The organism is Planotetraspora kaengkrachanensis (genome assembly GCF_016862895.1).
Lineage (GTDB): Bacteria > Actinomycetota > Actinomycetes > Streptosporangiales > Streptosporangiaceae > Planotetraspora > Planotetraspora kaengkrachanensis.
The window spans coordinates 170,124-225,593 of the sequence record NZ_BONV01000005.1 but is presented as its reverse complement, the minus strand read 5'-3'; the positions used below and the strand labels follow the sequence as shown (position 1 = coordinate 225,593).

At 71.5% G+C, this 55,470-nt stretch carries 56 protein-coding genes (1 of these 56 cut by a window edge); 33 read left to right on the top strand and 23 right to left on the bottom strand.

The genetic code is table 11. The annotated features are described in order from the left end of the window. Positions 1–101 precede the first annotated feature (101 nt). Positions 102–914, top strand: coding sequence for a putative protein N(5)-glutamine methyltransferase (locus tag Pka01_RS09325; RefSeq protein WP_203882226.1), 813 nt, complete (start codon positions 102–104; stop codon positions 912–914). Between the two features lie 32 nt (positions 915–946). Here the strand turns inward: Pka01_RS09325 and Pka01_RS09320 are convergent, their stop codons facing one another. Together Pka01_RS09320 and Pka01_RS09315 are read right to left on the bottom strand one after the other, a co-directional pair. Continuing rightward, positions 947–2,362, bottom strand: a complete 1,416-nt coding sequence (locus Pka01_RS09320; protein ID WP_203882225.1) for a carboxylesterase/lipase family protein — start codon at positions 2,360–2,362, stop codon at positions 947–949. 150 nt (positions 2,363–2,512) lie between these two features. Continuing rightward, complete coding sequence (locus Pka01_RS09315) at positions 2,513–4,099, bottom strand: FAD-dependent monooxygenase (protein WP_203882224.1); 1,587 nt, start codon at positions 4,097–4,099, stop codon at positions 2,513–2,515. 73 nt (positions 4,100–4,172) lie between these two features. Here Pka01_RS09315 and Pka01_RS09310 point away from each other — a divergent pair, with 73 nt between their 5' ends. From Pka01_RS09310 to Pka01_RS09285, 6 genes are all read left to right on the top strand, one after another. Further along, the gene (locus Pka01_RS09310) at positions 4,173–4,859 is read left to right on the top strand and encodes a TetR/AcrR family transcriptional regulator (protein ID WP_203882223.1); all 687 of its coding nucleotides are present in this window, start codon (positions 4,173–4,175) and stop codon (positions 4,857–4,859) included. A gap of 478 nt (positions 4,860–5,337) precedes the next feature. Continuing rightward, positions 5,338–6,810: an APC family permease gene (locus tag Pka01_RS09305; protein ID WP_203882222.1), complete on the top strand. Its 1,473-nt coding sequence runs from the start codon at positions 5,338–5,340 to the stop codon at positions 6,808–6,810. Next, positions 6,807–7,394, top strand: a complete 588-nt coding sequence (locus tag Pka01_RS09300) for a GNAT family N-acetyltransferase (RefSeq protein WP_203882221.1) — start codon at positions 6,807–6,809, stop codon at positions 7,392–7,394. Before Pka01_RS09305 ends, Pka01_RS09300 begins: the two co-directional genes overlap by 4 nt. A 98-nt stretch (positions 7,395–7,492) precedes the next feature. Next, entirely contained in the window at positions 7,493–8,413 is a 921-nt protein-coding gene (locus Pka01_RS09295; RefSeq protein WP_203882220.1) for an SDR family NAD(P)-dependent oxidoreductase, read from the top strand. Between the two features lie 49 nt (positions 8,414–8,462). Then, on the top strand, positions 8,463–9,557 hold the full coding sequence (locus Pka01_RS09290; protein WP_239114852.1) for a diaminopropionate ammonia-lyase: 1,095 nt from the start codon (positions 8,463–8,465) through the stop codon (positions 9,555–9,557). An 18-nt stretch (positions 9,558–9,575) separates the two neighbouring features. Beyond that, positions 9,576–10,724, top strand: coding sequence for an ArgE/DapE family deacylase (locus Pka01_RS09285; protein ID WP_203882219.1), 1,149 nt, complete (start codon positions 9,576–9,578; stop codon positions 10,722–10,724). 3 nt (positions 10,725–10,727) lie between these two features. Here the strand turns inward: Pka01_RS09285 and Pka01_RS09280 are convergent, their stop codons facing one another. From Pka01_RS09280 to Pka01_RS09270, 3 genes are read right to left on the bottom strand one after another with little or no spacing between them, the layout of a single operon-like run. Next, the gene (locus Pka01_RS09280; RefSeq protein WP_203882218.1) at positions 10,728–11,504 is read right to left on the bottom strand and encodes an ABC transporter permease subunit; all 777 of its coding nucleotides are present in this window, start codon (positions 11,502–11,504) and stop codon (positions 10,728–10,730) included. Beyond that, on the bottom strand, positions 11,501–13,075 hold the full coding sequence (locus Pka01_RS09275) for an ABC transporter permease subunit (protein WP_203882217.1): 1,575 nt from the start codon (positions 13,073–13,075) through the stop codon (positions 11,501–11,503). The genes Pka01_RS09280 and Pka01_RS09275 overlap by 4 nt, the downstream gene beginning before the upstream one ends. Further along, positions 13,072–14,031, bottom strand: coding sequence for an ATP-binding cassette domain-containing protein (locus Pka01_RS09270; RefSeq protein WP_203882216.1), 960 nt, complete (start codon positions 14,029–14,031; stop codon positions 13,072–13,074). The genes Pka01_RS09275 and Pka01_RS09270 overlap by 4 nt, the downstream gene beginning before the upstream one ends. A 107-nt stretch (positions 14,032–14,138) precedes the next feature. Between Pka01_RS09270 and Pka01_RS09265 the strand changes: the two genes are divergently transcribed. The 4 genes from Pka01_RS09265 (at position 14,139) to Pka01_RS09250 (ending at position 19,312) form a co-directional block, all read left to right on the top strand. Next, on the top strand, positions 14,139–15,326 hold the full coding sequence (locus tag Pka01_RS09265; protein ID WP_203882215.1) for a sensor histidine kinase: 1,188 nt from the start codon (positions 14,139–14,141) through the stop codon (positions 15,324–15,326). Next, a complete protein-coding gene (locus tag Pka01_RS09260) occupies positions 15,323–15,991 on the top strand; it encodes a response regulator transcription factor (RefSeq protein ID WP_203882214.1) in 669 nt (222 codons plus the stop codon). The genes Pka01_RS09265 and Pka01_RS09260 overlap by 4 nt, the downstream gene beginning before the upstream one ends. 99 nt (positions 15,992–16,090) lie before the next feature. Further along, positions 16,091–16,879, top strand: a complete 789-nt coding sequence (locus tag Pka01_RS09255; RefSeq protein ID WP_203882213.1) for a helix-turn-helix transcriptional regulator — start codon at positions 16,091–16,093, stop codon at positions 16,877–16,879. Positions 16,880–17,104: 225 nt separating this feature from the next. After that, positions 17,105–19,312, top strand: coding sequence for a prolyl oligopeptidase family serine peptidase (locus Pka01_RS09250; RefSeq protein ID WP_308442223.1), 2,208 nt, complete (start codon positions 17,105–17,107; stop codon positions 19,310–19,312). Between the two features lie 18 nt (positions 19,313–19,330). Here Pka01_RS09250 and Pka01_RS09245 read toward each other — a convergent pair whose 3' ends face one another. From Pka01_RS09245 to Pka01_RS09230, 4 genes are all read right to left on the bottom strand, one after another. Beyond that, positions 19,331–19,714: a hypothetical protein gene (locus Pka01_RS09245; RefSeq protein WP_203882211.1), complete on the bottom strand. Its 384-nt coding sequence runs from the start codon at positions 19,712–19,714 to the stop codon at positions 19,331–19,333. Between the two features lie 66 nt (positions 19,715–19,780). Further along, entirely contained in the window at positions 19,781–20,632 is an 852-nt protein-coding gene (locus Pka01_RS09240) for an ABC transporter permease (protein ID WP_203882210.1), read from the bottom strand. After that, positions 20,629–21,630 (bottom strand): ABC transporter ATP-binding protein, encoded by a 1,002-nt coding sequence (locus Pka01_RS09235; protein ID WP_203882209.1) that lies wholly within the window; start codon positions 21,628–21,630, stop codon positions 20,629–20,631. Before Pka01_RS09235 ends, Pka01_RS09240 begins: the two co-directional genes overlap by 4 nt. A 211-nt stretch (positions 21,631–21,841) precedes the next feature. Continuing rightward, entirely contained in the window at positions 21,842–22,414 is a 573-nt protein-coding gene (locus Pka01_RS09230; protein WP_203882208.1) for a TetR/AcrR family transcriptional regulator, read from the bottom strand. An 86-nt stretch (positions 22,415–22,500) separates the two neighbouring features. Here Pka01_RS09230 and Pka01_RS09225 point away from each other — a divergent pair, with 86 nt between their 5' ends. Next, positions 22,501–22,872, top strand: coding sequence for a DUF4267 domain-containing protein (locus Pka01_RS09225; RefSeq protein WP_203882207.1), 372 nt, complete (start codon positions 22,501–22,503; stop codon positions 22,870–22,872). 40 nt (positions 22,873–22,912) lie between these two features. Then, positions 22,913–23,407, top strand: a complete 495-nt coding sequence (locus Pka01_RS09220) for a cupin domain-containing protein (protein ID WP_203882206.1) — start codon at positions 22,913–22,915, stop codon at positions 23,405–23,407. A gap of 19 nt (positions 23,408–23,426) precedes the next feature. On the opposite strand, the gene Pka01_RS09215 is transcribed toward Pka01_RS09220, so the two are convergent. After that, positions 23,427–24,326 (bottom strand): LysR family transcriptional regulator, encoded by a 900-nt coding sequence (locus Pka01_RS09215; RefSeq protein WP_203882205.1) that lies wholly within the window; start codon positions 24,324–24,326, stop codon positions 23,427–23,429. Positions 24,327–24,397: 71 nt separating this feature from the next. On the opposite strand from Pka01_RS09215, the gene Pka01_RS09210 reads away from it, so the two are divergent. Together Pka01_RS09210 and Pka01_RS09205 are read left to right on the top strand one after the other, a co-directional pair. Then, entirely contained in the window at positions 24,398–25,285 is an 888-nt protein-coding gene (locus Pka01_RS09210) for a dihydrodipicolinate synthase family protein (protein ID WP_203882204.1), read from the top strand. A 102-nt stretch (positions 25,286–25,387) separates the two neighbouring features. Then, on the top strand, positions 25,388–26,788 hold the full coding sequence (locus tag Pka01_RS09205; RefSeq protein ID WP_203882203.1) for an amidase: 1,401 nt from the start codon (positions 25,388–25,390) through the stop codon (positions 26,786–26,788). Between the two features lie 19 nt (positions 26,789–26,807). Here the strand turns inward: Pka01_RS09205 and Pka01_RS09200 are convergent, their stop codons facing one another. Further along, a complete protein-coding gene (locus Pka01_RS09200) occupies positions 26,808–27,230 on the bottom strand; it encodes a nuclear transport factor 2 family protein (protein WP_203882202.1) in 423 nt (140 codons plus the stop codon). An 86-nt stretch (positions 27,231–27,316) separates the two neighbouring features. Between Pka01_RS09200 and Pka01_RS09195 the strand changes: the two genes are divergently transcribed. After that, positions 27,317–27,886 (top strand): PadR family transcriptional regulator, encoded by a 570-nt coding sequence (locus Pka01_RS09195; RefSeq protein ID WP_203882201.1) that lies wholly within the window; start codon positions 27,317–27,319, stop codon positions 27,884–27,886. Beyond that, positions 27,873–28,772, top strand: a complete 900-nt coding sequence (locus tag Pka01_RS09190; RefSeq protein ID WP_203882200.1) for an SGNH/GDSL hydrolase family protein — start codon at positions 27,873–27,875, stop codon at positions 28,770–28,772. The genes Pka01_RS09195 and Pka01_RS09190 overlap by 14 nt, the downstream gene beginning before the upstream one ends. Here Pka01_RS09190 and Pka01_RS09185 read toward each other — a convergent pair. Beyond that, the gene (locus tag Pka01_RS09185; protein ID WP_203882199.1) at positions 28,735–29,478 is read right to left on the bottom strand and encodes an SDR family oxidoreductase; all 744 of its coding nucleotides are present in this window, start codon (positions 29,476–29,478) and stop codon (positions 28,735–28,737) included. The two genes, Pka01_RS09190 and Pka01_RS09185, sit on opposite strands and share 38 nt — an antisense overlap. 218 nt (positions 29,479–29,696) lie before the next feature. On the opposite strand from Pka01_RS09185, the gene Pka01_RS09180 reads away from it, so the two are divergent. Further along, on the top strand, positions 29,697–30,065 hold the full coding sequence (locus Pka01_RS09180; protein ID WP_239114850.1) for a cupin domain-containing protein: 369 nt from the start codon (positions 29,697–29,699) through the stop codon (positions 30,063–30,065). A gap of 11 nt (positions 30,066–30,076) precedes the next feature. Continuing rightward, complete coding sequence (locus tag Pka01_RS09175; protein ID WP_203882197.1) at positions 30,077–30,952, top strand: NAD-dependent epimerase/dehydratase family protein; 876 nt, start codon at positions 30,077–30,079, stop codon at positions 30,950–30,952. On the opposite strand, the gene pdxR is transcribed toward Pka01_RS09175, so the two are convergent. Continuing rightward, positions 30,942–32,399 carry a MocR-like pyridoxine biosynthesis transcription factor PdxR gene (gene pdxR / locus Pka01_RS09170; RefSeq protein ID WP_203882196.1) on the bottom strand — a complete coding sequence of 486 codons (1,458 nt, stop codon included), beginning with the start codon at positions 32,397–32,399 and terminating at the stop codon, positions 30,942–30,944. The genes Pka01_RS09175 and pdxR overlap by 11 nt on opposite strands. Positions 32,400–32,829: 430 nt before the next feature. Between pdxR and Pka01_RS09165 the strand changes: the two genes are divergently transcribed. Beyond that, on the top strand, positions 32,830–33,240 hold the full coding sequence (locus Pka01_RS09165) for a VOC family protein (protein ID WP_203882195.1): 411 nt from the start codon (positions 32,830–32,832) through the stop codon (positions 33,238–33,240). Positions 33,241–33,385: 145 nt separating this feature from the next. Beyond that, positions 33,386–35,017 (top strand): phosphodiester glycosidase family protein, encoded by a 1,632-nt coding sequence (locus Pka01_RS09160; protein ID WP_203882194.1) that lies wholly within the window; start codon positions 33,386–33,388, stop codon positions 35,015–35,017. Positions 35,018–35,089: 72 nt separating this feature from the next. Here Pka01_RS09160 and Pka01_RS09155 read toward each other — a convergent pair whose 3' ends face one another. Together Pka01_RS09155 and Pka01_RS09150 are read right to left on the bottom strand one after the other, a co-directional pair. Beyond that, the gene (locus Pka01_RS09155; protein ID WP_239114849.1) at positions 35,090–35,509 is read right to left on the bottom strand and encodes a LysR substrate-binding domain-containing protein; all 420 of its coding nucleotides are present in this window, start codon (positions 35,507–35,509) and stop codon (positions 35,090–35,092) included. Between the two features lie 122 nt (positions 35,510–35,631). Next, complete coding sequence (locus tag Pka01_RS09150; RefSeq protein WP_203882193.1) at positions 35,632–36,186, bottom strand: hypothetical protein; 555 nt, start codon at positions 36,184–36,186, stop codon at positions 35,632–35,634. A 131-nt stretch (positions 36,187–36,317) separates the two neighbouring features. Here Pka01_RS09150 and Pka01_RS09145 point away from each other — a divergent pair, with 131 nt between their 5' ends. Continuing rightward, positions 36,318–37,535, top strand: a complete 1,218-nt coding sequence (locus Pka01_RS09145; RefSeq protein WP_203882192.1) for a sensor histidine kinase — start codon at positions 36,318–36,320, stop codon at positions 37,533–37,535. Continuing rightward, on the top strand, positions 37,532–38,203 hold the full coding sequence (locus Pka01_RS09140; RefSeq protein ID WP_203882191.1) for a response regulator: 672 nt from the start codon (positions 37,532–37,534) through the stop codon (positions 38,201–38,203). The genes Pka01_RS09145 and Pka01_RS09140 overlap by 4 nt, the downstream gene beginning before the upstream one ends. On the opposite strand, the gene Pka01_RS09135 is transcribed toward Pka01_RS09140, so the two are convergent. Further along, entirely contained in the window at positions 38,164–38,871 is a 708-nt protein-coding gene (locus Pka01_RS09135; protein ID WP_203882190.1) for a hypothetical protein, read from the bottom strand. The genes Pka01_RS09140 and Pka01_RS09135 overlap by 40 nt on opposite strands. A gap of 206 nt (positions 38,872–39,077) precedes the next feature. Further along, positions 39,078–40,235 (bottom strand): erythromycin esterase family protein, encoded by a 1,158-nt coding sequence (locus Pka01_RS09130; protein ID WP_203882189.1) that lies wholly within the window; start codon positions 40,233–40,235, stop codon positions 39,078–39,080. Between the two features lie 90 nt (positions 40,236–40,325). Between Pka01_RS09130 and Pka01_RS09125 the strand changes: the two genes are divergently transcribed. Continuing rightward, positions 40,326–41,009 (top strand): TioE family transcriptional regulator, encoded by a 684-nt coding sequence (locus tag Pka01_RS09125; RefSeq protein ID WP_203882188.1) that lies wholly within the window; start codon positions 40,326–40,328, stop codon positions 41,007–41,009. A 228-nt stretch (positions 41,010–41,237) separates the two neighbouring features. Here the strand turns inward: Pka01_RS09125 and Pka01_RS09120 are convergent, their stop codons facing one another. Together Pka01_RS09120 and Pka01_RS09115 are read right to left on the bottom strand one after the other, a co-directional pair. Next, complete coding sequence (locus Pka01_RS09120; RefSeq protein WP_239114848.1) at positions 41,238–43,472, bottom strand: M64 family metallopeptidase; 2,235 nt, start codon at positions 43,470–43,472, stop codon at positions 41,238–41,240. Positions 43,473–43,671: 199 nt separating this feature from the next. After that, on the bottom strand, positions 43,672–44,925 hold the full coding sequence (locus Pka01_RS09115) for an alpha/beta fold hydrolase (RefSeq protein ID WP_203882187.1): 1,254 nt from the start codon (positions 44,923–44,925) through the stop codon (positions 43,672–43,674). 111 nt (positions 44,926–45,036) lie between these two features. Here Pka01_RS09115 and Pka01_RS09110 point away from each other — a divergent pair, with 111 nt between their 5' ends. Continuing rightward, complete coding sequence (locus Pka01_RS09110) at positions 45,037–45,987, top strand: LysR family transcriptional regulator (RefSeq protein WP_203882186.1); 951 nt, start codon at positions 45,037–45,039, stop codon at positions 45,985–45,987. Between the two features lies 1 nt (position 45,988). Here the strand turns inward: Pka01_RS09110 and Pka01_RS41200 are convergent, their stop codons facing one another. Next, positions 45,989–46,975: an ArsR/SmtB family transcription factor gene (locus Pka01_RS41200; RefSeq protein WP_275414442.1), complete on the bottom strand. Its 987-nt coding sequence runs from the start codon at positions 46,973–46,975 to the stop codon at positions 45,989–45,991. Between the two features lie 71 nt (positions 46,976–47,046). Here Pka01_RS41200 and Pka01_RS09100 point away from each other — a divergent pair, with 71 nt between their 5' ends. Beyond that, the gene (locus Pka01_RS09100; RefSeq protein ID WP_203882185.1) at positions 47,047–47,955 is read left to right on the top strand and encodes an aldo/keto reductase; all 909 of its coding nucleotides are present in this window, start codon (positions 47,047–47,049) and stop codon (positions 47,953–47,955) included. A 146-nt stretch (positions 47,956–48,101) separates the two neighbouring features. Further along, positions 48,102–48,998, top strand: a complete 897-nt coding sequence (locus tag Pka01_RS09095) for a dioxygenase family protein (RefSeq protein WP_203882184.1) — start codon at positions 48,102–48,104, stop codon at positions 48,996–48,998. A gap of 10 nt (positions 48,999–49,008) precedes the next feature. Here Pka01_RS09095 and Pka01_RS09090 read toward each other — a convergent pair whose 3' ends face one another. Next, positions 49,009–49,629: a TetR/AcrR family transcriptional regulator gene (locus tag Pka01_RS09090; RefSeq protein WP_203882183.1), complete on the bottom strand. Its 621-nt coding sequence runs from the start codon at positions 49,627–49,629 to the stop codon at positions 49,009–49,011. Between the two features lie 117 nt (positions 49,630–49,746). On the opposite strand from Pka01_RS09090, the gene Pka01_RS09085 reads away from it, so the two are divergent. From Pka01_RS09085 to Pka01_RS09075, 3 genes are all read left to right on the top strand, one after another. After that, complete coding sequence (locus Pka01_RS09085; RefSeq protein WP_239114847.1) at positions 49,747–50,772, top strand: glycoside hydrolase family 113 protein; 1,026 nt, start codon at positions 49,747–49,749, stop codon at positions 50,770–50,772. A gap of 97 nt (positions 50,773–50,869) precedes the next feature. After that, positions 50,870–51,316, top strand: a complete 447-nt coding sequence (locus Pka01_RS09080) for an SRPBCC domain-containing protein (protein ID WP_203882182.1) — start codon at positions 50,870–50,872, stop codon at positions 51,314–51,316. Then, positions 51,313–51,666 carry an ArsR/SmtB family transcription factor gene (locus Pka01_RS09075; protein WP_203882181.1) on the top strand — a complete coding sequence of 118 codons (354 nt, stop codon included), beginning with the start codon at positions 51,313–51,315 and terminating at the stop codon, positions 51,664–51,666. Before Pka01_RS09080 ends, Pka01_RS09075 begins: the two co-directional genes overlap by 4 nt. 319 nt (positions 51,667–51,985) lie before the next feature. On the opposite strand, the gene Pka01_RS09070 is transcribed toward Pka01_RS09075, so the two are convergent. Then, positions 51,986–53,005 carry an aldo/keto reductase gene (locus Pka01_RS09070; protein WP_203882180.1) on the bottom strand — a complete coding sequence of 340 codons (1,020 nt, stop codon included), beginning with the start codon at positions 53,003–53,005 and terminating at the stop codon, positions 51,986–51,988. Positions 53,006–53,159: 154 nt separating this feature from the next. Between Pka01_RS09070 and Pka01_RS09065 the strand changes: the two genes are divergently transcribed. Next, positions 53,160–53,750 carry a TetR/AcrR family transcriptional regulator gene (locus tag Pka01_RS09065; RefSeq protein ID WP_239114846.1) on the top strand — a complete coding sequence of 197 codons (591 nt, stop codon included), beginning with the start codon at positions 53,160–53,162 and terminating at the stop codon, positions 53,748–53,750. 42 nt (positions 53,751–53,792) lie between these two features. Here Pka01_RS09065 and Pka01_RS09060 read toward each other — a convergent pair whose 3' ends face one another. Continuing rightward, positions 53,793–54,896 carry an NAD(P)/FAD-dependent oxidoreductase gene (locus Pka01_RS09060; RefSeq protein WP_239114845.1) on the bottom strand — a complete coding sequence of 368 codons (1,104 nt, stop codon included), beginning with the start codon at positions 54,894–54,896 and terminating at the stop codon, positions 53,793–53,795. Between the two features lie 96 nt (positions 54,897–54,992). Here Pka01_RS09060 and Pka01_RS41195 point away from each other — a divergent pair, with 96 nt between their 5' ends. Together Pka01_RS41195 and sigJ are read left to right on the top strand one after the other, a co-directional pair. Then, positions 54,993–55,127, top strand: a complete 135-nt coding sequence (locus Pka01_RS41195; RefSeq protein WP_275414441.1) for a hypothetical protein — start codon at positions 54,993–54,995, stop codon at positions 55,125–55,127. After that, positions 55,117–55,470: the 5' portion of an RNA polymerase sigma factor SigJ gene (sigJ, locus tag Pka01_RS09055; RefSeq protein WP_203882178.1), read on the top strand. The gene runs 546 nt beyond the window's last position; only the first 354 of its 900 coding nucleotides appear in the window; the start codon lies at positions 55,117–55,119; its stop codon lies beyond the right edge, outside the window. Before Pka01_RS41195 ends, sigJ begins: the two co-directional genes overlap by 11 nt.

Sequence of the window (55,470 nt, the reverse complement as noted above, 5' to 3'; positions counted from 1 at the left end):
CATTACCGCTGTGTCAGGTCGGGTGCTCCCTCATACGGACGCACGGTCACCCGAGGACAGGTGACCGAGGGAGCCCCATCGGCATCCCGAAAGGCTCCCCAATGTCGGCTTCCTCCTCTCCGCTTACTCTTCCCGCCATCGTCACCAGGCTGCGCGCCGCCGGTTGCGTCTTCGCCGAGGACGAGGCGGAGCTGATCGTCTCCACCGCCCGCGTACCCGGCGAGGTCGCCGCCATGGTCGACCGCAGGGTGGCGGGACTCCCTCTCGAGCACGTCCTCGGCTGGGCGGAGTTCTACGGGCTGCGCGTCGCCGTGGAACCCGGGGTCTTCGTGCCCCGTCCGCGCACCGAGTTCCTCATCAGCCAGGCCGCCGCCCTGGCCCCTCCGGAGGCCGTGGTCGTCGACCTGTGCTGCGGATCGGGCGCGATGGCCGCCGCGCTGGCGGCGACCCTGGACCGGCCCGAGGTGCACGCCGCGGACATCGACCCCGTCGCGGTGCGGTGCGCCCGGCGCAATCTCGCGCCCTACGGCGGCCGGGTGCACGAAGGCGACCTCTACGAGGCGCTGCCGGCCGCCCTGCGTGGCCGCGTCGACGTCCTCGTCGCCAGTCCGCCGTACGTGCCCACCCGGGCGATCGGGCTGCTGCCCCCGGAGGCGCGCGTCCACGAGCCGCACATGGCGCTCGACGGCGGCGCGGACGGGCTCGACGTCGTGCGGCGACTGGTCGCCGGTGCCGCGCCGTGGCTGGCGCCGGGCGGGCGTCTGCTCGTCGAGACGAGCGAGCGGCAGGCCCGGACGACCGCCGAGGCGGTCGCGCGCGGTGGCCTGGTGCCACGGGTGGCGGCGTCCGGCGACCTGGACGCCACCGCCGTCATCGGCACCAGGCCCGCGCACCGCGACTGGTCAGGCGGATAGCCGCCGCACAGCGGCCTGCACCAGGTCCCCCGTCAGGAGCCCGACCAGATCTCGGCCGAGGCGGCCAGGGGATAGGGGACGTCGGAGGGCGGGACGTCCCAGATCCGGGTGCGGCGGCCCTCGAGGTCGAAGCGCGGCCAGCCCGGGTCGCCGGTGGCGGCGAAGGCCGTCCAGGCCCTCCTGATTTGCTCCGAAAGGACGGCGAAGTCGGCGGGCGGCGGCGCACCGAGGAGCCAGGCCGCCATGGGGGTGTCGCCGTCGCCGAACGTGAACGGCACATCGAGGGCGTGGCAGGCGCCGAAGAGCGGGCTCCGCCAGGCGAAGTCGTACAGCCAGGTGCGGCCGCCCGCCCGCGCGTGCGCCTCGGCCACCCAGGTCGACGGCATGCGGAACAGCGCGTCCGACATCATCACCGAGAACAGGGCGGCCTCGTCGTGGCCGGGATGAGCGGCGCGATAGGCGTCGACCGCGCCAGGTCCGAGACCGAACGACGCGGCCACGGAACCGAGATCGATGGCGGTCATGTCGGCCGCCGAGCTGAACAGCTGGAACTCCTCGTGGGTGAACCCGCAGATGAGATCGACCTCGTGGCCGTCGCCGATCGCCTCCCACGGCTGGCCCGCGACCAGGTCGCCGTCGATGACCGGGCCGAAGGGGGTGATGCCCGCGTCGTGTCCCGGCAGGCGCACGTTCTGGACGCGCAGGATCGCCTCGGGGGTGAGCCCCGCGAAGCCCTCCCACGTGGGCTCCACCCCGGCCTCCTCCGCGATGAGCCCGGTGACCTGCTCGGCCTCCTCCTCCGTGAGCGAGCCCGCCGGCACGCTCTGCGCGATCGCCCTCCGGAACAGCCCGCGAGCGGCGGGCGCCGCGACGAGCACCGCCACCGAGCCCGCGCCCGCGGACTCGCCGAAGACGGTGACGTTGCCCGGGTCGCCGCCGAAGGCCCCGATCTCGGCCTGGACCCATTCCAGAGCGGCGATCTGGTCGAGCAGGCCGCGGTTGGCCGGAGCCCCCGGCAGGCGGCCGAAACCCTCGAAGCCGACGCGGTAGTTGAAGGTGACCACCACGACCCCGGCGCGGGCGATCGTGGTGCCGTCGTATCCGGGCTGGCCGGCGGAGCCCGACTGCCACGCGCCGCCGTAGATCCAGACCATGACGGGCAGACCCGCGGCGCCCGGGCCCGGCGTCCAGACGTTCACCGTCAGGCAGTCGAGCCCGTCGCCCGGCTGCCAGATCGCCGGCATCCCCGGCAGGGGCGGAGACTGGGGCGGCGCGGACCCGAACTCGAGGGCGTCCCTGACGCCGTCCCAGGATCTGACGCGGACGGGCCCGCGGAAACGCAGCGGCCCCTCCGGCGCGACCGCGAAGGGGATGCCCCGGAAGACGGCGACATCGTCCCGGGCGACGCCCCGCACCGTTCCTGCGGAGGTCCTCACCACCGCGTCCATCAGCTCCTCGCTTCCACGTGCCGACCTGCGCGGACACCCGTCCGGCGGGGGAGAGCCCTCATTCCGCGAGGCTACGGCATGGGGGCGGTCTGATCCCCGCCCACGTGGCGTGTTCGGTCCGGCTCGTGCGGAGGACCGCCCCACGCGTGGTCAGACATGGGACTCCGGCACGCCGAGCCAGGTGTGGAGCGCCCGCTCCGCCGAGGCGGGGTCGCAGCCGCCGTCGGCGGCCCACGCGACGTGACCATCGGGACGCACCAGCATCGACAGACCCGGCTCCGCCGTGACCACGGTCAGGCGATCCGCCCAGGCGCCCGCGAGCGCCCGTACGCCGTGGTCGTCCTCTCCCGTCACCAGCAGCGCCCGGCCGGGACGGCAGTGCCCGGCCAGGCGCGTGCCGTCCGGGAGGGACAGGTCCGGCGCCGGGAGCCCGATCAAGGGATGGTCCCCGGGGAGGTCGTAGCGCTGCCCGAGGCCCGAGATCTGCTTGAGCACGTAGGTCGCACCACAGGTGGTGTCCAGCAGTTCCCCCATCACCTTCCGCAACGCCGCGGTGCGGGCGTCGGCTCGGCCGAGGGCGGTCTGGGCGTCGCTCCAGCCCTGTACCCGGGCGCCGACCGGGTGCCGCTCGGCCGTGTAGGTGTCGAGCAGGCCGTCGGGAGCCCATCCCCGCACCGTCGCCGCCAGCTTCCATCCGAGGTTCATGGCGTCGCCGATGCCCAGGTTGAGCCCCTGCCCGCCGGCCGGGGAGTGGATGTGCGCGGCGTCGCCGGCCAGCACCACCCTGCCTCTGCGGTAGGTGGCGGCCTGCCTGGTCGCGTCGCCGTAACGGGTGCCCACGAGCACCTTGGTGATCTCGACGTCGATGCCGGACACGCGCAGCAGGCTCGCCCGCATCTCCTCGGCCGTCACCGGCGTGTCCCTGTCGTGCGCGTGCCCGTACTCCACGGTGTGGACCCGCCCGGGAACGGGTCCGTGGACGTACGCGCCCGCCGCCGTGCGGACCCAGTCGCCGAGGGGAAGCCGGGACGGGCCGGCGAACTCCACCATCGCCTGGCGGCCGAGGAACTCCGCGTCGGTGCCGGGGAAGGTGAAATCCGCCAGCGTGCGCACCGTGCTGCGGCCCCCGTCGCACCCGGCCAGCCAGCCCGTGCGCACGACCTCGCCGCCGGCGAACACGCTCACGCCGTCCGCGTCGGCCGCCAGGCCGGTCAGCGGCGTGCCCCGCCGGATCTCGGCGCCCAGCGACGCCGCCCGGCGGGCCAGGATCTCCTCCAGGGCGAACTGGCTGATCGCCCCGCCGCCGAGGGTGTGGCCCGCGAGGTCGCGGTCGGCGGGGTCGAGCCGGTCGGCGCGGACCGGGATGCCGGCGAAGTGTCCCGCGAACGCGGGGCCGTCCGGCGGCGTGAGGCGCGCGGCGTCCGCGTCCTGGGCTCGGCGGTCTCGCGGAGCGCCGGTCCGTGACTCGGCGGCGTCCCGGGCCGCTCGGAGGGTTCGGGGGTCCGGCTCGTACCACCAGAGCGCGGCCTCGCGCACCGCCTCCAGCAGGCCGCGTCTGTGGAACGCGTCCGCCGAGGGCGCGTTGATCGACCTGGCTCCCATCGCGCCGGCCTTGAGCGCGTGGTCCGGTTCCGCCCCGCGTTCGAGGACCAGGACCGGCACTCCGGCCAGCCGCAGTTCGCACGCGAGCATCAGGCCCACCGGCCCCGCGCCCGCCACCACGACGTCGACGTCCATCCCGACCTCCAAAACCCGGAACAGTGTTCGCAGTTAATGGGACGACCATAGGCCACTGCGTACACTGCTCGCAATGGAACCGATCTGGGCCCGGCCGGAACAGGCCGCACGCGGCCCCCGCCCCGCGCACAGCCGCGCCGCCGTCGCGGCCGCCGCCGTGCGCATCGCCGACACCGAGGGCATCGACGCCGTGTCCATGCGCAGGGTCGCCGCCGACCTGGGCGCGGGCACCGCGTCCCTGTACCGCTACCTGGCAAGCAAGGACGATCTGCTCGACCTCATGGTCGACGCCGTCGCGCGGGAGCAGCCGCCCCCCGATCCCACCGGCGACCGGCGCGCCGACCTGCGGACCCTCGCCGACACCACGCGCGCGGTCATGCTCCGCCACCCATGGCTCGCGGCCGTGCAGGCATCCAGGCCCAACATCGGGCCCGGCAGTCTGCGCTGGCTGGAGAGCTGGCTGACCGCCGTCGACGGCCTCGGTCTGGACGCCGACGAGATGCTCACCGCCGTCGACACCGTGCGGCTGTTCATCACCGGGGCCGTGCTGGGCGAGCTGGCCGTGCGGGCATCGGGCCTCGACATGAACCGCTGGATGGCCGAGCAGGGGTCGTACGGGGACGCCATCGCGGCGGGCGACCGATATCCGCGGGTCGCCCACGTGATGCGCGAGGCCAAGGGACCGCACGCCGGCGACCGGGCGGAACGGACGTTCGCCCAGGGAATCGAGCGCATCCTGGACGGCGTCGTCGCCGGCTGACCCGCCTCCCGGCCCGGCCGCGGCCCGGCGGGACTGACGGCGGGTCGGGCAGGGGATCGACGATTTCCGCCGATCGCCGCGGAGAGCTCCACGGTCGCAAACGAGAATGTCCGCGGATTTTGTGCATGATCACCATTGGCGGAGCCGCAGGTCAGCGGGCATTTCTCCGAATCCGTGCATGATCACGTCGGGTGTATCCGCAGGTGGGCGGGTGCGGACCCGAACCTGTGCATGATCACCCCAAGGGTGGGGGGCGCTTGTGCATGATCACCCGATCATCACCCCCAAGGGCGGGGGTGGGGTTACGGCGGGGTCCATTCACTGATGACATGCGCACGAATTCGATTTACGATCACCAACCGTGACTGAGGCCGATCTTGTCGTCGCCGGCCTCCACAGCCGTCATCCCGGCGCCGCTTCAGGAGCTGACCGCTCAGGCAGCACGAACCCACCCCCCACCCCTCCGGGAGTTCCCCTGATGTCCCAAACAGAGCAAAGGCCGGTCGCCGCTTCGGCGGGACTGGCCGGAGACCGCCTCGGCATCCCCTCCGTCGTCTTCTTCGTCATCTCGGCGGCCGCGCCGCTGACCGTCGTCGCCGGCGTGGTGACCACCGCGTACGCCGCGACGGGCGTGACGGGCGTCCCGCTGGCCTTCATCCTGCTCGGCGCCATCCTCGCGGTCTTCGCCATCGGGTACGTCACGATGGCCCGCCACGTCGTCAACGCCGGCGCGTTCTACGCGTACACCGCCAAGGGGCTCGGCCGCCCGGTTGGCGTGGCCACCGCCTGGGTGGCGCTCCTGGCCTACAACGCCCTCCAGGTCGGCCTCTACGGCGTGATCGGCTCGGCCACCCAGCCGCTGCTTGCCGACTGGTTCGGCATCACCCCCGACTGGTGGGTGATCGCACTGGTCGTCTGGGCGCTGACCGGATTCCTCGGCCTCCTGCGGGTCGACGTGAACGGCAGGGTGCTGTCGGTCCTGCTGGTCACCGAGATCGCCGTCATCGTCGTCTTCGACATCGCCGGTCTGCTGCACCCGGCGGCCTCCGGGTACAGCCTCGACGTCTTCAACCCCTCGAGCCTGTTCGTCCCCGGCATCGGCGGCGTGGTCGCGATCTGCGTCGCGGCCTTCTCGGGCTTCGAGTCCTCCGTCGTGTTCTCCGAGGAGACCAAGGACCCCAGGCGCACGGTGCCGATCGCGACCTACGTCGCGCTGGCCATCATCGCCGGGCTGTACGCGCTGTCCTCCTGGGCGCTGACCGTTCCCGTCGGCTCGGACAAGGTCGCCGACGCCTCACGCGAGCAGGGGCCGGGGCTGCTGTTCGGCCTGGCGGGCGAACACCTGGGGTCGACCGTCGCGACGATCGGCTCCGTCCTGTTCGTCACGAGCGTCATCGCGGCGCTGATCGCCTTCCACAACACGATCGCCCGCTACATCTTCGCCCTCGGCAGGGAGCGGGTCCTGCCCGCCTCCTTCGGCCGCACCTCCCAGCCGACCAGCGCGCCGGCCATCGGCTCGATCACGCAGAGCGTGGTCGGAGTGGCCGTCATCGCCGTCTACGCCGCCACCGGCGCGGACCCGCTCGTCCAGCTCTTCTTCACCGTCGGGTCCTTCGGCGGCCTGGGGATCCTGCTGCTGCTCACGGCCACCTCCGTCGCCGTGTTCGCCTACTTCGCCAAGAACCCCGGCGGCGAGTCCGCCTGGCGGACCCGGATCGCGCCGGCCGTCTCTGCGGTCCTGCTGCTCGTCGTCCTCGCGCTCGCGCTGGTCAACTTCGACACCGTGCTCGGCGTGGCGCCGGACTCCCCGCTCCGGTGGGTGCTGCCCGGCGTGTACTTCGCCGCCATCGTGGTGGGCGTCCTGTGGGGGCTGGGTCTGCGCAGAAACCGTCCCGACGTCTACGCCAACATCGGCATGGGCGCCGCGGTGAACACCGGGGAGTCGCGATGACGGCAGACATCGTCCGCATCGAGAACGCCGCGGGAGCGGCGGACAAGGTCGGCGCGGTCATCGGCGAGTCCTTCCACGACCTGGAGGTGTCGGCCTGGATCGTCCCGCCGGAGGACGACCGCCGCCGGGTCCTGCCGGCCTTCTTCTCCCTGCTCACCGAGGGCGCCCTCGCCGGCGGCGACGTGTACGCGACCGACGACATGTCGGCCGTCGCGGTCTGGTTCCGCAGCGACGTGCCCACGCCGGAGGGCATACCCGAGCGCATCGAGGCCTTCGCCGGCGGGCACGCCGAACGGCTCGGGCAACTGGACGAGGAGATGGCCAAGCACCACCCGCACGACCCGCATCACTATCTGTCGTTCCTCGCGGTGCTCCCCGACCGGCAGAACGAGGGGCTGGGCAGCAGGCTGCTCGACGAGCACCACGCGAGGCTCGACGAGGCCGGAATCGCCGCCTACCTGGAGGCCAGCAACGCCCGCAGCCGTGAGCTCTACCTGCGTCACGGCTATCACGACCTCGGTTCGCCGCTGATTCTGCCCGACGGCCCGCCGATGTTCCCGATGTGGCGGCCGCCGAATCCCTGACGACGAGTCGCGGGCGCGCGGTGCCGCATCCTGTCCCTGCCGGTACCAGTGCCGGCAGGGCCTTAATGCCGGTGCGGAACCACGGCATCGTCGCCCCCATGACTGAAACCCCGCAGACCCCGTTCGGGTTCACCTCGACCGCGGACGACGTCCTGGCCGGCGTCGACCTGTCCGGCACCCGCGCCCTGGTAACCGGCGCCTCGTCGGGTGTCGGAACCGAGACCGCCCGTGCCCTGGCCGGCGCCGGAGCCTCCGTCGTCCTCGGCGTGCGGAACGCCGACGCGGGCAGGCGGACCGCCGCCCTGATCTCGGAGTCGACGGGCAACCCGGCCGTCAGCGCCGGCCACCTCGACCTCGCCGACCTCGGCTCGGTCCGCGCGTTCGCCGACGCCTGGGACGGGCCGCTGCACATGCTCGTCAACAACGCCGGGATCATGGCGCTGCCGGACCTCACCCGCACTCCCCAGGGCCGGGAGATGCAGTTCGCCGTCAACTTCCTCGGGCACTTCGCCCTGACCCTCGGGTTGCGCGACGCGCTCGCCCGAGCCGGGGGCGCCCGCATCGTCTCCGTCAGCTCCAACGCCCACCTGTACGCGCCGGTGGTCTTCGACGATCTCGACTACCGCTTCCGGCTCTACCACCCGATCGGGGCGTACGGAGAGTCGAAGACGGCGGCGGTGCTGCTGGCGGTCGAGGCGACCCGCCTGTGGTCCGGCGAGGGTGTGCTGGCCAACGCCGTGCACCCCGGAGCAATCGCCACCAACCTCCAGAAGCACACCGGCGGCCTCCGGACCCCGCCGGAGCGGCGCAAGAGCGTGAAGCAGGGGGCGGCGACATCGGTGCTCGCGGCGGCCTCGCCGCTCCTCGCCGGTGTGGGAGGGCGCTACTTCGAGGACTGCGCCGAGTCGCCGGTGGTCCACGAGCGTCCGCCGATGTTCGGCGGCGGCGTGGCCCCGTTCGCGCTGGATCCGGCCAACGCCGAACGGCTGTGGGAGACCGCCCTGACCCTTCTGCCATGATCGCGGCCGTCCCCTGGACGTACGACAGGCGCGGGGGCACCGTGGACTCGTGATCTCTTCGACCGGTGTGCGGCGCGGCCTTCCGTGGTTCGCCCGGCCCGACGCCCGTCTGTGGACCTGCGCCCCGGCTCCGGCCGGGGTGCGCGACTTCCACCTGTCTCTGCCGGAATACGCGCCCACCCCACTGATCGAGCTTCCCTCCCTGGCCGGCGAGCTCGGTGTCGGGAGGGTGTTCGTCAAGGACGAGTCGCTGCGGCTGGGCCTGCCCGCGTTCAAGGCGCTCGGCGCCTCATGGGCGATCCATCGGGTGGTGTCGGACCGGGCGCCCTGCGCCGGGGTCCGCCTGGTCACCGCCACCGACGGCAACCACGGCAGGGCGGTGGCCAGGATGGCCCGGACGTGGGGGCACCGCGCGCACGTCTTCGTCCCCGACGGGGTGCACGAGTCGGCCGTGGCCGCCATCCACGCCGAAGGAGCGCTGATTGAGCGGGTCCGGGGAAGCTACGACGAGGCCGTGCGGCAGGCCGCCAGGGCCGCCGAGGAACCGGACGCGGTGCTCGTGCAGGACATGGCATGGGCGGGCTACGAGGAGATCCCCGGATGGATCGTCGAGGGCTACTCCACCCTCTTCGCCGAGATCGACGCGCAGCTGAGCGACGCGGGGTCGTCGGGACTCGTGGTCGTCCCCGCCGGAGTCGGGTCGCTGGCCCAGGCCGCCGTCACGCACTACCGCAGCCTCCCGGAGTCCGGCCCCGCTCCCGCCGTGCTGACGGTGGAACCCGGTACCGCCGCCTGCGTGCTGGCGAGCCTGACCGCCGGAGAGCCGGTCGAGGTGGAGACGGGGACGACGACCATGGCCGGCCTGAACTGCGGCACGGTCTCCAGCCTCGCCTGGCCGTACCTCCGCGACGGCCTGGACGCCGCGGTCGCGGTCACCGACGCCGCCTGCGCGGCCGCGGTCCGCACGCTGAGGCCGCTCGGCGTGCCCTGCGGCCCGTGCGGCGCCGCGTCCCTGGCCGGTGCGCGCGCCGCGCTCACCGGTCCCGGGTGCGCCGAGCGGCGCGCCGCCCTGGCCGCGGGACCGCACACGGTCGTGGTCCTGCTCAGCACCGAAGGCGCCGCCGCCAACCCCCACGTCGTCTGATCCGAAGGGAGCCCGGCCATGCCGCAGGAAAGCCCGGACCCGGTGCCGCTCCTCGCACGGCTCATCGGCATCGATTCCGTCAACCCCGATCTGGTGCCCGGGGGCGCGGGCGAGACCCGCATCGCCGACTTCTGCGCCGGATGGCTCGCGCCACGCGGGTTCGAGGTGCACCGGATGGAGAGGCGGCCGGGCCGTCCCTCGCTGGTCGCGGTCGCCCGGGGTTGCGGGGGAGGCCGTTCGCTCATGCTCAACGGCCATCTCGACACGGTCGGCCTCGCCGGCTACGACGGCGATCCGCTGGAGCCGGAGATCCGCGACAGCAGGATGTTCGGCCGGGGCGCCTTCGACATGAAGGGCGGGATCGCGGCCATGATGACCGCGGCCGCCCGTGCCGTCGAGCGGGGCGGGCTCCGCGGAGACGTCGTCCTCGCGTGCGTCGCCGACGAGGAACACGCCAGTACCGGCACCGAGGAGGTGCTGGAGGCCTTCACCGCCGACGCGGCCGTCGTCACCGAGCCGAGTCATCTCGAGGTGACGCTCGCGCACAAGGGCTTCGCCTGGTTCGAGGTCGAGATCCTGGGCCGCGCCGCCCACGGCTCCCGGCCCGACCTCGGCGTCGACGCCATCGCCAAGGCGGGCCACTTCCTCGTCGCCCTCGAGGAGTGGGGCAGCCGCCTCGAACAGTCGCCGCATCCTCTCCTCGGGCCGGGCACCGTGCACGCCTCCGTCATCCGGGGAGGCGAGGAGGCCTCGACGTATCCGGCGTCGTGCCGCGTCACCATCGAGCGCCGCACGGTGCCGGGGGAGAACGCCGGCACCGTGCAGGCCGAACTCACCGCGATCCTCGACGGCCTCGCCGCCGGCGTCCCCGGCTTCCGCTACCGGCTGCACCGTGACCTGCACCGGGAGCCGTTCGAAGCCGATCCCCAGGCGTCCATCGTGCGCACGGTGACGGAACACGCCGCAGCGGTCCTCGGGCGGCCGCCCGTGATCCGGGCCGAACCCTTCTGGACCGACTGCGCGCTCCTCGACCGCGCCGGAATCCCCTGCCTGCTCTTCGGCGTCGACGGCGAGGGAGCGCACGCCGCGACAGAATGGGCCGATCTCGCCTCGGTGCACCAGGTGACCGACGTTCTCACCCGGACCATCTCGGACTTCTGCTCCTGACCGTCACGCGTCGCGCCGCCGCAGGAGCAGCCCGCCTCCCAGGAGCGCGGCGGCGGCCCACGCGGCCAGTACGCCGAGGCCCGCCCACGGGCTGAGGGGCAGGCTGGACAGCCGGGAGGTGGCCTGGACGGTGAGACCGGCGTTCATCGGCGAGATCCGCCACAGCAGCCGCTGCCAGTCCTGATCGGAGACCACGAGGATGACGATCGGGAACAGGTAGAGCAGGCCGAACACGGTCCCGGCGGCCGCCGCCGAGTCCCGCACGGCGGTGGCCACGCCGAGGCTGAGCAGGGCGACCAGGACGAGGTAGAGGACCGAGCCCGCGGCCGCGCGGAGCATCGGCCCGTCGGCCAGCGACGGCGGCGGGTGGCCGTGGCCGGCGGTGAAACCGTTGCCGGGCAGGATGAGCCGCCCGGCCAGCACGGACGCGAGCACGGCGAGCGTCCCCGTGCCGAGCGTGAGCCCGGTGAGGACGGCCGCCTTGGCCGCGAGGACGGCGCCCCTGCGCGGCATCGCGGACAGGGTCGTGCGGATCATGCCCGTGCCGTACTCGCCGCTGACCGCGAGCACGGCCAGGACGGCGACGACCGCCTGGCCGGCCTGGACTCCGAAGAGACTGATCCTCGCGGTGTCGTAGCCGCAACCCGCCGCCGGGCAGGACACCGTGGCGGCCGCCGCCGCGCTCACGGCGACGGTCAGCAGGATGATCCCGAGCAGCAGGGGGCCGGTGCCGGCCATGGTGCGCAGCTTGGTCCACTCCGCGTGCGTCTCGCGCCTCATGCGTCCGCCCTCCGCAACCGCAGGAGTGCCAGGCCGAGGGCCGCCGCGGTGTATCCGCAGAGCACGGCGAAGCCGGCCCACGGGGCCAGCGGGTAGTACCCCGCCTGCGGCGCGTAGTGCCCGAGGACGTGGGCGTACTCGGGAACGCTCTGCTGGACGGCGAAGCCGGCCGCCGGGGTCAGCCGCAACAGCCACTGCGCCGCGCTGTCAGGCAGGACGGAGGTGGTCGCGAGGACATGGGGCACGACGATCACCACGACGGCGGTGACCACCGCCGCGACGCCGCGCCGGAACACGACGCCGAGGGCGAGGGCGAGGACGGCGGCGACGGCGAGCAGCGCCGCGACGCCGATGAGGACGCGGACCTCGGTGAGCGCGCTCACCGGGAGGATGTAGTTGCCGTTGGCCCGCAGGATCCGCTCGCCGACAACGACCGTCACCACGACCGCGGGCAGCGTGGCGCAGAAGGTGACCGCGCCGATCATCAGGGCCTTGGCCGCCAGCACGCGGCCGCGCCGCGGCTCGGCGAGCAGCGTGGTGTGAATCAACCCGCGGCGGTATTCGGCGGCGATGTACATCACCGCCACGACGACCACCAGGATCAGCCCGGTGAGAGCGCCGGTGAGGGTCCTCTCGATGGTCTGGCCGTCCATCCGCGGCGCGATGTCGCCGCTGCCGGACAACGTGAACGTGCCGCCGGACTCCTGCACGCCGTTCGCGCGGTGGAAGCGTTCCCAGTCCGTCGTGCCGGAGGATCCCACGACGTCGCGGCTCCATGCGCCGGAGGGTGTGTCCCCTTGAAGGCCGACGTGGTCGAAGACGGCGCTCGCCTGGGTGAAGCGCACCTGCTCGATGCTCCCGCCGAGATCGGCCTGCTTGACGGTCAGGTCGCCGGGGGAGGTGACGAAGAGCCCCACCTGGATCGTGGACGGCAGGCCGGCCGGCCGGGCCGTGCCGACCTCCGTCCAACTTGTGCCGTCGGCCGACTCGTAACCGGTGAGCGTGTCACCTGAGCGGACCAGCCGTAGCCAGCGCGGAGACTCCGCCGTGACGCCGCCCGGGCGGCCGGCCGTGTCCTGGGTGAAGTCGTGCTGCATCCGCACCCCGTGGGCGCCGGTGACCATCACCGCCGCGTAGGCGGTTCCCTGCCGGGTGGACTCCTTGACCATGATTCCGGCCTTCGCCCACGGCACGACGCCGGGGACGATCTCGTCGTGGTCAGGCGGCGGATAGGTGATGATGCCGGTCAGAGAGGTCACGCGGACGGTGATGGCCCCGTCCCCGGCCAGCGGCCGGTGCATGAAGGTGAACGCGTCCGCCACCGCCTCGCCGTCCGGTCCCACGGGAACGGCCGGGCAGGAGGTTTCGACCGGGCCGCTGTCGCACGAGGAGTGGTTGCCCGACGCGGAGAGCAGTCCGAGCAGCACGACGACCAGCGCCGCGGCCAGCATGCCGATCACCCAGCCGCGTACGGTGCGGAACTTGGTCCACTCCGCGCGCAGCAGGTGCGCGAAGTCATGGCGTCCGGCCCTCGGCTCCGAGCGTGCCGGGGCGGCGATGCCGGTGCTCATCGTGCCGCCTCCTGTCCCCTGCCGGTTCCCTGCGCGACCCCCGGGACGGCCGCCCGGAACTCGACCGCGTCCCGGGTGAGGTGCATGTAGGCCTCCTCGAGAGTCGCGCGGTGCGCGGACACCTCGGTGAACGGCACCGCGTCGTCGTTGAGGAGGGCCACGACGCGCTCCGCCGCCAGCCCGGTGACCCCGAGAGCGCCGTGGCCCGTGTCGGCCACGGCGGCCCCGGCGCGCGTCAGCGCGGTCACGGCGGCTGAACGCGCCGATGTGCGCAGCGTGACCCGGTCGAGTGAGGCGGCCGCGATCAGGCCGGCCACGCTGGTGTCGGCGACGACCCGGCCGCGTCCGACGACCACGAGATGGTCGGCGGTGTCCTGGAGTTCACTCATCAGGTGACTGGAGACCAGGACGGCCCGGCCCTCGGCGGCAAGCGACCTCAGGAAGCCGCGCATCCACACGATGCCCTCGGGATCCAGGCCGTTGGACGGCTCGTCGAACATCAGCACCGGGGGGTCGCCGAGCATCGCCGCGGCGATGCCGAGCCGCTGCCGCATGCCGAGGGAGAAACCGCCCACCCGGCGCCGGGCCGCTGAACGCAGCCCGACCAGCTCGATCACCTCGTCGACCCGTCCGGCGCCCAGCCCCTGGGAGTGCGCCAGCCACAGCAGATGATTGCGCGCGGTCCGGCTCGGCTGCGCCGCGGCGGCGTCCAGCAGCGCTCCGACATGGAACATCGGCCGCCGCAGCGCGGCGTACGGCCGCCCGCTCACCAGAGCGGTGCCCTCGTCGGCCGCGTCCAGGCCGAGCACGACCCGCATCGTGGTGGACTTGCCCGCGCCGTTGGGGCCGACGAATCCGGTGACTTTCCCCGGTCCCACGGTGAAGGACATGCCGTCCAGCGCCGTGGTCCGGCCGTACCGCTTGCGCAGTCCGTTGACTTCTATGGTCGATCGCATGCGACCGGTTCTACGGATGTGGCCATAACGTGGGCCGAACGCGGCCCGTCATGTCGTTGTTAGGTCCGGGGCGGCATCCTGGACGGGCGAGGAACGGGAGTGCACCGATGAAGAAACCGCGACGTCCGGCTCGGCCCGGCCGTACTGTGCGGCAGCGTTTCACCGCGCTGTACGGCGTGCTGTTCCTCCTGTCCGCCGTCGGGCTGCTGGCCATCACCAACGTCGTGAGCCTCGGGTCGCGCATCAGCGCGCACGAGGGCGATCCGGCGACGGGCGCGCGGCTCACGCTCGAGAACGCCCAGCAGCAGATCGCGCTGCTCCAGAGCCGGCTGTCGGAGATGGAGGCGCTCCAGTCACGCCGGTTGCTGGCCGGCTCGGTGATCGCGCTCGCCGTCATGGTCGTGGTGTCGTTCGTGCTCGGCCGGGTCGTGGCGGGACGCGTGCTGCGCCCGTTGCGGACGATCACCGCGGCCACGCGGCGGATCTCCGCGGACAACCTGCACGAGCGACTGGCCGTGCCCGGCCCCGCCGACGAGGTGAAGGACCTCGCCGACACGATCGACGGGCTGCTCGAACGGCTCGAGGGTTCCTTCGCCGCGCAGCGCCGGTTCGTCGCCGACGCCTCCCACGAACTACGCACTCCGCTGACGACCATGCGGGCTTCTCTGGACGTTGCCGTGGCCAAACCGGACCCCGTGCCCGCGCAGACGATCGCGCTCGCCGACCGGGTCCGAGCCGAACTCGACCAGGTCGACCGGCTTCTGGACGGCCTGCTCACGCTCGCCCGCACCCAGCACGGCGCCCTGTCCGACCGCGCCACGGTCTCGCTCGGCCGTGTGGTGGCCGCGGCCCTGGACGGCCGGGCGGCCGACATCGCGGACAAGGCGTTGACCGTCCACGCCGACGAGGTCGACGACGGCGCCTGGACCCGGGGGAGCAGGACGCTGCTGTCCCGCATGGTCGGCAACGTGATCGACAACGCGATCGTCCACAACCAGCGGGGCGGCTGGATCCGGGTCGCGGCGACGGCCGACCGAGACACGGCGCGGCTCATCGTGGAGACGGGAGGGGACGTGCTCGACCAGGAACAGGTCGCGCTGCTGACCCGGCCGTTCCAGCGGCTCGGCACGGATCGGACCGGCTCCGACGACGGATCCGGGCTCGGCCTGTCGATCGTGTCCGCCGTCGCCGCCGCACACGGCGGCGGCCTCGACCTGCGGGCCCGGCCAGAAGGCGGCCTCCGGGTCGCCGTGTCCCTGCCCCTGGCGGCCGCGCTGACGGGCGCGCCGGCGTGAGGGTGCTGGTGGTCGAGGACGCGCGCTCCCTCGCGGCCGTCCTGGTCGAGGGCCTGCGCGATCAGGGCATGGCCGTCGACGTCGCGCACGACGGGCTGGAGGCCGCGGCCAAACTCGACCTCAACGCCTACGACGTGGTCGTCCTCGACCGGGACCTGCCGGGCATCCACGGCGACGCGCTCTGCCAGATGATCACTGAGGCCGACGACCGGGCCATGATCTTGATGCTGACCGCGGCCGGGTCACCCGGAGACCGGGTCAGCGGCCTGACCCTGGGAGCGGACGACTATCTCGCCAAGCCCTTCCATTTCCCAGAACTGGTCCTGCGCATCCGCGCCCTGGCCCGCCGCCGACCCTTCGCCCGCGCCCGCACCCTGCGCGCGGGCGGCATCGAGCTCGACCCGCTGAGCCGCACCGTCACCCGTGAGGGCCGTCGCGTGGACCTGTCGGTCAAGGAGTTCGCCCTGCTCGAAGCCCTCCTGCGCGCCGCCCCCGCCTTCCTCAGCACCGAGGACCTGCTCGAACAGGTCTGGGACGAACACGCCGACCCGTTCACCAACACCGTCACGGTCACCATCGGCCGCCTGCGCCGCAAACTCGGCGAGCCCCCGATCATCACCACCACTCCCGGGGTGGGCTACCGCATCGCGAGGTCGCCCGAGTAGTCGTCGTCGCGTCGAGAGATTCGGCGTTGCGAAATGTCCAGGTAGATATTTTCTTCAGCCTTGGGGATGGCCTTACCTATATGAACTTAACCTGACCTGGTGGGCGCTCTGGGGGAATTTCTGCGCGCTCGACGTCAAGCCACGACCCCCGATCAGGTGGGGTTGCCTCACGTCGGCGATCGCCGGACGCCGGGGCTTCGCCGGAGCGAAGTGGCGGAGCTGGCCGGGGTCAGCGTCGACTACTACATGCGCCTGGAGCAGGGGAGGGAGCGCCGTCCGTCGGAGCAGGTGCTCGGCGCGCTCGCCCGGGTCTTCCAGCTCGACCCGGAGGCCGTCAGGCACCTTCACGATCTCGCGCGCCCGCGGCCGCCCAGGCTCACGCCCGCGGACCGGCAGGTCAATCCGGCCCTGATCGCGCTCATGCAGGGCTGGGACCATCCGGCCCTGGTGATGAACCGACGGCTGGACGTGCTCTTCGAGAACCGGCTGGCCGCCCTGCTGTGCAACGAACGTGACCTGGGTCCCAACCTTCTGCGGCACGCCTTCTACCACCCCGAGTGGTATCAGGACTGGCACACGGCGGCCAACATGTGGGTGGCCCACCTGCGTGCGACCGCGGGAGCGTACGGCGGGGACCCCTTCGTCCGCGACCTGATCGACGAGCTCTCCCAATGCGGGGATTTCCGCCGCATGTGGAGCAGTCACGATGTGCGGACCAACGGCCAGGGGATTCTTCAACTGCGCCACCCGGATGTCGGCGAGGTGAAGCTCGCCTACGAGACCCTGCCCGTCAACAGCGCACCCGGTCAGGTCCTCCTCGTCTGCGAGTCGATGCCCGACAGCCACGCCGCGGACTCCGTGGCCAAACTGCGCGAGCTCCTCACCTGACCTCGGCGCTGAGGCGAGGGCCGGGCCCGTCGAGAGCGACGCCCTCTGTTTATCGATCCCAGACGAGGGGACATTTCTGTCGAAATCGCCCATTTCGGGCGAACCGGCGCATTCGGGAGGCCGACGTGAGTGGACACCTACCGTATCGCGAGACCAGTCCTGCTCCCCGTGTCGGGGGCGTGCGCGGCTGGCAGGCCGACATTCTTCGCGGCCAGTCGTAACTGAGTGAGCCGGGTACTGCGGCCCGTAACAGGCCGCAGTACCTCGTCATGTCTCAGAGCGGGCGACGCATTGGGGGCGTTCGTGGCGCGATGGTCTTACCCTGCCGCTCGGCGCAGCGATGTGGTGGAGGATCTGTTCGGATTCCCGGTCTCCGATCCCTACCGGTGGTTGGAAGACGGCGACGACCCGTGCGTACAGGACTGGGCCGCGGCCCAGGATCGTCTCTTCCAGACGTGTCGCACCGGATGGCATGGAAAGCAATCGTGGGCGTCCCTGGTGGATCAGATGTCGTCCTTCGGCGTCGCGGAGCCGCCGATGGCGCGCGGTTCGGTGATGTTCCTCGCCGAGCAGCTCCGCGGGGACGAGCAACGGCGCCTGCTCGTGGTCGACGCCGAAGGGAACAGGCGGGTGCTGGTCGATCCCGCGAAGATCGATCCGTCCGGCCATACCGGGTTGTTCGCCTGGTGGCCGTCGCGTGAGGGTGAACGTGTGGCCGTCCAAATGGAGGTCGCCGAGCAGCCCGGCAGCGACATCATGGTGCTGGACGCACGTACCGGCGAGGCGGTGGACGGGCCGTTGCCACGCGCCCGCAACACCTCGCTGGCCTGGTTGCCGGGAGGGGGCGCGTTCTACTACGTCAGCCGGGTCCCGGACGAGGAACTGGCCCCTGGCGACCTGCGTCTGCACCGGCGGGTGAGGTTGCATCGGATCGGTTCGCCCTGGCAGGCCGACACGGTGGTGTTCGGCGGCGTCGATGCCTCAGACGCCTATTACGGGCTCACGGTCAGCGCCGACGGCCGTCGCCTGGCGATCACCGCGACGGCCGGGCCCGCCTCGGACAACGACGTGTACGTGGCGGATCTCATCGATCCGGAAGCCCCGCATTTCGTCAAGATCGTGGACGGGGCGAGCACGCGCGCCCGTGTTCTCCCGCGTTTCCTCGCGGACGGCGATCTGCTGCTGGTCACCGACTACCAGGCCCCGTGCGGCCGCATCTGCGTGGCGGACGGGCACGAGACCGACCCCGCCGCATGGCACACGCTGGTGGCCGAAGATCCCCAGGCTCCTCTGGACGAGTGTGTGGTCCTGGACGACCCGGCACTCGCGCAGCCCCTCCTCCTGGTGGCACGCACCCGCCGAGGCACCTCCGCCCTGACACTGCACGACCTGGGCAGCGGCCGGCCGCTCACCGAGCTGCCCCTTCCCGGCGCCGGCGTCGTGTCATCCCTGCGCGTGAACATGCCGCACGGGCGCCACGCGTGGTTCAGCTACTGCGACGCGGCCACGCCCCCCACCATCTATCGCTACGACGCCGCCAGCGGGAAGACGGAGCAGGAGACCGGCACCACGACAGCCGGAAAGACGCCGGACATCCGCAGCCGCAGCGTCCGCTACCAGGCCGGCGACGGCACCGAGATCACGCTGTTCCTGTTCACCCCGGCCGAAGAACATCAGGGCCCTCGCCCCACCCTCCTCTACGGCTACGGCAGCTTCGGCATGCCGATGCGCCCATGGTTCCTCCCCATGGCGGCCGCATGGGTCAGCGCCGGCGGCATCTACGCCCTCGCCTGTGTACGCGGAGGCGGCGAAGAAGGCCAGGATTGGCACGACGCCGGCCGCGGGCCACACAAACACCGCACGATCAGCGACTTCAACGACGCCGCGACCTGGCTCATCGACACCGGCCGGACCACCCGCGACCAACTGGCGATCTACGGCGTGTCCGGCGGTGGACTGATGGTCGCCGCCGCGGCCACACAGCGGCCGGACCTGTACGCCGCGGTCATCGCCGAAGCCCCGCTGTGTGACATGGTGCGCTACGAACAATTCGGCCTGGGATGCACGTGGACCGACGAATTCGGTAGCGCCTCCGAGCCCGAACAACTCCAATGGCTGCTCTCATACTCCCCGTACCACAACGTCACGCCAGGAACCCCCTATCCCGCGTTCCTCTTCACCGGCGCGGTGACCGATCTGCAGACCGGAGAGGCCCACGTCACCAAGATGTGCGCGGCCCTCCAGAACGCCACCACCAGCAGTGGCCGGCCGATCCTCATGCGCCGGGAACCCGACACCGCCCACGCGGCCTTTCCCGCGAGTAAAGAACGCGACCTGGTGGTGGACATCCTGTCGTTCGCGGGACAATACACCGGTCTGTCACTCGAAAAGACAGCCGGGCGCATTACCGAGACCACCGCGGAAGCACACTGAGAACGAAAGACGGAATGTCTAGGTGAGGCCGCCGATGACCCGGTAGCTTGCGAGAGTGCCGCCGGCATCCACGAAGACCTCCACTGGAACCCCGGAGGCGGCGAGGCGCACTCTCCATCCCCCGTCGTCCGGTGTCGCCTCCGTGACGACGCAGCCGGCGGATTCGACACCGAGAGCGGCATGGCAGAGGTCCCGTGACAGTTCGATCGCGCGAGTGAGGTCGATCCGGCGGTCGCGCCGCCTGGCGCGCCACCGCTGGAGATACCGCGTGGTCGCGGTGAACGGGGCGACCGCCGCCGCGCCGACGACGCCGGAGGCGGCGTACTCGGCGAGCGTCCGCAGCACGTCCGCCGTTTCGCCCGGCCCGAGGGTCGGGTCGTCCTGCCGCGCGTACGCCTGCATGCGCAACTCGCTGACACCTGCCGCTCTGATGCCACGGAGGAGCCACCCGGCCGCCGGCCCGCACGCCTACATGACGCGCTGCATCGCCTTCTGCCGCCGGACCTCGACGGCGGAGCCCGACTCGCGGCGAGCCATCCGCCGCAGCACCACCGGCGCGAGCAGGAGGCCCGCGACCGCCCACAGGCCGAGGACGCCGATCGTCTCCAGGTGCCGCCAGGACTCGCCGACTTCGGCGGCCGCCAGGGCGTCCGGCAACATCGCCGAGCGCAGGCCCAGCCCCAGCCAGTAGAGCGGGAAGGCCTGGGCGACCCACTGCAGCCACTCGGGGAAGGCGCTGATCGGGTAGAACACGCCGGAAAGGCCGATGAGCAGCATCGTCGGCAGCGAGACGAAGCCCATGCTCTGCGCGGTGTTGAACACCGAGCCGAGCACGGCGCCGATCGGCAGCAGCGCCACCAGGCCGAGCGCCAGCACCCAGACCAGCGTCAGCCACGACGACACCCGGCCCAGCTCCAGCCCGTCGAACAGGAACACCGCGGGGATCAGCGGAACGAGCAGCCCCACCACCGCCATCCCGGCCCGGCTGAGCAGCTTGCCGGTGAGGTAGCCGACCATGCCGTTCGGCGTCGCCTTGGCGCGCAGCAGCGTGCCGTCCTCACGGTCCATGGTCAGCGACAGGCCCAGCGCCAGCATGCCGTTCATGACGACGTTCATCCCCAAGACGCCGGGGACGGACTGGGAGCTCAGCGAGAAGCCGGTGCCCGGCACCGTGTTGTTCCGCAGCAGGAACATGACGACCAGCGCGATGACCGGGAAGAACATCACCGACCAGAGGTCCTGCCCGTTGGTCATGCTCTGCCGGAACTCGATCCTGCCGCGCTGCAGGCCCGCGCGTACGGCGGCCGATCGGGGGCTCATCGCGCCACCTCCGTCAACTCGCTCGGCGCCTCCGTACGCCGTCCGGTCTCGAATTCGTGCACCAGCGTCATGTAGACGTCCTCCAGACTGACCCTGCGCACCTCCAGGTCGCCGATCGCCTCGCCGTACTCGGCGAACAGCGTGCGCACGCGGCCGGTCGCGTCCTCGACCGACTCCACGTGGTGCTCGCCGTCCCTGCTGTACCTGACCTCGGCCCTGCCGGAGACCCGCGTGGCAAGTTCCGAGGCGCTGCCGTCGGCCACGATCCTGCCGCCCGCCAGGATCACGATCCGGCCGGCCAGCCTGTCGGCCTCGTCGAGGTCGTGCGTCGTGAGCAGGATCGCGGTGTCCTCCAGCTCCGACAGGCGCTGCACCAGCTCATGAAACTCACGCCGCGCCTGGGGGTCGAAGCCGACGGTCGGCTCGTCGAGGAACAGCAGGTCCGGCCGTCCCACCAGTCCGATGGCCACGTCGAGCCTGCGCCGCTGGCCGCCGGAGAGCGTGCCGATCACCGCGTTTGCCCGGTCGGTCAGGCCCACCAGGTCGAGCAGTTCGCCGGTACCGTACGGCCTGGCCCGGCGCGGCGTGCCGTACGGGAGGTAGAAACGGCCGAGGTGGTCCAGCAGCTCGCCGACCCGCCATTTGCCGTGGTCGCGCCAGGACTGCAGCACGATGCCGAGCCGTGCGCGCCACGCCTCGTCGCCGTCGTCGGGATCGACGCCGAGCACCCGCACCTCACCCGCCGAACGCCGGCGGAACCCCTCGAGGATCTCGATGGTCGTCGTCTTCCCCGCGCCGTTCGGGCCCAGGAGGGCCACCACCTCGCCCTGGTGCACCCGGAGGTCCACCCCGTGGAGCACGTCGACCGACCCGTAACGCATGCGCAGGCCGGTGGTCTCGATGACCGGTTCGGCGTGCGGCGAACCGCCGGCACGCGGAGACGGGGGGAGTGGGCGAACGGAGACTCCTTGCCTGTGGTCGTTTTCACCTGCATCCATGCCTTCAAGCGTCTCATTGAAGCGCCCTTTGAAAGTTCTGGCGCTGATCACTTCTCTGCAGTGGAGATACGTGCGTGAAACCCTCAAACCGCGGTGCCAACCGACGTGGCGGTGAGCCGCGCGGCGCCGCCCCCTTTCGATCATGCGGGCGCTGAACGACGGCCGGTCTGCCGTCGCCGCGCACCGGGGCGCCGCGGCCCGAATCGGCCGGTCAGCCGGAGAAGCGGCTGATCAGCAGCGCCAGTCGCCGCTCGTGGTCGGCATGCCGGAGCCTGCCGTTGCGCATGAGCGTGACAAGCCCGTGCAGCCCGCTCCAGAAGGTCTCGGTGAGCGTCTCCAGGTCGTCGTCCCGCACCAGCGGCCGAACGGTCTCGAGCAGTTCGCCGAAGGCCTCCCGCAGGGCGGGTGGCGCCTCGGCGGTCGCGAAGGGCAGGTCGACGGCGTGGGTGAACATCGCGTCGTACAGCGCGGGCCGCCGCTCGGCGAACAGGGCGTAGGCGGCGCCGACGGCCGCGAGGGCCTCGCGTGGGTCGGCGACCGCGGTGCGCGCCGCGCGCAACTCACCGGCGAGGTCGGCGAAGCCCTCCACCGCGACCGCGGCCATGATGGCGTCCTTGCCCTTGAAGTGGCTGTAGAGGACCGGCTGGCTGTACTCGATCTCCTCGGCGAGGCGCCGCGTGGTGACCGCGTCCCAGCCCTCCGATTCGGCCAGTTCCCGCGCGGCCGTGACGATCAGCCGTTCCCGCTCTGCTCGCTCGCGCGCCCGGCGCGTCTGGATGGACATGACGCAATTCTAGTGCCGCTAGTGCTCCTGTCATAGCTATGTTAGTGTCGCTCTTAGATCTAGCACTGCTAGCAGGAGAGACGCCAGTGATCACCCCCACCGCGTACGGATTGGCCATCGTGCTCGACGTCTTCGTCGTCGTCATCGGCGCCCGCTTCCTCCTGTCGCCCCGCGCCGCGGCCGCCGGCTACGGCGTCCCCGCCAAGAAGGACGGCGACGCCGCGTACCTCACCATCAAGGGCCTGCGCGACTTCGGCTACGGCCTGCTCGGCCTCGCCCTTCTCGTCTTCGCGAGCGCCCGCGCCGAGGCCTGGTTCATGCTCGTGGTCGCGCTGGTCCCGCTCGGCGACACCCTCGTCGTCCTGCGTAACGGCGGCACGAAGGCGGTCGCGTTCGGTGTCCACTTCGCCACCGCCGTGGTCGTCCTGATCAGCGCCGCCCTGCTGTTCGCCATCTGAACGACCGTACGGAACCCCTCTCAAGCAAGGAGCCACCCCGATGTCGCTGATCGTGCCGAACTTCGACGAGTCCGTGATCGTCCGATCCGCAGAGGCGGAAGTGATCGGCCGGGCCCCGACCACCATCCGGCTGCTGGCCGACAGCAGCTCGACCGGCGGAGCGTTGTCGACCCAGCGGGTCAGCCTGGTCGACGGCGCCGACGGTGCGAAACCGCACCGCCATGACGGTTCGGCCGAACTGTTCTACATGCTGGACGGCACCGCGCAATTGTTGTCCGGCGAGCAGGTGGTGACCGCCGAGCGTGGCGACCTGATCATCGTGCCTCCCGGCCACGCGCACGCCTTCGCCGCCGCTCCGGGCGAGGACGCCGACATCCTCATCGTCATCACGCCCGGAGTCGAACGGTTCGAGTACTTCCGGCACCTGGAGCGCATCGCCTACGGGAAGGTGCCGCCGGAGAGCCTGCTCGAGGTCCAGGAGCTCTACGACACCTACTTCCTCAACAGCTCCGCCTGGAACGAGGTCAGATCCTGAAGGGCGCGGATCGGCGGGTTCATTCGCCGAGGAACGCGCTGGTCGAGAGGCGGAGCGCGGACACGAACGCGGCGACGGCCGGGTGGGTGGCCGCGCCCCGCCGATATGCGATGCGGGTTCTGCGGCGGGTGGGCAGCGGGATGAGACGGACGCCGGCAGGCGGCTGTGCGGCGGCGAGCTGAGGCACCAGCGAGACGCCTTGGCCGGCCGCGACCAGGGCGAGCACGGTGGCGAAGTCGTCGGCGTGGTGGCGCGCCCGGGGCGTGAAGCCGGCGGCGCGGCAGACGTGCAGCGTGACGGTGTGGCAGAGGGTGCCGGGACCGGCCATGATCCAGGCGGCGTCGCGGACGTCCCGAAGCGGGTCGGCGCCCTCGGTGGTGGACTCGGTGGCGGGCACGGCGAGGAACACCGTTTCGTCCAGCAGCGGCGCCGCGTCCAGGGCGGCGTCCGGCTTGACCGGCACGACGTCGTAGTCGTGAAGCAGCCCGACGTCGAGTCGACGCTCGCGCAGGGCGGCGGGTACGGCGACCGGGTCAAGCTCGCTCACCATCAGTTCGAGCCCCGGATGACGGCGGCCGAGCGCGACGAGCGCCGCCGGGAGGAGGGTGCGGACCGCGGTCGGGAACGCGCCGATGCGCAGCGGGCCGGCCAGGCCGGTGCCCACCGCGGCGAGCGCGGCCGTCGTCTGTTCCAGGGCGGCGAGGACGGTCTCGGCGTGCCGTACGAGAATCCGGCCGGCCGCGGTGAAGGCGACGCGCCGCCCGGTGCGCTCCAGGAGCGGAACCCCCGCCTCCCGTTCCAGCACGGCCATCTGCTGTGAGACCGCCGACGCCGAGCAGGTGTGCGCCTGCGCGACGGCGGCGATCGTGCCGAGGCGGGACAGGTCGCACAGCAGCCGGAGTCGGCGCACATCGAGCATAAGAACAGCTTACGGTTCAGCCCGGAAATGCGAACTGGACCTTATCGGTCCACATCCCAGACGCTGGTGCCATGACGCTTTCCGGAGTGCACGTACCGCTGATCACCCCGTTCGACGGCACCGGTGCCGTCGCCTTCTCCGCGCTGGAGGCCCTGGCGCACGAGGTGCTGGACGCCGGCGCGGCCGGCATCGTGGCCCTGGGCACCACCGCGGAACCGGCGTCGCTGGACGCCGCTGAACGCCGTGGCGTCGTCGACGTGATCGCGCGGGTCTGCCGTGAGCGCGCGGCTCCCCTTCTGGTCGGCGCCGGGACCGTGGACGAGGTGAAGGCGCTGAGCGAACGGCCGGAGGTGACCGCGGCGCTCAGTCTGGTGCCGCCGTTCCTTCGCCCCGGCGAGGCGGGGGTCATCGCGCACTTCGCCGCTCTCGCCGCGGCGAGTCCCGTCCCGCTCGTCGTCTACCACGTCCCGTACCGGACCGGGCAGGAGTTGCGCGCGGACGCCATCCGGCGGCTGGCGGGCCTGACCGGTGTGGCCGGCATCAAGTACGCCGTCGGCGGGATCGGCGCCGACACCGTCGAACTGCTGGCGGATCCGCCCGCCGATTTCGCGGTGCTGGGCGGCGACGACGCCTTCATCTCGCCTCTGCTGGCGCTGGGCGCGCACGGCGGCATCCTGGCCTCGGCGCATGTCGCCACGGCACGGTACGTCGAGCTGGCCGGCGCCTGGCACGCCGGCGACGTCGCCCGGGCCAGGTCGCTCGGTCATCGCCTCGCCGTCCTGTCGAGCGTGCTGTTCGCCGAGCCCAACCCCACGGTCGTCAAAGCGGTCCTGCACGCTCAGGGCCGCATTCCGGCCGCCACGGTGCGGCCGCCGCTCCTGCCGGCCGGGCGCGGCACCGTACAGGCCGCGTTGCGGCACGTCGAGACCTTGTCCGAGCTCGCGCCGCCGGTCCACTGACCGGACCCGCACCAGGGCGGCTGACACCGCCGGGAAAGACAAGACTGCTCTTTCCCGGCCTTCCCTTCTAGATTTCCCGGCACGGCAACCGAGGAGGACGCGGTGACGGAGCTGTGGGAACTGGGCGCGTGGGATCTGGCGAAGCTGATCCGCGAGGGGCAGGCGTCGTGCGGAGAGGTGGTCGAGGCGCATCTACGGAGGATCGACCAGGTGAACCCCCGCGTGAACGCCGTCACGGCCACGCTGGGGGACGAGGCGCGCGCGGCGGCGTCCGCCGCCGACGCGGCGCGCGCACGAGGTGAGGACGTCGGCCCCCTGTGCGGTGTGCCGCTGACGGTCAAAGAGAACATCGAGGTCGCGGGTTCGGCGACGACGCTGGGGATCGCCGCGCTGAAGGACGCGCGGGCGCACGCCGACGCGCCTCCCGTCGCCGAACTGCGGGCGGCGGGGGCGATCCCGATCGGCCGGACGAACATGCCCGAGTTCGGCATGCGCTGGCACACCGACAACGCGCTGCGCGGCGCGACCGTCAACCCCTGGTCGGCGGGGCACACGCCGGGCGGCTCGAGTGGCGGGGAGGCGGTCGCGGTGGCGACCGGCATGTCACCGCTCGGGATCGGGAACGACGGCGCGGGCTCGTTGCGCTGGCCCGCCCAGTGCTGCGGCGTCAGCGCGTTGAAGCCGACATTGGGCAGAGTCGCGCAGGTGGGGGAGGAGGCGGGCCCGACGCCTTTCGCCTTCCAGTTGCTCGGCGTCCACGGCCCGATCGCCCGCCACGTCCGGGATCTGCGCCTGGCGTTCGACCACATGTGCGGCCGCCCCGGAGGTGACCCGTGGCATGCGCCGGCGCCCCTGGACGGTCCGCCTCCGCCCGTGCCCCTGCGGGTCTGCGTGGTGACAGATCTCGACGGAGCCGAGACGGCCCCGGAGGTGGCCGGCGCGCTGACGCGCGCCGCGCGGATCCTGGGCGAGAACGGCTATCTCATCGAGGAGGGCCGCGCCCCGGCCCTCACCCGCGCGAGTGAGATCTTCACGCAGATCATGTCGGCCTACGGCAGGGTGCATCGCGAGCAACCTCCGGTCGAGGCGATCGCGTCCCCCGGGTTCGTGCGGTTCTGGCAGGAGTTCGAGCCCGTGTGGACGCGAGCCGCCGGAGAGCAGGCGTTCGACCCGATGATGGAGCGGGCGTCCATCGCGCGGCTGTGGAGCGCCTGGATGAGCCGCACTCCGCTGGTGCTCGCGCCGATCCGCACCCGTCCGGCCTTCCCGGTCGGCTCGGATCTCGATTCCCGATGGCTGGCCGACTGGCCGGAGACGATGCGGACGGCCGTGGCGGTCAACCTCCTCGGGCTGCCCTCGGTCGCCGTGCCCGTCGGGCATGCCGGCTCCCTGCCGCAGGCCGTACAGATCATCGGCCCGAGGTTCCGCGAGGACCTGTGCCTTGCGGCCGCCGCGGTGATAGAGGCGGCCACCGGCACGCCGACGCCGATCGACCCCCGCTGAGCGCGGACGGAACGCCCTCTCAGCGGGGGTCGCCGGGCCCGCCGGCGGTCAGCCCGGCGAGGACCGCCTCACCCAGTGCCTGGACGGCGGACTGCGGGCGGACCATCACCGTGATCTCCCTGATGCGGCCGTCGTCGCCCATGTGGAGCAGGTCGATGCCGTGGATCTGCTTACCGCCGGCGACGGCTCTGAAGAGCAGGACCTCCGACGGGGACTCCACGCCGTCGGCGCTCGTCTCGGAGGCGCCGGTGTGATGGCCGATGTAGCGGAAGTCCTCGAAGGTGCGGAACAGGACCTTGAACAGGTCCAGCACCGCGGCCCTGCCCTCGAAGGGCCGGTACTTGACGGGGCTGTACAGGCGGATGTCCTCGCTGAACAGGTCGGTCAACGCGGCGAGGTCCCGCTCGTCGACGGCGGCGCGGAAGCGATCAGCAGCGGTCATGACGTCTCCTGAAGAATCATGAATAGTCCTATTTATGAGTATCATCTGAACTGGCTTCGTGACACCCGTGCGGAGGAGGAGATCCGATGGCGTTGCGGCACGCCGTGCTGGCGGCGCTTCTCGACGAGGAGCTGAGCGGATACCAGCTGACCAAGGCGTTCGACCTCGGCGTGGCGAACTTCTGGCATGCCCAGCCGCAGCAGTTGTACGCCGAGCTCACCCGGCTCGAGCGGGACGGGCTGGTCACGGGCCGGGAGGTGGTCCAGGACACGCGGCCCAACAAGCGGCTGTTCCGGGTCACCGACGCCGGCCTGGCCGAGCTGGAGCGCTTCACGTCCCTCGCCGCCAAGCCCTCGTTCATCCGCGACGACCTGCTGGTGAAGGTTCAGGCCGCCGACCACGTCGACGCCGGCACGCTGATCGCGCAGCTGACCGAGCGCGCCGCCTTCGCGCAGGCCAAGGTCGATCTGTTCGGCAGGCTGCTGCGCACCATGCGGGGGGACCGCGCCGAGGAGGATTTCCTCCGGCACGGCGAGTGCATCGGCCCCTATCTGACCTGCCTGCGCGGCCTCGCGTTCGAGCGGGGCAACCGTGACTGGTGCGAACACGCGGCCGCCGTGCTGCGGGACAGGCAGGGCGCCCGTGTCCAGGACTGACGCGGGTCATCTGCGCTATGTGGCCCTGGGCGACAGCCAGACCGAAGGCCTCGGCGACGGCGACGACCTCACCGGCCTGCGAGGCTGGGCCGACCGGCTCGCCGAGAACCTCGCCCGGCGCAGCCCTGAGCTCCGGTACGCCAATCTCGCCGTACGAGGACGGCTCGCGCGGGAGGTCCGCGACGGGCAGCTCGCCCCGGCGCTCGCCCTGGAGCCCGACCTGGCCACCGTGGTCGCGGGCGTCAACGACCTGATGCGCCCGCGGTTCGACGCCGACGAGGTCGCCGGGCACCTGGAGGCGATGTTCTCCGCGCTCACCGCCCAGGGCGCCCTCGTCGCGACGCTCACCTTCCCCGACCTGACGCTGCTCATTCCGCTGGCACGGCCACTGAGCTCACGCGTGACCGCACTCAACGCCCGGATCCGGGACGCGGCCCGCCGCCACGGGGTCGTCGTCGCCGAGACAAGTGGTCACCCGGTGGTCACCGATCCCCGCCTGTGGAGCGTGGACAGGCTGCATGCCGGTCCGCTCGGTCATCAGCTCATCGCGGACGCGGTCGCCCACGCGCTCGCCCTGCCCGGCAGCGACGACTCCTGGACGAGTCCGCTGCCCCTCGAGGGGCTCCCGGCCGCTGGGCGGCGCACCGTCGGCGGTGAACTGCGCTGGGCGGGCACCTTCCTCGGCCCCTGGCTGGGCAGACGTCTTCTCGGCCGCTCATCCGGTGACGGCCGCACCGCCAAACGACCGCAACTCCTGCCGGTGCGGCCGCCGCAGGACGGCGCTTCAGAAGCGGACCCGCCCCTCAGCCAGGGCCCACTTGACGAGGGCCCACTCGACGAGGGCCGACTCAGCCCCGGCCGACGAACGGCATCGCCGTCGCCGTGACGGTCAGGAACAGCACGTTCGCGTCGAGGGGGAGCTTCGCCATGAAGAGCACGGCCTCCGCGACATGCGCGGAGTCGAACGTCGGCTCCGCGACGCGCGTGCCGTTCGCCTGGACGGCGCCTCTGGCGAAGGCCTCGGTCATCTCGGTGGCCGCGTTGCCGATGTCGATCTGGCCGCACGCGATCCGGTAGGGGCGGCCGTCGAGGGAGATCGACTTCGTCAGGCCGGTCAAGGCGTGCTTGGTGGCGGTGTACGCCACGCTGCCAGGACGGGGGGTGTGCGCGGACACGGAACCGTTGTTGATGATCCGCCCGCCCTGCGGCCGCTGCTCCTTCATCGCCGCGACGGCGTGGTGCGCACACAGGAACGCGCCCGTCAGGTTTGTGTCGACGGTGCGGCGCCAGTCGGCCACCGAGATCTCGTCGACGGCTCCGGGAGAGCCGAAGGTGCCCGCGTTGTTGAAGAGCAGGTCGACCCTGCCCCACTGCTCGCGCACCCGGGTGAACAGGCCCGCCACGGATTCGGGATCGGTGACGTCGGTGGGCACGACGAGCGCGTCCGGTCGTTCTTCAGCCGTCTCGCGCAGCGCCTCCTCCCGGCGGCCGGCGAGCGCGACCCGGTACCCGGAGTCGAGGAGCGCCCTGCTGACCACCCGGCCGATCCCTGAACCAGCGCCCGTCACCACAGCGATGTCACCGGCCGTCATCGTTCCTCGCTTCGCGACGTGGGGGCCTCTCCGGCTCCCCTAAGTGGATCATGCCCGATGCCGCTCGCGACGGCGCACTCCAGCGTGGACGGCCTGCCGCCGCGATGGCTCCGAGCAGAAAGTGGTACATCAGAACAACCGGGAAGTGGACTATTTCTCTGGACCGCTTCGCCACTAGCGTCGACGACATGGACATGAAAGGCAATACCGTCTATACGGTGCTTCATCACGGGGCGCCGCCCAAGCTTCCCGATCCCGCCGAGGAGATGACCGCGCTCATCGAACTGCCGCCCGGTGACCCCGGCTCCCCGCCGCACCGGCACTCGGGACCGGTGTACGGCTACATGCTCGAAGGGGAGATGATCTTCGAGCTGGAGGGCGAGCCGGCGCGGGTGGTCCGCGCGGGCGAGGCGTTCTGGGAGCCCGGTGGCGACGTCATCCACTACCAGGCGGCCAACAACCTGTCCGACTCGTGGAGCCGGTTCGTCGTGGTCATGTTCTGCGTGCCCGGTGTGCCCATGCTCACCTACGTCGGCGACGAGGAGCTCGAGGCCCGCCGGGACCGCCGCGCTCCCCGGCCGAACTGATGGCGGCGGGCATGCGGATCTTTCTTGCGGGAGCGACGGGGGTCATCGGCCGCCGGATGGTGCCGCTGCTGGTCGAAGAGGGGCACGAGGTCACCGCCCTCACCCGGAGGCCCGACCGGGCCGCCGCGTTGCGCGCGTCAGGCGCGGAGCCGGTGGTGGCCGACGCCCTCGACCCCGCGAGCCTCGCCGCCGCCGTGCGAGAGGCCGCGCCTGACATCGTGATGCACCAGCTCACCGACCTGGCCACGGGCGACTTCGCGGCGAACGCGGCACTGCGCAGGCAGGGCACCCGCAACCTGGTCGACGCGTCACTCGCCGCCGGCGTACGCCGCATGGTGGCACAGAGCATCGCGTGGATCTACGAGGCGGGGGACGAGCCGGCCGACGAGACGGCCCCGCTCGATCTCGCCGCACCTGGGGAGCGGGGAACCAGAGTGGCGGGCGCGGCGGCACTGGAGTCGGCCGTCCAGGAGATGCCCGAGTGGATCGTGCTGCGCTACGGGGAGTTCTACGGCCCAGGGACGTGGTACGCGCCCGACGGTCTGGTCGCGGACATGGCGCGGGCGGGGCGACTGGCCGCCAAGGACGACGTGGTCTCCTTCGTGCACGCCGACGACGCCGCCACCGCGGCGGTCCTGGCGCTCACCTGGCCCGCCGACTGCGCGGTCAACGTGTGCGACGACGAGCCTGCGCCGGGCCGGGAGTGGGTGCCCGCCTTCTGCGCGGCCGTGGGGGCGCTGCCTCCGCCGCCCGCGGACGCCGGCCGGCAGGGGTGGGCGCGCGGAGCGGACAACCACTTCGCGCGCAAGCACCTCGGCTGGGCGCCGAGATATCCGTCGTGGCGGGACGGCTTCGCGGGGCTCGCCGGCGACCCCGTCACCCGATGACGCCTGGCGGCCGGCCGACCAGCGTGACCAGCAAGTCGAGCGCCTGGCGCCAGGCGTGTCGCGGCGGCGTGGCGTAGCCGATGACCAGGGCGGCGGGCCGCTCTCCGCCCGCCGGGTGCCAGTAGCCCGCGGTGTGCAGGCCGTGCAGGAGCAGCCCCGCATGCTCCGCCGCGGAGACCAGTTCGCGCTCGGCCGCCGCCGAGGAGACGGGCAGCAGCGCGTGCAACCCGGCGGAGACGCCCGTGAGCAGCGTGTCTGTGACCCCTGCCAGCCGCTCGGCCAGCTCGTGACGGCGCCGCCGGTAACCCAGCCGGGCCCGCCGTACGTGCCGGTCGTAGCCGCCGCTCGAGAGCAGGTCGGCGAGCACGAGCTGGTCGATCACGGGGAGCGCCGAGCCGGTCTCCCGCATGGTCCGCAACAGGGGACCGCGCAGCGGAGCGGGCACCACCAGCCAGCCGAGCCGTGCCCCCGGCGCCAGGGTCTTGCTGGTGCTGCCCGCGTAGATCACCCGGTCGGGCGCGAGCGCCTGCATCGCGCCGACCGGTTGCTGGTCGTAGCGGAACTCGCCGTCATAGTCGTCCTCGATCACGTAGGCGTCGTTCCGCCTGGCCCAGTCGATGAACGCCGAACGCCTCCCGGGCGCCAGCACCACGCCCCACGGGTGCTGGTGGGCCGGAGTGAGCAGCGCGACCCTCGTACCGGCGGGGAGGCCAGACGGATCCGCGCCCTCCGCGCCGACCTCCAGCGGCACGGGATCGAGCCCCGCCGCGGCCAGCAGCTCGCGGTGGAACACGAACCCCGGGTTCTCGGTCGCCGCGCTCCGGACGCCGAGACGGCGGAAGGTGCGCGCGAGCAGCGCGAGCGCCTGGGTGAACCCCGCGGTGATCACGATCGAGTCCGGGCTCGCCCACACCCCGCGGGTCCGTGAGACGTAGTCGGCGACCGCCAGGCGCAGCGCGGGCATGCCCGCGGGGTCCGGGTAGCCCATCTGCTCGGACTCCATCGCCGACATGACCCGGCGGAGGCTGGAAACCCAGTCCGCGCGCGGAAACGTGCTGACGTCGGGCCGGCCGGGACGCAGGTCGCCCACGGACGCGGCGCGAGGCTTCGCGGGGGCGTGGCCGGCGGCCTCGCCGGTGTCGGACTCCGGCAGCACGCCGGCCACCCGGGTGCCGGATCCGCGTGAGCCCGTCAGCCATCCCTCGGCGATGAGCTGCGTGTAGGCGTGGACGACCGTGCCTCTGGACAGGCCGAGGTCGGCGGCGAGACCGCGGGTGCCGGGCAGCCGAGTACCGGCGGTCAGCCGCCCTGACCGTACGGCCTCGCGCAGGGCGCCCTCCAGGGACCGGCCCACCCCGCCGGCGCCGGTCAGATCGAGTTGAAGATCGAGATGCAGGTCGAGCCCCGACCCGAAGCCGGCCCGGCCATCGTCAGGCGAGCGCCGCATCGACCGCCCCCCTGTCGCGTCGCCGTCCTCCCGCATCTCATGTCATATCAGGCCACGACGAGCCGAGCGGTTCGGGATGGTGCTCCACGCGTCGGATGGCCGGTCGGATGCTCTTGGTGCGGCAGGGCCTATTCGCCTGCCTTCTCGCTGAGGATCTCGGCCCACTTCTTGACGGTGACGACCGTGGCGAACCTCGCGGTCCTCATCTGGTGGCCGGTTTTTCTTGACGGCCACAACCATTGGGCGGAAAAGGCATGACGAGCGCTCACGGTGGGGGACAGGCCGTTCGCTCATGCGGATGATCGAATTCAGGGACGCCTCGTTGAATGAATTCATCCGTGAATGAGCAGCTCGGACGTCTGTGGAATCTCCTGTCTGTGACCTGCTGATATGCAAGGATGCGTTCCGGCCGCTAGCAAAGGAGCTTGTGATGGCCTCACGTCTCAACCCGTACATCAGCTTCGCCGGTAACGCACGGCAGGCCATGGAGTTCTACAAGGACGTGTTCGGCGGCACCCTGGTGCTGAACACCTACGGGAATTTCGGCATGCAGGACTCCCCGGACGCCGAAAAGATCATGCACGGCATGCTCGAGACCGACAGCGGATTCACTCTCATGGGCGCCGACGCCCCGCCGGGAATGGAGCCCGACTTCGGCAACAACATCTCGGTGAGCCTGAGCGGGGACGACGCCGGCGAACTGCGCGGCTACTGGGAGAGGCTGTCCGGCGGCGGCACCGTGTCGGTCCCGCTCGAGAAGCAGATGTGGGGCGACGCGTTCGGCATGTGCGTGGACAGGTTCGGCATCACGTGGATGGTCAACATCGGAGCCCAGGCCTGATCCACTGAGGGTTCATCTCCCCGTCCACCGCCGCACCCCCGCTTTCGTTCGCGTGTTCTCCTGGGCGCGCTGGACTTTCGACTTGATCGTTCAGCCCGGAGCAGGTCACCTGATCCGGGCGTACATCGAGTCTTAAGGATGCGTCATGGACAACAGGCCCGGCAGCGGTCGTACCCGCGCCCGGTTCGCGCTCGGCGTGGCCGCGCTGGCGGTCATCGCGCCGCTCACAGTCTCCGGCGTCGCCGCGGCGGACACGCCGGCCGCGCCCGCCGTCTCCGCCGAGCAGGCCGCCAAGGGCGTCACGGCGCAGTGGACCACGCGGACCGTCGCGCCCGGCGTGGAGGTGCGCACCGGGACCCTCAGGGACTCCGCCGCCGCACCCGGCTGGACCGTCACCGTGCAAGCCGAGGTGAAGGCGCGGTTCACCGGCGCCCAGGCGTGGGCGCCGGTGGGAACGGAGTCGTGGGCGTCGCAGACCGCGGACCGGCTGCGTGCCGCGGGACTGGAGCCGGTGGTGACCAGGATCCCGTGGCCGGGCTACTCGGACACCCCGGACGGCCTCATGGGCGTACGGGTCAGGATCGGCTCGTACCCGACCCAGGACGCGGCGCGCAGCGTGGCGTCGCAGGTCACCGCGGCGGGGTTGCGCAACGTCGTGGAATGGACCGGCTACGACGCCGACCAGCCCGCGGACGTCGAGAACATCAGCGTCGCGGTCATCGACCCGCACAGGTTCCGCGGCACCGTCGAGGCCACCCACGACGGCAACGTGGCCCAGCGCGAGACGACCTCCTCGGTGGCGGCCAGGCTCGGCTCCCTCGTGGGCGTCAACGGAGGCTTCTTCCTCACCTCCGACGCCGACGGCGTGCAGGGCACCATGGCGGGCGTAGGCGCCTACGACGGCGAGCTGACCTCGATGGCGGTGGGCTCCCGCGCGGCGCTGATCCTCCAGGACGGCGGAAGGCACGCCCGGATCGCCGACCTCACCACGACCGTGACCGCACGCGCCGGCCGTGCCGTACACGCGGTCGAGGGCGTCAACCGCACGCCTGGCCTGCTGCGGAACTGCGGCCGTCCCGGCGCGCTGCCCACGTCGGAGCCGCGCCACGACACCACCTGCACCAAGACCGACGACCTGGTGAAGTTCACCGACGACTACGTCCACGCCCTGCCCACCGGCGCCGGCGTGCAGGTGACGCTGAACTCCAAGGGCCGGGTCCTTTCCGTCGGCGGCCGGACCGGCACCGTCGCTCCCGGCCAGACGGTGCTCCAGGGCATCGGCCCGGCGGCCGACTGGCTGACCGAGCACGCGAAGGCAGGCGCGAAGATCTCCGCGACGGAGGACATCCGCGACGGCGACGGCCGCAAGGTCAGGCTGGGCGCGGACGACAGCATCGTCAGCGCGGCCCCGACGTTGGTGGAGGACGGGCGCACGCGCGTCGACGCCGCCACGGAGGGCGTCCTCGACCCGCTGGACCTGTCCTTCGGCTACGCGTGGGCGAACAACCGCCAGCCCCGCACGATGGCCGGCATCGACCGGCACGGCAGGCTGCTGCTCGTGACCGTGGACGGCAGGCTCAGCGGCGGAAGCGAGGGCTTCACCCTCACGGAGGGCGCGGCGTTCATGCGGTCGCTCGGCGCGGTCGACGCGCTCAACCTGGACGGGGGCGGCTCCTCCGCGATGGTGGTGAACGGCGCTCTCGTCAACCGCCCGTCAGACGCGACCGGCGAGCGTCCCGTGGGCGACACTATCCAGGTGCTGCCGCGCACCCGCTGAGCCCGTGAGGGCCGCCCGGGCCTACGCGACGTACGGCCCGGGCGCGCGGCCGGCCGCGGAAGCGGCCGGTGCTCAGCCGGCCGAGGCGTTCCGAAGGGCGGCGAGCAGTCCGTCGAGCGCGGGCCGGCCGAGCGAGGTCTCCCGGACCGCGGCGTGGATGGATCTGACGGGCTCCGGCCCGCGCACCCTGCGCACGACGACGCCGGAGTGGCGATTGGCCAGCCCCAGGTCCGGGATGAGGCTGATCCCGAGGCCCGCGGCGACGAAGCCCTGAGCGGTGGCGTAGTCCTCACTCTCCACGACGTACGCGGGAGTGAATCCCGCCGCGGCGCACCCGTCGAGCACGGCGTCGAGGCAGGGGCCGGGACGTTCGCTGCCGACCCATGGCTCGCCGGCGAGATCGGCCAGGTCGAGGACACGTTTCACCGCCAGCCTGTGCCCCTTGGGCAGGACGGCGCGGTAGGGGTCGTCGAGCAGATGGACGAGGCGCACGCCCTCGTGTAGCCGGCGTGTCGGTGGCGCTGGGGGCGATCGTGCTCGACGAGCGACTGGGGCTCCGCGTCATCGCCGGCATGGTCGTCGTGCTCGTCGGCGTCGGGATGACACGACGGGCCTCACGGTCCGGACGCGCCGGCGCTCGTCGTCTTCTTGGGGAACAACGTGTACGCCAACGGCCAGATGAGCGCGATCAGCGGTACCCGGGCCAGCCCGAGCATGAAGGTCACGAGCGCGGCCGTGCGCACCGGGTCGCCGATCGCCCAGACCGCGATCCCCAGTAGGGCGCACGCGATGCCGTACGCCAGAACGATCCGCAGCCACATGCCCCATTCGTACCGAGCCCTGGCCATTCCGCCCGCGGGCGGCTTCCACGGCGGCGGGCCGCCGGAGAGCCGGTGCGCGGCGACCTGATCGGCCCAGCGGATCGTCCGGCGGCCGAACACGATGGAGTAGGCGAGGTACGCGGCTGCGAGTCCGTGCGTCCACGCGGCCGTGCCACCGCCGCGCAGGTCGATCACCGTCATGACCAGCAGGACGACGTCGACCAGGGGGACGCACAACAGGAGAACGTCGCTCAGGCGCAGCCGCCGCAGCTTGTAGCGGGCGAGCAGGCCGAGACCGAGCAGGACCCAGAACCCGATCTCACATCCGACGATGGTGGCTACGATCACGCTTCCAGCCTGGTCGGCGAGAGCAGGTCCGTCGTCGTCGCCGATGATGAACCCGGCTACATCCTTCTATGTACGGCAGGTCGTGACGAGGGTGGTGCCGTGCGGTGCCCGGACGTGATGCGATGGATCACATGAGTCCACTCCGGCGTGACGTCGCGATGGCGGTCGCCGTGTTCGCCGGCGGCCTGGCCCTCCTCGCCGGCGGCGCGTACGTCCACCGGGGACAGGCTGCGCCGTTGCTCGCCGTACCGCTGGCGGTGGCGTGCCCGGGCGTGGCTCTGCGACGGCGCCGGCCGGTGGCGGCGCTGGTGCTGGGCGTGGCGGCGATCGCGGGTGACATCGCCGTGGGGCCGTCACTCGGCACCGTCCTGGTGTTCACCGACAACCTCTACGCGGCCACGCTGTACGGCCCGTACCGCCTGGCCAGGTGGCTCCTCGCACTCACCTCCGTCCTCGCCGTAGTCGTGGGCGCCGTCGCCGGAGTCGTCGCAAGAGACTGGGGAGCGCTGGCGGTCGGCGGCGTGCAGGCCGGGCTCGTGCTCATCACCCCGGCGCTGACGGCGTTGATCGTCCGGCAGCACCGCGACCAGACGATCGCCGAGCGCGCCCACGCGGTGCAGCTCGCGAGGCTGGCCGAGCTGGACCGGCAGGCGGCCGTCACCACCGAGCGCACCCGCATGGCCAGGGAACTGCACGACATCATCGCCAACCACTTCAGCGCCGTCGCGATCCAGTCGGCGGCGGTCGTTTCGCGGCAGGACCTCGACGCGCGCTCGGTGCGCGAGGTGCTGGAGTCGATCAGGGAGAACAGCGTGCGCGGCATGGCGGAGATGCGCACCATGATCGGCCTGCTGCGGGCGGAGGCCGACGAACCCGAGACGACCCGGCATCGCCTGAGTGACGCACCCGACCTGGTGGAGCGGTCACGCCAGGCGGGAATGGACGTCCGTCTGTCGGTGACGGGGACGCCCCGCGAGCTACCGCCGTCCATCGAGCTGGCCGGGTTCCGCATCCTCCAGGAGTCCCTGACGAACGCGCTGAAGCACGGCACCGGACGGACGGACGTCGCCGTCGAGTACAGGCACGGTGAAATCGTGCTGACGGTCGAGAATCCATGCGCGTCCGAGTCGGCCGGCCTGCCGGGCTCTGGGACGGGCCTGGTGGGCATGACGGAGCGCGCGACGCTCGTCGGTGGCACGTTCACGGCGGGTCGATCCGGGCGGTCCAGCCGGCCGGGCGAGCCTGTGCCGGCCGACGACGGGGATCGGGTCTGGCGGGTCGTGGCGACGCTCGTCGTGGAGTCGCAGCCGTTCGAGGCCAGGCTGATCTCGGCGGAGGACGCGAGGTGATCAGAGTCCTGGTCGCGGACGACCATGCCGCGGTGCGCGCCGGCGTCGTGCTGATCCTGGAGGGCGAGGCCGATATCGAGGTGATCGCCGAGGTGGCCGACGGGGAGGCGGCGGTGCGGACGGCCATGGAGACGCGGCCGGACGTCGTGCTCATGGACATCCGCATGCCGCGGCTCGACGGCATCTCGGCCACGCGCGAACTGGCCGGCGTCGCCGACGTCCTCATCCTCACCACCTTCGACCTGGACGAGTACGTGTTCGGCGCCCTGCGCGCGGGCGCGGCGGGATTCCTTCTCAAGAGCACCGACGCGGACGCGCTGATCCAGGCCGTACGGCTGGTGGCGCGCGGGGACGGGCTGATCTCCCCGTCGGTGACACGCCGCCTCATCGGCGCCTTCGCGCGTACGAGCGAACCCGAGCCCCGCGATCTCGGCGTTCTGACGCCGCGTGAGCGCGAGGTGCTGGCCTGCGTCGCTCGGGGGCTGTCGAACGCGGAGATCGCCCGCGAGCTCGACATGAGCGAGGCGACCGCGAAGACGCACGTCAGCCGCATGCTGGGCAAGCTCGGCCTGCGCAGCCGAGTTCAGGCCGCGATCCTGCACGGAGGTTCGCACGCTGGGGTAGGTCGTCAGAGCCCTGCCTCGCGATCAGGTGATCCGGGCGGGTAGCCGATGGTCTCGAGGGTTTCCTCGAGGGCGGCGAGGTCCGCCTCGGGGTTGATCCGCCTGACCAGGTCCGCGGTCAGCGGGCGGTGCTCGAAGACCTCCCGGATGGCGGCCGGATCGAGCGAGACCTCGAAAAAGTCCTCGGCATAGGCACGGTAGCCCTCCGGGGTGGCGTCGGCGAGCATCGCGAACATCCAGCCTGAGCCGTCGGGGTCGGCCAGGCCGCCCTCCCTCGGGTAGGCGATGTCGCCGCACCGCCAGGCCGGGTCGTCGTGCAGGCGCCACAGGCAGACGGTGGCCGCCAGCACCTTGCCGGTCGGTACGTGGTGGCAGAAGGCCGGTTCGTCGATCTGGGACGCGAACTCGCGGGGGACCGACTCGACCAGGCCGGGCCAGGTCGCGTAGGTGTCGTCGTCACGGTAGGGACTCATCGGGGATTCGTGGTCGAACCCGCGGATGAATGCTCCTGCCCGGGTGAAGACGATCGAGTACTCGTCTCCGCTGCCGGTGGTCATCGCGGCAAGCTCTTCACCCGCGGCCCAGTGGGCGTCGAAGGTGTAGGTGGGGGAGCCGTCCGGACTCAGGATGGCGTCCAGGACGGCATAGGAGCGGCTCAACGCTCGGACGGTCGGGATGCCGGGGAGGCGCTTCGCGAGATCTGCGGCAGTCATTCCCCCATCTAACCGGGCGAGATCACCTTCCGAGGGCGGTCGATAGTGATCTACAATGTAAAGGCGTAGGGTCGGAAAAAATTTGATCTTGAGAAACTCCGAAGCCTCGACTGGACCCCGACGGTGGCCGGCCCGGGATTCGCGCAGACGGAACGCTGTGATCGGCGGGCGTGCGTGCCAGGCTCCGCTTGGCACGCACGCGTCCGTCAACCCAGCCTTACGGCCTGCTTGAGGAAGACGACGCCGTCGATCATGTCCAGCTGGGCCGGGTCCAGCGGGAAATAGCGGAAGTCGTGGGAGACGCGCGGGGCGGGCTTCGTGATGGCGCCGGCCAGGCGGCGGGCGTCGATGAGAGAGCGGTCCCACGGGAGCGTGGACAGGACGCCCTCGACGGTGTCCGGGGGCGGGGTGTCGTCGCCGGCCGTGCCGAAGGCCGAGGCCAGGAAGGCGTAGCGGTCGCCCAGATGCGTCCCGGTGATCGCCCCCGCGCTCCACCACTCCAACTGCTGGTCGCCGAGCGGCATGAGGCTCTTGTTCCGCTGCAGGTGGACGTTGTGGGCGAAGACCAGGGCCGGACCGTGTTCGGCGACGGCACGCAGGTTGGCGGCCATCATCGCGTCACGCAGGCCCGACAGCCTGGCCATCCGGGCCGGGGAGGTGTCGGCCATCCAATGGTGGTAGCGGAGCAGGCCGACGGCGGTGCGCCCGTACAGTGCCGCCCTCTCCCCGTCCTCCGCGCTCAGCCGCGGCGCCTGCGTGTCGAGCAGCGCCACCAGGTCGTCGGCGATCAGCCGCAGCCGCTGGGCGTCGGCGGACTGGCCGATCGACTGGGACGGGTCCATGACCGTGGCCTCGTTCGTCCATCGGTCGTCCGGGCCGAGCAGCGCGTCGAGGGTTTCCATCGTGCACGGGAGCGGGCCGTCGAGGAGGCCGTGGAGGCCGGTGAGCGCCTGGCGCGGGCTCTCTGCCCAATACTCCAATGGACCGTCGAAGCCGTAGAACCGGAGCTTTTCTTCGTGTTCCTCGTTGTACGCGCGCATCCAGCGCACGAGCTCGCGGTTGGCCGGGGACGCGCCGAAGCCGTGGCTGAAGCCGTGTTCCATGACGTCGTCGAGCGTGCCCGCGCCCGTGGCGAGGTGGTCGTCGACCATGAGGCCCTTGAGACAGTCGCTCTCGATGGCGAACGACCGGTAGCCCTCATGCTCGACCAGATGCCGGAAGATCTCGTTGCGCACGTCGCCGAGTTCCCCCACGAAGTGCCTGGCCTCGCCCAGGCCGAGCAGCAGGGGCAGGGCGGGAAGCGACCGGAGGAACGCCGAGACGCCCGTGCCATCGAGCGGCCGGGCCGTTTCCTTGATATCCATACCTTCAACGGTATCGTTGAACACTCGATGTAAACTTTTCCGAGAAAATCCCCTTTCTGTCGCGATGGACCTTCAATCGGTGATGCATCCATGAGGCCAGTGGACCTGGCGCGTGAGCACGGCCTGTCCACCCAGGCGATCAGGAACTACGAGGACGCCGGGATCCTGCCCGCGGCCGAACGAACCGTCCACGGCTACCGCACCTATACGCCGTTGCACGCGCAGGCCCTGCGCGCGTTCCTCGCCCTCGTGCCCGGGCACGGTCACCAGACGGCCACGTCGATCATGCAGGCGGTCAACCGGGGTGCCGCAGAGGACGCGCTGCGGCTCGTCGACGAGAGCCACGGCCAGCTCCTCGACGACCGTCTAACCCTCCAGGCCGTCGAGGCCGCGCTCCGCGATCTGGCGCCCGTGCCCCAGGAGCGGGGCGACACGTTCATCGGCCCGCTGGCCAGGAGGCTCGGCATCCGCCCTGCCACCCTGCGCAAATGGGAGAACGCCGGGCTGGTCCGGCCGCGCCGCGATCCGCAGACGGGCTACCGGGTCTACAGCGCGGCCGACGTGCGGGACGTCCGGCTGGCCCACCAGCTCAGGCGGGGCGGTTACCTGCTGGAGCAGATCGCCCCGCTGATCGCTCAGGTCCGCTCCGCCGGAGGCGTCGCCCCGCTGGAGTCGACGCTGCGCGACTGGCAGGCCCGCCTGTCCGCCCGGGGCCGCGCCATGCTCAGGGGCGCCGCCGACCTGGACGCGTACCTCTGCGCCCGCGAACCCTGACGCCTCGTCGACGACAGGCTGATTCCGCCGGCGGACGGGCTTCGTTGGAGTGCATGATCACCCATGGTGACCGGGCAGGTCACCATGGGTGCGGCCGAATCCGTGCTTGATCACGAAATGCGTTTCCGCAGTTCGTGCGGCACGCGGCCGAAAGTGTGCATGATCACCCTCTAAGGGGCGAGGGGTGCGTGATCACCCTCTGAGGGGCGAGGGGTGCGTGATCACCCTCTAGGGGGCGAGGGCGCCGCACTGGGCGGTGCCGGTGAGATGGTTGGCCACCCCGGCGTCGGAGAGTGCGGGCGCGTTCGCGGCGCAGGACATGGCACCGTGGACGGTGGTGCCCGTGACGACGGCCGTCTCCGTCGCGGTGTTGCCGGTCAGGCTCACCGCGCCCTTGATGTCGGAGCCGCCGATCACCAGCGCCCGGGTCGTTCCGGAGACCGCGACCGAACCGCTGACGTCGGCCTTGAGCAGGTGCACCTCGGCGGCGGACGCCGCGGTGAGCCCGCCCCTGATCGTGCCGCCGTCGACCACCAGCGACGCGCCGCGGCGCACCGTCACCGAGCCGCTGACGTCGGCGTCGTCGAGGCAGGTGACTCCTGAGGTGACCGTGAGGGATCCCTTGCGTGAGCCGGTGATGGTCGTGGTGCAGGCCGGCGGCGGTGCCAGGGTCGTCACCGTGAAGCTCTTCGGCTGCCCGTAGTTGCCTGCGGCGTCGATGGAGCGGTATTCGACGGTGTGCGCGCCGCGGGGCAGCTTGCCGTACGTGAGGCTGTCGATGGTGGTGCCGCTCTCGCTGAACGTCCACGGCAGGTCGGCGGAGGTCGGCCAGCCGAAGTAGTTGAACCAGCCGTCACCGTCGACCCGCGACTCCCGCACCACGTATCCGGGCTGGTCGTCCTGGCCGGTGAGCCGCATGGTGAAGGGTCCGTTGTAGACGTAGGCGTCGCCCGACCCGGCCAGCGGTTCGGAGAGCTCGTAGTCGGTCGTGGGCAGGGAGTCGTCCACGGTCCAGGTGAGCGTCTGGCCGTCCGATGCGGCGGTGAGGGTGTGGTCTCCGGGCGTGAGCTGTACGGCGCCCAGGTCGAGGTCGCCGTCGGTGTCGTCGAGGCGGGTGCCGTCGAGTGCCCAGGTGACGGTGGGGACGTGGTCGTCGGGATGGGGGGTCTCGGCGTACACGACCTCGTCGCGGGCCACGGGCAGGCCCGTCGGGGTGGAGGAGAGGAAGCCGGGTCCGGTCGCCACGGGGGTGGTGGTCAGGCCGGTGTCCACCGTCCACGTGCGGGTCGCGGTGAGCGCGGCGCGGATGGCGGGGTCGCGGACGAAGCCGGTCGGATCGGCGACCGTCGCCGTCACCTTGTGCGTGCCGGGCGGCAGGCTCAGTGAGCGCAGGTCGAGCGAGGTGGCGTGGCCGGAGAGCTCGGTGCCGTCCACGCTCCACGTGGTGGTGAGCGAATGGGTGTTCGGGTGCATCGGTTCGACCCACAGCACCCGGTCGGCGCCGACGGGTGCGGCCGTGGGCGTTTCGCTCTGGATGAGGCTGACCTTGGCCGCGATCTTCTGGGTCATGATCTCTCGGCTGACCTGGTCGTAGTAGTAGCCCAGGGTTCGCATGATCGAGTGTTCGCTGGGCCGCCAGACGCCGCTGCTCTTGTACAGGCCGCCTTCGTATCTGCCGATCACGCCGCCGGCCTCGCTGGGCTCGCCGAGCCAGCGCCACCACTTCTTGTGCTGGTCGAGCATCTGCTGACCGGTCAGCAGGGTGTGGTGCGCCGAGGCCGGCTCGCCGCCCGCGTAGGGGCCGCCGTCCACGCCGCGCGAGTAGTAGGAGTACTCGTCGTCCAGGCCGCCGAGCGAGTGGCCGATCTCGTGCGGGGCGATCAGGGCCGACATGGAGTTGTGCCCGGAGGCGGTGGCGTAGGCGCCGCCCGCGCCGCCGTACGTGCCGCTGTTGGCCAGCGCCAGGATCTGCCGGTTGGCGCTGCGCGTTCCCGGGACCATGTTCGCGTAGGTGTTGGCGGCCGAGTTGTTCAGGGTGAGCAGCCGCTGGACGCTGGAGGCGTTGCAGCCGCCCCAGAAGCCCATGCTCAGCGGTGTGGTCTTGCGGCCCGCGGACAGGTCGGGGTCGCAGCCGACGCCGGACGCGCCGGAGACGATGTCCACCCGGTAGACGTTGAAGTAGTTGCGGTACGACTTGTACGGCTCGATCGACCACAACACGTTGAGGTGGTGATCGGCGTCCGCGGCGAACGTGGACTGTTCGTCCTCGGTGTAGCCGTCGCCCATGATGATGAGGTTGAAGCGCTTGGCGGGGTCGCCGGTGACCTGGAGCGGCACCACGGTGGCGCTGCCGGCGGCCGCGGTGGCGGCGGTTTCCGCGCCGGCGTTGGTGATGGGGACGGTGAGCAGGGCGGCGGTCATCGACAGGGCCGCCAAGGCCGCGAACGGCCTGGGGATGCGCACGGGGGGACCTCCAGCAGGAAACGGAGCGTGCCTGCACTATCCGCCTCGCGCCGCCCGATCCGCCCATCCCAAGTTGGGATAACTCTGGATTTATGGCTTGAGAAGCTAATTCAAATGGCTATTTCTTAATATGCATGAATAAATAGCGATACGTTGAATTCGCGCCGTCAGTCGTGTCGTCAGGGACGGGCGGACGCGGTCACCCGCGCACCATCGTGATCAGCCGGTCCAGTACGGCCGGGCCGCGGCTGAGGCCGTCGTGGGCGTATTCGTTGGTGATCCAATGGACGAGCCCGCCCACCGCTCCGGCCGTGACGAGCGAGTGCTCGCGGTCGACGTACATGTCGTCGTGATAGATCGCCGCGGCGACCGGCACCGTGTTGCGGGCCAGCCGGTCGGGGTCGTAGAGGTGCGGCCAGGAGGTGTACGCGGCGAGCTGCTCGGCGGACGAGCGCAGAGGTGCGAGCACGGGGTCCTCCTCGAAGTGCCACGGGAAGACCATTTCGCCGGTGAACCGGACCGGTCCGCCTCGCTCCGGATCGAACTCGGGGAACTCGTCCAGCGCCCGGTGCGCGGCCCAGGCCGAGGCCTCGCCCTGGCAGTAGACCATCTCGTGCAGCAGGGCGTAGAGCGGGTGTTCGGCGAAGGAGACGACAGAGTCGACCCGGCGAAGGAACACGTCCGACAGCCGGCCGTTCCCGGTGAACGCCTCGTCCAGCAGGTGGTGGACGAGGTCGAAGCGCCGTGCCTGGCCGAACGTGATGCCCAGCGTCTGGAACCTGCGCGGTGTGAGCGCGTCGCCGCCCGGCAGGGACACCTCGTGTTCCCGCAGGTGGTCCACGACCCGGTCGGCGATCTGCTGGTCGCCCGGATAGCGGGAGAAGAAGCGCTCGTTGTGCGCCAGGACCCGCGGGTAGGCCGCCCGGTAGACGTCGTACGGCGAGGCGGTCAGCGAGGGCAGCCCGCCTGTGATCATCACCTCGCGCAGGCCCTCGGGGGCCAGCGACAGGTACGTGACCGCGCAGAACCCTCCGTAGCTCTGGCCGAGGACGCTCCACGGGCGGTCGCCCGCGAGGTGCGCACGGAGCAGCTCCGCGTCGCGCACGATGTTGTCGGCCCGGAAGAGACGCAGGTCGTCCGCGGGAGACGCCAGATCGGTCACGGTCTGCCGGGTGATGGGAGTGCTTCGTCCCGTACCCCGCTGGTCGAGCAGGATCACCCGGTAGTCGCGGGTCGCCCGGGCCAGCCAGGCGGGCAGTTCGCGCGGGCCCCGGTTGCCGGGACCGCCTTCGAGATAGAGCAGCCACGGCAGGCCGGAGGGCTCCTTGTCCACGGCGACCACCTCACGGGCGAACACCTCGATCGTCCGGCCGCCGGGGACGGCATGGTCCAGCGGGACCGTGATCGTGTGATCGGTGAAGACGTATCCGGAATGGCGGTGAGTGACGGGCATGAAGGTTTCCTCTGGTCGGGCTCGCCCTCCACCCTGCACGAACCATGAAATATCCGGCAAATCCCGAAGGGGTATATTCCTGGAGTTATAGGGGTGAAGGGAGAGGCCGCTGTGCAGCTGGAGCTTCGCCATCTGCGGGTGATCTGCACCATCGCCGACGCGGGAAGTCTCAGCAAGGCCGCCACCGCCGTCGGCGTGTCGCAGCCGGCGCTGACCGCCCAGCTTCAGCGGGTCGAAGGGGCGTTCGGCGGGCAGCTCTTCCGGCGCGAGCGCCTCGGCGTCACCCCGACCCCGTTCGGCCAGTTCGTGCTCACGCGGGCCAGGTCGATCCTGCTCACCGTGGACGAGCTGCTCAGCGGCGTCAGCGCCTACGACGACCGGCCGGACGTCGCGCGCATCGGCGGATATGTGACGCCGATGTTGTCCGGACTGCTCAGCAGGCTGTTCGCCGTGCCGGGCGTGTCGATCACGGTGCACACCGAGTACTCGCCGCGGCTCCTGCTCGATCTGCTGGCCTCGCGCCGCCTCGACGCGGCGACCCTGGTCGACTATCCGGGCAACGAGCTGCCCGCCGTTCCCTCGGTCGGCATGCGCCTCGTGGCGACCGAACCGGTCTTCGTGCTCATGAGCAGCGACCACCCGCTCGCCGGCGAACAGGACGTGCGCCTGGCCGATCTCGCCGACGACGACTGGGTGATCTCGCCGCCCGACGGCGTCGGTTGGCCCGAGTGCGTCTACTCCGCGTGCCAGGAGGCGGGGTTCACGCCACGGGTCCCGCACAGCATGACGGAGCAGACGATGATCCGGCAGCTGGTCGCGGGCGGGCACGCGGTCTCACCCTGCCAGGCCACGGTGCAGGACGGCCCGGGCATCGTGGTCCGCCCGCTCGCGGGCAACCCGTTGTGGCTGCGGCACCACGTGGCCTGGCGCTGGGACGGCCCGCTCGCGGGGCGTGCCGAGGAGCTGACCGAGTTCGCGGCGCAGGCGCATCGGGAGGCGATCGCCGACCGCCCGCACTACGCTTCCTGGCTCGCCCGCCGGCAGGGGACGGCTCCCGCCTGACTCACGAACCCGCGGCGGCGAGGACCGTTTCCGCGGCGGCGGTGCGGGCGTAGAGCACGGAGCGGCCGGCCCGGTGGGCGCTGACCAGTCCCGCGTCCCGCAGCGCGGTGAGGCACTGGGACACACCGGCGGGGGACAGGCCCGTGCGACCGGCCAGTTCGGTGGTGGACGCCGGCGTGTCCAGTTCGGTCAGCAGCAGGGTGCGAGAGCGGCCGAGCACGGCGGCGATGGCGCCGGTGCCGGTGACGGGCCGAGGCTCCCACAGTGTTCCGAGACCGCGTGGCGGGTAGGCGAGCTGCGGCGGATCCGGCGGAGTGAAGCGGGTGAACAGGCCCGGCCCGGTGAAGGCCGAGGGGATCAGCAACAACCCCTCGCCCGCCGTCTCGCGGGACAGCGCCCGCCGCCGGGCCAGCCGCAGCGCGCTGTCGTCCCAGCTCACCCAGGGATGCAGGTCGTTGAAGAGGTGGGCCGCGCCGTGTTCGGCGACCTGCCGGGCCCGATGGAAGACGTCGGCGTCGAGCACGGCGCGGATTCGCGCCCAGTAGGGCGCCAGCGCGAGCTCCCAGTAGACCTCGATCTCCTCGGCCACCCGGGTCAGGCAGGCCCGGGGGTCGGTGTACAGGTTCCGGGCGCGGGGGCCGAGACGGCCCTGCTCGTGCGCCAGGCGGTCGAGTTCCCGGCGCACCCGGTCGGCGGGCGTCGCCACCACCACGGCCAGTTCCTCCGCCAGCGTGGGAGCCGGCCCGGCGGGCGCCGGGTTGAGGAAGTCGGGCACATAGCCGGACGGCGGGATCAGCTCGGCGAGCCAGCCCCGGTCCAGGCCGGCCGCCGCCGTCCGCGGCCGGACCTGCTCGGCCCACCTCCGGTGCACGGGATGGGCGGAGCCGGATCGCAACAGCCGGAAACTGGGCCCGACCTCCCACATCGGTGAGACGGCGAACCGCATCTGCGCCAGGTCGCTCGCGGAGAACGTCAGCTCCGCCGGCACCGGCGAACCTCCGGATTCGGATATGTCTTAATCATTGGCGGTCAGGCTACATGTATGAGGATCATCCGGACATGACCTCGACAACGATCACCGCAGCGGCCTCCGGCAGTTGGACACTGGGCGACCTGGAGATCAACCGGATCGGTTTCGGCGCGATGCGCCTGACGCAGCACGGCGAGGCGCTCAGGCCGGACGCCGCCTCGAGCGGGCGCCGCCAGGCCGTCGGCGTGCTGCGCCGCGCCGTCGAACTCGGCGTGAACCACATCGACACCGCGGCGTTCTACTTCTCGCCGCTGCGTTCCGCCAACGAGCTGATCAACCACGCGCTGGCCCCGTACCCCGACGACCTCGTCATCACCACCAAGGTCGGACCGGGCCGCGACCCGTCGGGCCACTGGTTGCCCCACGCCGGCCCCGCGGAGTTACGCGGCCAGGTCGAGGAGAACCTGCGTCAGCTCGGCAGGGACCACCTCGACGTGGTGAACCTGCGCGTCCTCGGAACCCAGTCGATCGCCGAGCGGTTCCTCGCGCTGGCCCGCCTGCGCGAGGCGGGGCTCATCCGGCATCTCGGCCTGTCCAACGTCACCCCCGCCCACCTCGCCGAGGCGCAGGCGATCGCGCCCGTGGTCGGCGTGCAGAACATGTACGGCATCGGCGTGCGGCCCGAGCAGGACGACTTCCTGCGCGCGTGCGGTGAGCAAGGAGTCGCGTTCGTGCCGTTCTACGCGATCGCGGGCACCGGACGACAGGCGGGGGCGAGCGGCGTGGAGAGCGAGGAGGTCCTCACCGTCGCGCGGGCGCACGGCGCGAGCGCGGCGCAGGTGCGGCTCGCGTGGACGCTGCACCGGGGGCCACATGTTCTCGCGATCCCCGGCACCGGCGACCCCGGGCATCTGGCCGACAACGTCGCCGCCGGCGCACTGCGCCTGTCCACGGACGAACTCGCGGTTCTGGACCGCGTCCACCGGGCGCAGGGGTGAAGGCGCCGCCCGCGCCGGGCCGTGGCGGCGCGCACCGCCGTACGGGCTGATCGCGCGAGGGAGGACGCGACGGAGGGCGGCGCGGGCGGCCTCGATACATTGCAGGAACAAGCAGGAACAGGGTGGCCACGCCTAAGGAGTGTCAAGTGTCCACGAATCCGACCGCGCTCTCAGGGACGCCCGCCGAGTTCACCGAGAGTTCGGCGACCGCGCTGGTCAACGCACGCTGGGCGCAGACGCCCGACGAGCGGTTGCGAACCATCCTGGAGAGCATGGTCACGCACCTGCACGACTTCATCCGCGATGTCGAGCCGACCCATGAGGAATGGCAGCGGGCCATCGACTTCCTCACCGCCACCGGGCAAAAGAGCGACGCCGTGCGTCAGGAGTTCATCCTGCTCTCCGACGTCCTCGGCGTCTCGATGCTCGTCGACGCGATCAACAACCGCAAACCCAGGGGCGCCACGGAGTCCACCGTGCTCGGGCCGTTCCACATGGTCGACTCGCCGGTGCGGGAGCTCGGCGCGGACATCTCCCTCGACCGCAACGGCGTCCCGTGCGTGGTCGCCGGCCGGGTACTGGGGATCGGCGGCGAGGCGCTCCCCGGGGCGCTGGTCGACGTCTGGCAGGCCAACGGCGACGGCTTCTACGACGTGCAGCAGCCCGGCGTGCAGCCGGAGCTCAACCTGCGGGGCCTGTTCACCGCCGACCACGAGGGCCGCTTCTGGTTCCGCAGCGTCCTCCCGGCCCCTTACCCGATCCCCGTGGACGGGCCGGTAGGCGATCTGCTGCACGCCACCCGCCGCGACCCCCACCGGCCCGCGCACGTCCACTTCATCGGCGGCTGCTCCGGCTACCGGCCGGTGACCACCCACCTGTTCCTCGAGGGCAGCCCGTATCTGGACACCGACGCCGTGTTCGGCGTCAAGCCGAGCCTGGTCCGGCCGGCCGTGGACGTCGACGACGCCGCACGCGCCGCTGAATACGGCGTGGCGGCGCCGTTCAAGCTCATCGAGTTCGACCTCGTCCTCACGCCCGCGTGAGGCGCTGAAGTCAGTTCGCGGCCGGACCGCGCCGCCGTACCAGCGGGAGGTACACCTCGTCGACGATCTCGACGAGGACGTCGTCGGGCGCGGAGGGGATCCCGCGCAGGACGAACTCGTTGCGCAGCAGGACGATGGCCACGGTGGCGACCCGTGGATGGAGCGCTTCGGGGGAGGCTTCGCCGCGGGCGACCGCGCGGCCGAGGACGATCAGCCAGGGGGCGGCCACGGCGTCGCCGGACTGATCCTGAACCTGTGCGAGGAGCTCCGCCGCGCCGCCGGAGGCGGAGATGAGTTCGCGCAGGATCGCGCCGAGGGGAGAACTCCAGTGGCGGTTCGCCCGGCGTAGCAGCTCGAGGGCGTCGCCGCGCAGATCACCGGTGTCGGGCGGCGGGACGGTCGAGGCCAGCTGCCGGTAGGCGGCGAGGCCGAGTGCGAGCCGGTTCGGCCAGCGGCGGTAGATGGCGTTCTTGTTGGTGCCCGCGCGGGCCGCGACCTTGTCCATGGTCAGCCCGGAATATCCGGACTCGGTCAGCTCGTCCACCGCGGCTTGCATGATCGCCTCCTCCAGGGCGGCGCCGCGTCGCCGCGTGTGCCCGGCGCCCGGCCGTCCGCTCGGATCCTCCGCCATGGCCCCCTGCTTCACGATCGGTACCGGCCGTACCCTCACATTCTGGTTGCAGTCTCGACATGCCGGCAACTACGGTACTCGCCGTACCCTAATTTCCTCGCTGGAAGAGAGCGCGACATGCGGGCCAAAGGCATCAGTTACGACACCGGCTTCGTCTACAACGGGGCGATCGGGCACGAGGGTTTCGACCCTGAGGTGGTCAGGCGCGAGCTGCGCGTCATCCGTGACGACCTGCACTGCAACGCGGTGCGCGTCATGGGCGGGGATCCGGATCGGCTGGAGTTCGCGGCGGGGTACGCCGCCGACCTCGGCCTGGAGGTGTGGTTCTCTCCCTATCCGCTGGAACTGACCACGGATGAGATGTTGTCGCTGTTCGCCGACTGCGCCGAGCGCGCGGAGCGCATCCGGTTGAGGGGAGCCGAGGTCGTGTTCGTCGTCGGCGCCGAGCACAGCCTGATGAACAAGGGTTTCCTGCCGGGCGACCACGTCGGCGAGCGGGTCGGGTTCCTGACCCGGCCGGGCCGGGCGCCCGAGGAACTCGGCGAGCTCAGCGCACGGATCAACGACTTCCTCGCCGAGGCGGTGACACTGGTCAGGAAGCGGTTCGGCGGCAAGGTGACCTACGCCTCCGTGCCGCTGGAGCGCGTCGACGGGGAGCTCTTCGACTTCATGTCCGTGGATCTCTACCGGTCGGCCGAGGTCGCCGACCGATTCGCCGAGGGCGTCCGCACGCTCGTCGCTCAGGGCAGGCCGGTGGCGATCACCGAGTTCGGCGCCGCCGGTTACCGCGGCGCCGGCGACCTCGGCGCCCGCGGTCTGGAGGTCGTCGAGTACGACAAGGACACCTGCAGGCCTGTGCGGCTGAACGGCGAGCACGTCCGCGACGAGGCCGGTCAGGCCGCGTACGTGCGTGAGCTGCTGGAGGCCTTCGACGCCGGGGGAGTCGACAGCACCTTCGTGTTCACCTTCGCCCTCTACGACCACCCGCACCGTCCCGACGGGGACCCTCGCGAGGACCTGGACCTCGCGAGCTACGGCGTCGTCAAGGTCTACGAGGACCGCCTCGGACAGGCCTATCCCGACATGCCGTGGGAGCCCAAGGCGGCGTTCGCCGCCGTCGCCGACTTCTACCGGGAGCACTGAGCCGAAATCGACGAAGTGCAACTCCAGGGTTGCGCGTTGCGGAATCGATGTGCAACCCTGGAGTTGCATTCGCTGGCGACAACGAAGGAGTCCTGTCATGAGTGAGGACCGGATCGAGCGGGAGACCCTGATCGCGGCGCCCCTGGAGCGGGTCTGGCCGCTCGTGGCCCAGCCCGGGTTCTGGGTGGCCGACGAGGAGAGTTCGGCCGGCACTGTCGCCGCGGCCGGCGACTCGACCGTGGTCAAGAACGCGGAGTACGGCCAATTCCCGGTGCGCGTGGAGAAGGTCGACCCGCCGACGTACGTGGCCTACCGCTGGACCAGCGCGTTCCCCGGAGAGGAGTTGCGCGAGGACAACAGCACCCTCGTCGAGTTCACGCTGACCCAGGAGGGCGACCACACGCGGCTGCGCGTCGTCGAGAGCGGGTTCGCGGCGCTGGCCGGATCCGAGGAACTGCGCGGCCAGGCGATGGAGAACAACACCAGCGGCTGGCCCCAGGTGCTCGACGCGTTCAAGACGCGCGTCGAGAAGTCGTCCGTGTGACGGACGAACGCGGCGACGCCGTCGAGACGGTCGACGACATCCTCGTCGCGCTGGCCGACCCGACGCGACGCAAGTTGCTCGATCTGCTGGCCGCACAGGGTGAGGCCACCGCGACGACGCTCGCCGAACGACTTCCCGTCTCGCGGCAGGCGGTGGTCAAGCACCTGTCCGTCCTGGACGCGGCGGGGCTGGTCTCCGGCAGAAAGGTGGGCCGCGAGGTGCGGTACGCGGTGCGGCCCGCGGCGCTGGACGCGACTGCGCGGTGGATGTCCGCCCTCGCCTCCAAGTGGGACAGGAGGCTGGCGAACGTCAAGCGCGCCGCCGAGGCGGCGGAGCGGGATTCGCAGTAGCTCCTCCCGCCACGTGCTGTCGGCCGGGCCACGGTCGCGGACGGGGAGGGGCAGCCCGAGTCCCGGGCGTGGAACCGCGGGGGAGACGGGTCCGGTGGGCGACCGGGCCCGTCCACCGGGAGGGCTTCGGCAGGGACGTCGGCGCCCGCCGGGAAGCCGGGCTTCGATCCGGTACGGCGGGCGCCGACCCGCAATAGAAATCTACTTTGTAAAGGCCCCGGGTTGAAGGAAATCGTCGCCCACCTCTTAAACCCCAACCTCCACCAGCCACGACCCGGGACGCGGCAGATCGCCGATGTGGAGGCTGCCGCTTGGGCGATCAGCGGCGCCGCAGTGACGGGTCGAGCAGCGCCGGCGTGGTGTCGTTCTTCTCGTGCGCGGCGAGGTCGGTGCCGGGGGCGACGATGGCATCGATCGCGTCGAGCACGTCGGCGGAGAGCGTGATGTCCGCGGCGGCGAGCTGCGCGTGCAGGTGGTCCAGCGTGCGGGGGCCGATGAGCGCGCTGGTGACGCCGGGGTGGGCGGTCACGAAGCCGAGTGCGAGCTGGATCATCGTCAGGCCGGCCTCGTCGGCGACCTTGGCCAGTCGCTCGACGGCATCGAGCCTGGCCCGGTTGGAGGGGATGGTGGTGTCGAAGCGCTGCGGCATGAACGTTGAGCGGCTGGTGGTGATCTCCCTGCCCTCGCGGATCGCGCCCGACAGCCAGCCCGAGGCCAGCGGGCTCCACACCATCACGCCGAGCCCGTACTGCTCGGTCACGGGCAGGACGTGGGTCTCGATACCGCGCTGCAGGATCGAGTAGCTGGGCTGTTCGGTGACGTAACGGCTCAAGTGATGCTCGCGGGCGGCCCACTGGGCTTGCACGATGCGGTAGGCGGGGAAGGTCGAGGAGCCGAAGTAGCGGATCTTTCCCGCGCGCTGCAGGTCGGTCAACGCCGACAGGGTCTCCTCGTCGCCGGTGTTCGGATCCCACCGGTGAATCTGGTAGAGGTCGACGTGGTCGACACCGAGCCGGCGCAGGCTGTCCTCCAGTGCGGTGACCAGCCAGCGGCGCGAGCTGCCCCGGCGATTGCGCCCGTCGCCCATCGGCATGGTCGCCTTCGTGGCCAGCACGAGGTCGTCGCGGCGGCCCGTGATGGCCTTGCCGACCATCTCCTCCGACTCGCCGCCGCTGTACACGTCGGCGGTGTCGATCAGGTTGATCCCCGCCTCCAGGGCGGCGTCGACGATGGCGGTGACCTCGTCCTGGGTGGTGCGCCCGATTTTTCCGAAGTTCATCGCGCCGAGCGCGAGGGTGCTGACCTGCACGCCGGTGCGGCCCAAGGTGCGGTTCTGCATGACTGTGGCTCCTCATCGCGGGGGAAGTGCGGGGCGTTTCATGGCTTGGCCATCGGGTCCCTGCTCTGACATCATGAGCAAAACGGAACCTCGTTCCGAAACGATACGGAACGTGGTTCCGTTTTTGCAAACGGCGGGTGGAAGGAGCGGCGCGGTGAGCGACGGCGACGAGGGCGCGGGGCAGTCGGCCCCGTCCAGGCGGAAGGACGCCCGGCGCAACAAGGAAACCCTGCTCGGTGCGGCCGCCGCGGTCTTCGTCACGTCAGGCGTGGACGCGCCGGTACGCGACATCGCGGCCAAGGCCGGCGTCGGGCTGGGCACTATCTATCGCCACTTCCCGACGCGAGCGGATCTCATCATCGCCGTCTACCGGCACCAGGTCGACGCCTGCGCCGATGCCGGGCCGGCCCTGCTGGCCACCAGCGCCTCCGCGCATGCCGCACTGGGGCGGTGGATCGACCTCTTCGTCGATTTCCTGGTCACCAAACACGGACTCGCCGCCGTGCTGCAGGCCGACAACGCGGGCTCCGAGGCGCTGCATGCCTACTTCCTCGACCGTCTCGTACCCGTCTGCGCCGAACTGCTCGAAGCCGCAGCCGTCGCCGGCGAGATCCGCCCGGACGTCGATGCGTACGAACTCATGCGAGGCGTCGGCAATCTCTGCTTCGGCGCGGACAGCGATCCCCGCTACGACGCACGCCGCATGGTCGAACTCCTCATCGCTGGGCTACGCCCACACCGCTGACCTCGGCGACATCGCGCGAGGGGCTCTCGCCCCTGGTGCCGGTCAGTTCACACCGGGGATCAGCCGGGCGGCACGCGGACTGCGGGCGGTCATCACGATGGTGCGTACCGTCGTGCGGACTATCTGCTCCTTGACCAGCGCGGCGGCCCGCCCGGTGAGGATGCGGTCGCGCGGGGAGTCGTCCCTGCCGACGAACTGGAGCAGCCCGTCGTGGCGGCCGAGGCTGATGCACTGGGCGTAATAGGAGAACTTCAACGGCCGGGGCTCCAGGCCTCCGAGGTCCCGGACCACCGAGCGGGCCGCGTGCAGCCCGACCGGCAGCGCGGTGGCGCAGGCCATCCGCAGCGGACCGGAGACCGGGGTGTACGCGGCGGCGGCGTCCCCGGCGACATAGACCTCCGGGTGGGACGTAGAGCGCAGCGCCGGGTCGACGGTGATCCGGTCGTGCTCGTCCAGGGTCAGTCCCGCCGCCTTCGCGATCTCGGTGTTGGGCACCATGGACGCCGACCAGACCACGACGTCGGAGTCGAGATCGTCGGCGTCGGGGACCTGGTGGTCCTCCTCGATCGCCACGCCCAGGCCGGTCAGGACGGATCGGATGTGCGCCCGGCCGCGCCGGGAGACGCCTGGGGCGACCTGCCCGGCGGTGACGAGCCGGATGTCCCACTCCGGGTGCGACTCGGCCAGTTCGGCCGCGGTTTCCACGCCGGTCGGCCCGCCGCCGACCACGGTGAGCCGTCCGAACTCGCCGTGCAGCCGCCGGTGCAGTTCCGCCGCGGTCTCCGCGGTGAACACCCGGCCCGGGCGGGCCGGTCCGGGGTCGCCGGTCCGGCTGCCGAGGGCGTACACCAGCCGGTCGTAACCGACGACGCGGCCGTCGTCGGTGTGCACCTCGGAGGCGGCGGTGTCGATCCGGGACACCCGTTCCGCCAGGTGCGTGACGCCGGACGCCCGCAGCAGCGGCCGCAGCGTGTGCCGCACGTCCTGGCGGCCCGCCGCCCGCTCGTGGAGCCGCACCCGCTCGGTGAAGGAGTCGGCGGGGTCGATCAGCGTGACCCGGACGTCCCGTGCCAGCCCGAAGGCCGCGCGCAGGCCGCCGTATCCGGCGCCCAGCACCGCCACATGTGCTTCGTGGAGTCGTCTCATGCTCGATACGACGAGGTGGCTCCGCGTGATGTGAGCGGCCCGGGAAGTTCACGTTCGGCGGGGCTGTGTCGTCAAGTGGGTGTGAGAACACCTGTGATGCACCAGAAGATAGTCGTCCCAGACGGCGGGTATGCCGGGGTGATGTGCGCGAACCGCCTCGCCGGCACGGCCGGCGACCAGGTGGCGATCATGCCGGTGGGGTCGATCGAGGAGAGCCGCGATGGCGGATGAGAACGGCTCGCTGCGCTCGATCTTCACCGAGCGTGCCGCTTTGATGAGCGTCGCGTTCCGCATGCTCGGCTCCATCCACGACGCCGAGGACATCGTGCAGGAGGCCTACACCCGCTGGTACGCCCTGACGGAGCAGGAGCGGCTCGCGATCGAGGCGCCGACCGCGTGGCTGGTCCGGGTGACCGGCCGGATCTGTCTTGATCATCTGGCCTCTGCACGGGTGCGGCGGGAGCGGTACGCGGGGGAGTGGCTGCCCGAGCCGCTGCCCGATGACGGCGCGTGGACCAGCGCGGCGCCCCGGGACGCCGATCCTGCCGACCGGGTGACGCTGGACGAGTCGATC

What these genes read in the sequence shown, in the direction of transcription:
- Pka01_RS09220 (WP_203882206.1), top strand. Translation starts at nt 22,913, where the DNA reads ATGTCGCTGATCGTGCCGAACTTCGACGAGTCCGTGATCGTCCGATCC.
- Pka01_RS09240 (WP_203882210.1), bottom strand. Translation starts at nt 20,632, where the DNA reads ATGAGCCCCCGATCGGCCGCCGTACGCGCGGGCCTGCAGCGCGGCAGG.
- Pka01_RS09310 (WP_203882223.1), top strand. Translation starts at nt 4,173, where the DNA reads ATGGAACCGATCTGGGCCCGGCCGGAACAGGCCGCACGCGGCCCCCGC.
- Pka01_RS09130 (WP_203882189.1), bottom strand. Translation starts at nt 40,235, where the DNA reads ATGGATATCAAGGAAACGGCCCGGCCGCTCGATGGCACGGGCGTCTCG.
- Pka01_RS09060 (WP_239114845.1), bottom strand. Translation starts at nt 54,896, where the DNA reads ATGAGACGACTCCACGAAGCACATGTGGCGGTGCTGGGCGCCGGATAC.
- Pka01_RS09275 (WP_203882217.1), bottom strand. Translation starts at nt 13,075, where the DNA reads ATGAGCACCGGCATCGCCGCCCCGGCACGCTCGGAGCCGAGGGCCGGA.
- Pka01_RS09160 (WP_203882194.1), top strand. Translation starts at nt 33,386, where the DNA reads ATGGACAACAGGCCCGGCAGCGGTCGTACCCGCGCCCGGTTCGCGCTC.
- Pka01_RS41195 (WP_275414441.1), top strand. Translation starts at nt 54,993, where the DNA reads ATGCACCAGAAGATAGTCGTCCCAGACGGCGGGTATGCCGGGGTGATG.
- Pka01_RS09315 (WP_203882224.1), bottom strand. Translation starts at nt 4,099, where the DNA reads ATGGACGTCGACGTCGTGGTGGCGGGCGCGGGGCCGGTGGGCCTGATG.
- Pka01_RS09245 (WP_203882211.1), bottom strand. Translation starts at nt 19,714, where the DNA reads ATGCAGGCGTACGCGCGGCAGGACGACCCGACCCTCGGGCCGGGCGAA.
- Pka01_RS09100 (WP_203882185.1), top strand. Translation starts at nt 47,047, where the DNA reads ATGACCTCGACAACGATCACCGCAGCGGCCTCCGGCAGTTGGACACTG.
- Pka01_RS09135 (WP_203882190.1), bottom strand. Translation starts at nt 38,871, where the DNA reads ATGACTGCCGCAGATCTCGCGAAGCGCCTCCCCGGCATCCCGACCGTC.
- Pka01_RS09090 (WP_203882183.1), bottom strand. Translation starts at nt 49,629, where the DNA reads ATGGCGGAGGATCCGAGCGGACGGCCGGGCGCCGGGCACACGCGGCGA.
- Pka01_RS09230 (WP_203882208.1), bottom strand. Translation starts at nt 22,414, where the DNA reads ATGTCCATCCAGACGCGCCGGGCGCGCGAGCGAGCAGAGCGGGAACGG.
- Pka01_RS09185 (WP_203882199.1), bottom strand. Translation starts at nt 29,478, where the DNA reads ATGACGGCCGGTGACATCGCTGTGGTGACGGGCGCTGGTTCAGGGATC.
- Pka01_RS09270 (WP_203882216.1), bottom strand. Translation starts at nt 14,031, where the DNA reads ATGCGATCGACCATAGAAGTCAACGGACTGCGCAAGCGGTACGGCCGG.
- Pka01_RS09200 (WP_203882202.1), bottom strand. Translation starts at nt 27,230, where the DNA reads ATGACCGCTGCTGATCGCTTCCGCGCCGCCGTCGACGAGCGGGACCTC.
- Pka01_RS09080 (WP_203882182.1), top strand. Translation starts at nt 50,870, where the DNA reads ATGAGTGAGGACCGGATCGAGCGGGAGACCCTGATCGCGGCGCCCCTG.
- Pka01_RS09195 (WP_203882201.1), top strand. Translation starts at nt 27,317, where the DNA reads ATGGCGTTGCGGCACGCCGTGCTGGCGGCGCTTCTCGACGAGGAGCTG.
- Pka01_RS09210 (WP_203882204.1), top strand. Translation starts at nt 24,398, where the DNA reads ATGACGCTTTCCGGAGTGCACGTACCGCTGATCACCCCGTTCGACGGC.
- Pka01_RS09300 (WP_203882221.1), top strand. Translation starts at nt 6,807, where the DNA reads ATGACGGCAGACATCGTCCGCATCGAGAACGCCGCGGGAGCGGCGGAC.
- Pka01_RS09320 (WP_203882225.1), bottom strand. Translation starts at nt 2,362, where the DNA reads ATGGACGCGGTGGTGAGGACCTCCGCAGGAACGGTGCGGGGCGTCGCC.
- Pka01_RS09280 (WP_203882218.1), bottom strand. Translation starts at nt 11,504, where the DNA reads ATGAGGCGCGAGACGCACGCGGAGTGGACCAAGCTGCGCACCATGGCC.
- Pka01_RS09115 (WP_203882187.1), bottom strand. Translation starts at nt 44,925, where the DNA reads ATGCCCGTCACTCACCGCCATTCCGGATACGTCTTCACCGATCACACG.
- Pka01_RS09145 (WP_203882192.1), top strand. Translation starts at nt 36,318, where the DNA reads ATGAGTCCACTCCGGCGTGACGTCGCGATGGCGGTCGCCGTGTTCGCC.
- Pka01_RS09285 (WP_203882219.1), top strand. Translation starts at nt 9,576, where the DNA reads ATGCCGCAGGAAAGCCCGGACCCGGTGCCGCTCCTCGCACGGCTCATC.
- Pka01_RS09295 (WP_203882220.1), top strand. Translation starts at nt 7,493, where the DNA reads ATGACTGAAACCCCGCAGACCCCGTTCGGGTTCACCTCGACCGCGGAC.
- Pka01_RS09125 (WP_203882188.1), top strand. Translation starts at nt 40,326, where the DNA reads ATGAGGCCAGTGGACCTGGCGCGTGAGCACGGCCTGTCCACCCAGGCG.
- pdxR (WP_203882196.1), bottom strand. Translation starts at nt 32,399, where the DNA reads ATGCGGCGCTCGCCTGACGATGGCCGGGCCGGCTTCGGGTCGGGGCTC.
- Pka01_RS09070 (WP_203882180.1), bottom strand. Translation starts at nt 53,005, where the DNA reads ATGCAGAACCGCACCTTGGGCCGCACCGGCGTGCAGGTCAGCACCCTC.
- Pka01_RS09215 (WP_203882205.1), bottom strand. Translation starts at nt 24,326, where the DNA reads ATGCTCGATGTGCGCCGACTCCGGCTGCTGTGCGACCTGTCCCGCCTC.
- Pka01_RS09325 (WP_203882226.1), top strand. Translation starts at nt 102, where the DNA reads ATGTCGGCTTCCTCCTCTCCGCTTACTCTTCCCGCCATCGTCACCAGG.
- Pka01_RS09175 (WP_203882197.1), top strand. Translation starts at nt 30,077, where the DNA reads ATGCGGATCTTTCTTGCGGGAGCGACGGGGGTCATCGGCCGCCGGATG.
- Pka01_RS09265 (WP_203882215.1), top strand. Translation starts at nt 14,139, where the DNA reads ATGAAGAAACCGCGACGTCCGGCTCGGCCCGGCCGTACTGTGCGGCAG.
- Pka01_RS09085 (WP_239114847.1), top strand. Translation starts at nt 49,747, where the DNA reads ATGCGGGCCAAAGGCATCAGTTACGACACCGGCTTCGTCTACAACGGG.
- Pka01_RS09165 (WP_203882195.1), top strand. Translation starts at nt 32,830, where the DNA reads ATGGCCTCACGTCTCAACCCGTACATCAGCTTCGCCGGTAACGCACGG.
- Pka01_RS09305 (WP_203882222.1), top strand. Translation starts at nt 5,338, where the DNA reads ATGTCCCAAACAGAGCAAAGGCCGGTCGCCGCTTCGGCGGGACTGGCC.
- Pka01_RS09235 (WP_203882209.1), bottom strand. Translation starts at nt 21,630, where the DNA reads ATGGATGCAGGTGAAAACGACCACAGGCAAGGAGTCTCCGTTCGCCCA.